The organism is Citrobacter sp. CtB7.12 (assembly GCF_001297795.1).
Taxonomy (GTDB): domain Bacteria; phylum Pseudomonadota; class Gammaproteobacteria; order Enterobacterales; family Enterobacteriaceae; genus Citrobacter_A; species Citrobacter_A amalonaticus.
Map to the genome: position 1 here is coordinate 1 of NZ_LIFT01000006.1, position 57,671 is coordinate 57,671.

At 54.4% G+C, this 57,671-nt stretch carries 46 protein-coding genes, 2 rRNA genes and 1 pseudogene (1 of these 49 running past the window's edge); 33 read left to right on the forward strand and 16 right to left on the reverse strand.

The features are described 5' to 3' along the window. The first annotated feature begins 20 nt into the window (after positions 1 to 20). From AOY24_RS09290 to AOY24_RS09300, 3 genes are all read left to right on the forward strand, one after another. A 23S ribosomal RNA gene (locus AOY24_RS09290) occupies positions 21 to 2,927 on the forward strand. 93 nt (positions 2,928 to 3,020) lie between these two features. Then, positions 3,021 to 3,136, forward strand: a 5S ribosomal RNA gene (gene rrf / locus AOY24_RS09295). 324 nt (positions 3,137 to 3,460) lie between these two features. Further along, positions 3,461 to 4,759 (forward strand): MFS transporter, encoded by a 1,299-nt coding sequence (locus AOY24_RS09300; protein ID WP_042999703.1) that lies wholly within the window; start codon positions 3,461 to 3,463, stop codon positions 4,757 to 4,759. On the opposite strand, the gene AOY24_RS09305 is transcribed toward AOY24_RS09300, so the two are convergent. From AOY24_RS09305 to trxC, 5 genes are all read right to left on the reverse strand, one after another. Further along, on the reverse strand, positions 4,756 to 5,082 hold the full coding sequence (locus AOY24_RS09305; RefSeq protein ID WP_054176525.1) for a YfiM family lipoprotein: 327 nt from the start codon (positions 5,080 to 5,082) through the stop codon (positions 4,756 to 4,758). The two genes, AOY24_RS09300 and AOY24_RS09305, sit on opposite strands and share 4 nt — an antisense overlap. 41 nt (positions 5,083 to 5,123) lie before the next feature. Then, on the reverse strand, positions 5,124 to 6,479 hold the full coding sequence (pssA, locus tag AOY24_RS09310) for a CDP-diacylglycerol--serine O-phosphatidyltransferase (protein ID WP_042999704.1): 1,356 nt from the start codon (positions 6,477 to 6,479) through the stop codon (positions 5,124 to 5,126). Between the two features lie 113 nt (positions 6,480 to 6,592). Then, complete coding sequence (gene pat / locus AOY24_RS09315; RefSeq protein ID WP_054176526.1) at positions 6,593 to 9,253, reverse strand: protein lysine acetyltransferase; 2,661 nt, start codon at positions 9,251 to 9,253, stop codon at positions 6,593 to 6,595. 35 nt (positions 9,254 to 9,288) lie between these two features. Further along, positions 9,289 to 9,987, reverse strand: coding sequence for a tRNA-uridine aminocarboxypropyltransferase (gene tapT, locus AOY24_RS09320; RefSeq protein WP_044326606.1), 699 nt, complete (start codon positions 9,985 to 9,987; stop codon positions 9,289 to 9,291). Positions 9,988 to 10,055: 68 nt separating this feature from the next. Next, complete coding sequence (gene trxC, locus AOY24_RS09325) at positions 10,056 to 10,475, reverse strand: thioredoxin TrxC (RefSeq protein ID WP_042999707.1); 420 nt, start codon at positions 10,473 to 10,475, stop codon at positions 10,056 to 10,058. A gap of 206 nt (positions 10,476 to 10,681) precedes the next feature. Between trxC and AOY24_RS09330 the strand changes: the two genes are divergently transcribed. After that, complete coding sequence (locus AOY24_RS09330; RefSeq protein ID WP_042999708.1) at positions 10,682 to 11,719, forward strand: tRNA/rRNA methyltransferase; 1,038 nt, start codon at positions 10,682 to 10,684, stop codon at positions 11,717 to 11,719. Positions 11,720 to 11,752: 33 nt separating this feature from the next. On the opposite strand, the gene ung is transcribed toward AOY24_RS09330, so the two are convergent. Continuing rightward, the gene (gene ung, locus AOY24_RS09335; RefSeq protein WP_042999709.1) at positions 11,753 to 12,442 is read right to left on the reverse strand and encodes a uracil-DNA glycosylase; all 690 of its coding nucleotides are present in this window, start codon (positions 12,440 to 12,442) and stop codon (positions 11,753 to 11,755) included. A gap of 317 nt (positions 12,443 to 12,759) precedes the next feature. On the opposite strand from ung, the gene grcA reads away from it, so the two are divergent. Then, positions 12,760 to 13,143, forward strand: coding sequence for an autonomous glycyl radical cofactor GrcA (gene grcA, locus AOY24_RS09340; RefSeq protein WP_044253162.1), 384 nt, complete (start codon positions 12,760 to 12,762; stop codon positions 13,141 to 13,143). Positions 13,144 to 13,187: 44 nt separating this feature from the next. On the opposite strand, the gene srmB is transcribed toward grcA, so the two are convergent. Continuing rightward, positions 13,188 to 14,522: an ATP-dependent RNA helicase SrmB gene (srmB, locus tag AOY24_RS09345; RefSeq protein WP_042999711.1), complete on the reverse strand. Its 1,335-nt coding sequence runs from the start codon at positions 14,520 to 14,522 to the stop codon at positions 13,188 to 13,190. 131 nt (positions 14,523 to 14,653) lie between these two features. Between srmB and trmN the strand changes: the two genes are divergently transcribed. Continuing rightward, positions 14,654 to 15,391, forward strand: coding sequence for a tRNA(1)(Val) (adenine(37)-N(6))-methyltransferase TrmN (gene trmN / locus AOY24_RS09350; RefSeq protein ID WP_044253159.1), 738 nt, complete (start codon positions 14,654 to 14,656; stop codon positions 15,389 to 15,391). On the opposite strand, the gene nadB is transcribed toward trmN, so the two are convergent. Beyond that, the gene (nadB, locus tag AOY24_RS09355) at positions 15,376 to 16,998 is read right to left on the reverse strand and encodes an L-aspartate oxidase (protein WP_044253156.1); all 1,623 of its coding nucleotides are present in this window, start codon (positions 16,996 to 16,998) and stop codon (positions 15,376 to 15,378) included. The genes trmN and nadB overlap by 16 nt on opposite strands. 261 nt (positions 16,999 to 17,259) lie before the next feature. On the opposite strand from nadB, the pseudogene rseD reads away from it, so the two are divergent. From rseD to acpS, 12 genes and pseudogenes are all read left to right on the forward strand, one after another. Next, positions 17,260 to 17,425, forward strand: a pseudogene (rseD, locus tag AOY24_RS24860) (rpoE leader peptide RseD). Next, the gene (gene rpoE / locus AOY24_RS09360; protein WP_054176527.1) at positions 17,422 to 17,997 is read left to right on the forward strand and encodes an RNA polymerase sigma factor RpoE; all 576 of its coding nucleotides are present in this window, start codon (positions 17,422 to 17,424) and stop codon (positions 17,995 to 17,997) included. Before rseD ends, rpoE begins: the two are co-directional and overlap by 4 nt. A 30-nt stretch (positions 17,998 to 18,027) precedes the next feature. After that, positions 18,028 to 18,678 carry an anti-sigma-E factor RseA gene (gene rseA / locus AOY24_RS09365; protein ID WP_042999714.1) on the forward strand — a complete coding sequence of 217 codons (651 nt, stop codon included), beginning with the start codon at positions 18,028 to 18,030 and terminating at the stop codon, positions 18,676 to 18,678. Continuing rightward, positions 18,678 to 19,634: a sigma-E factor regulatory protein RseB gene (rseB, locus tag AOY24_RS09370; protein WP_054176528.1), complete on the forward strand. Its 957-nt coding sequence runs from the start codon at positions 18,678 to 18,680 to the stop codon at positions 19,632 to 19,634. Before rseA ends, rseB begins: the two co-directional genes overlap by 1 nt. Beyond that, positions 19,631 to 20,110, forward strand: a complete 480-nt coding sequence (rseC, locus tag AOY24_RS09375) for a SoxR-reducing system protein RseC (protein WP_044253150.1) — start codon at positions 19,631 to 19,633, stop codon at positions 20,108 to 20,110. Before rseB ends, rseC begins: the two co-directional genes overlap by 4 nt. A 282-nt stretch (positions 20,111 to 20,392) precedes the next feature. Next, a complete protein-coding gene (lepA, locus tag AOY24_RS09380; RefSeq protein WP_042999780.1) occupies positions 20,393 to 22,192 on the forward strand; it encodes a translation elongation factor 4 in 1,800 nt (599 codons plus the stop codon). 16 nt (positions 22,193 to 22,208) lie between these two features. Next, positions 22,209 to 23,183 (forward strand): signal peptidase I, encoded by a 975-nt coding sequence (gene lepB / locus AOY24_RS09385; RefSeq protein ID WP_042999781.1) that lies wholly within the window; start codon positions 22,209 to 22,211, stop codon positions 23,181 to 23,183. 273 nt (positions 23,184 to 23,456) lie between these two features. Then, positions 23,457 to 24,137, forward strand: coding sequence for a ribonuclease III (gene rnc, locus AOY24_RS09390; protein ID WP_042291512.1), 681 nt, complete (start codon positions 23,457 to 23,459; stop codon positions 24,135 to 24,137). Then, positions 24,134 to 25,039 (forward strand): GTPase Era, encoded by a 906-nt coding sequence (era, locus tag AOY24_RS09395; protein ID WP_042999782.1) that lies wholly within the window; start codon positions 24,134 to 24,136, stop codon positions 25,037 to 25,039. The genes rnc and era overlap by 4 nt, the downstream gene beginning before the upstream one ends. A gap of 29 nt (positions 25,040 to 25,068) precedes the next feature. After that, entirely contained in the window at positions 25,069 to 25,779 is a 711-nt protein-coding gene (gene recO / locus AOY24_RS09400) for a DNA repair protein RecO (RefSeq protein WP_054176587.1), read from the forward strand. Between the two features lie 16 nt (positions 25,780 to 25,795). Further along, positions 25,796 to 26,527: a pyridoxine 5'-phosphate synthase gene (gene pdxJ / locus AOY24_RS09405; RefSeq protein WP_042999783.1), complete on the forward strand. Its 732-nt coding sequence runs from the start codon at positions 25,796 to 25,798 to the stop codon at positions 26,525 to 26,527. Further along, positions 26,527 to 26,907 carry a holo-ACP synthase gene (gene acpS / locus AOY24_RS09410; protein WP_042999784.1) on the forward strand — a complete coding sequence of 127 codons (381 nt, stop codon included), beginning with the start codon at positions 26,527 to 26,529 and terminating at the stop codon, positions 26,905 to 26,907. Before pdxJ ends, acpS begins: the two co-directional genes overlap by 1 nt. Here the strand turns inward: acpS and AOY24_RS09415 are convergent. Continuing rightward, complete coding sequence (locus tag AOY24_RS09415) at positions 26,904 to 27,164, reverse strand: YfhL family 4Fe-4S dicluster ferredoxin (protein WP_042999785.1); 261 nt, start codon at positions 27,162 to 27,164, stop codon at positions 26,904 to 26,906. The two genes, acpS and AOY24_RS09415, sit on opposite strands and share 4 nt — an antisense overlap. 55 nt (positions 27,165 to 27,219) lie before the next feature. Beyond that, positions 27,220 to 28,068 (reverse strand): MurR/RpiR family transcriptional regulator, encoded by an 849-nt coding sequence (locus tag AOY24_RS09420; RefSeq protein WP_042999786.1) that lies wholly within the window; start codon positions 28,066 to 28,068, stop codon positions 27,220 to 27,222. A 116-nt stretch (positions 28,069 to 28,184) separates the two neighbouring features. Between AOY24_RS09420 and murQ the strand changes: the two genes are divergently transcribed. The 4 genes from murQ to tadA are packed head-to-tail and all read left to right on the forward strand — an operon-like array spanning position 28,185 to position 31,655. Beyond that, entirely contained in the window at positions 28,185 to 29,087 is a 903-nt protein-coding gene (murQ, locus tag AOY24_RS09425; protein WP_054176529.1) for an N-acetylmuramic acid 6-phosphate etherase, read from the forward strand. A 2-nt stretch (positions 29,088 to 29,089) separates the two neighbouring features. Beyond that, positions 29,090 to 30,454 (forward strand): PTS transporter subunit EIIC, encoded by a 1,365-nt coding sequence (locus tag AOY24_RS09430; RefSeq protein ID WP_054176530.1) that lies wholly within the window; start codon positions 29,090 to 29,092, stop codon positions 30,452 to 30,454. A gap of 3 nt (positions 30,455 to 30,457) precedes the next feature. Further along, positions 30,458 to 31,093 carry a phosphatidylglycerophosphatase C gene (yfhb, locus tag AOY24_RS09435; RefSeq protein WP_042999789.1) on the forward strand — a complete coding sequence of 212 codons (636 nt, stop codon included), beginning with the start codon at positions 30,458 to 30,460 and terminating at the stop codon, positions 31,091 to 31,093. A 43-nt stretch (positions 31,094 to 31,136) separates the two neighbouring features. Next, positions 31,137 to 31,655 carry a tRNA adenosine(34) deaminase TadA gene (tadA, locus tag AOY24_RS09440; RefSeq protein WP_072185382.1) on the forward strand — a complete coding sequence of 173 codons (519 nt, stop codon included), beginning with the start codon at positions 31,137 to 31,139 and terminating at the stop codon, positions 31,653 to 31,655. A 15-nt stretch (positions 31,656 to 31,670) separates the two neighbouring features. Here the strand turns inward: tadA and mltF are convergent, their stop codons facing one another. Continuing rightward, a complete protein-coding gene (gene mltF / locus AOY24_RS09445) occupies positions 31,671 to 33,221 on the reverse strand; it encodes a membrane-bound lytic murein transglycosylase MltF (protein WP_044253141.1) in 1,551 nt (516 codons plus the stop codon). A 261-nt stretch (positions 33,222 to 33,482) separates the two neighbouring features. Between mltF and purL the strand changes: the two genes are divergently transcribed. Next, complete coding sequence (purL, locus tag AOY24_RS09450) at positions 33,483 to 37,370, forward strand: phosphoribosylformylglycinamidine synthase (RefSeq protein WP_054176532.1); 3,888 nt, start codon at positions 33,483 to 33,485, stop codon at positions 37,368 to 37,370. 59 nt (positions 37,371 to 37,429) lie between these two features. On the opposite strand, the gene AOY24_RS09455 is transcribed toward purL, so the two are convergent. Both AOY24_RS09455 and AOY24_RS09460 read right to left on the reverse strand, forming a co-directional pair. After that, entirely contained in the window at positions 37,430 to 38,965 is a 1,536-nt protein-coding gene (locus AOY24_RS09455) for an aryl-sulfate sulfotransferase N-terminal domain-containing protein (protein ID WP_054176533.1), read from the reverse strand. A gap of 23 nt (positions 38,966 to 38,988) precedes the next feature. After that, the gene (locus AOY24_RS09460) at positions 38,989 to 40,542 is read right to left on the reverse strand and encodes a bifunctional UDP-sugar hydrolase/5'-nucleotidase (protein WP_054176534.1); all 1,554 of its coding nucleotides are present in this window, start codon (positions 40,540 to 40,542) and stop codon (positions 38,989 to 38,991) included. Positions 40,543 to 40,675: 133 nt separating this feature from the next. On the opposite strand from AOY24_RS09460, the gene AOY24_RS09465 reads away from it, so the two are divergent. The 5 genes from AOY24_RS09465 (at position 40,676) to glnB (ending at position 46,319) form a co-directional block, all read left to right on the forward strand. Beyond that, positions 40,676 to 41,923, forward strand: a complete 1,248-nt coding sequence (locus AOY24_RS09465; protein WP_054176535.1) for an IS1 family transposase — start codon at positions 40,676 to 40,678, stop codon at positions 41,921 to 41,923. Between the two features lie 479 nt (positions 41,924 to 42,402). Further along, on the forward strand, positions 42,403 to 43,833 hold the full coding sequence (gene qseE, locus AOY24_RS09470) for a two component system sensor histidine kinase QseE/GlrK (RefSeq protein ID WP_054176536.1): 1,431 nt from the start codon (positions 42,403 to 42,405) through the stop codon (positions 43,831 to 43,833). 21 nt (positions 43,834 to 43,854) lie between these two features. Further along, positions 43,855 to 44,586 (forward strand): two-component system QseEF-associated lipoprotein QseG, encoded by a 732-nt coding sequence (gene qseG / locus AOY24_RS09475; protein ID WP_044253128.1) that lies wholly within the window; start codon positions 43,855 to 43,857, stop codon positions 44,584 to 44,586. Next, a complete protein-coding gene (gene glrR, locus AOY24_RS09480; protein WP_086512879.1) occupies positions 44,586 to 45,920 on the forward strand; it encodes a two-component system response regulator GlrR in 1,335 nt (444 codons plus the stop codon). The genes qseG and glrR overlap by 1 nt, the downstream gene beginning before the upstream one ends. Positions 45,921 to 45,980: 60 nt before the next feature. Then, positions 45,981 to 46,319 (forward strand): nitrogen regulatory protein P-II, encoded by a 339-nt coding sequence (gene glnB / locus AOY24_RS09485; RefSeq protein WP_012906673.1) that lies wholly within the window; start codon positions 45,981 to 45,983, stop codon positions 46,317 to 46,319. 96 nt (positions 46,320 to 46,415) lie between these two features. Here glnB and hmpA read toward each other — a convergent pair whose 3' ends face one another. Then, a complete protein-coding gene (gene hmpA / locus AOY24_RS09490) occupies positions 46,416 to 47,606 on the reverse strand; it encodes an NO-inducible flavohemoprotein (RefSeq protein WP_044253124.1) in 1,191 nt (396 codons plus the stop codon). Positions 47,607 to 47,933: 327 nt separating this feature from the next. Here hmpA and glyA point away from each other — a divergent pair, with 327 nt between their 5' ends. Then, positions 47,934 to 49,187: a serine hydroxymethyltransferase gene (gene glyA, locus AOY24_RS09495; protein WP_042999800.1), complete on the forward strand. Its 1,254-nt coding sequence runs from the start codon at positions 47,934 to 47,936 to the stop codon at positions 49,185 to 49,187. Between the two features lie 48 nt (positions 49,188 to 49,235). On the opposite strand, the gene AOY24_RS09500 is transcribed toward glyA, so the two are convergent. Beyond that, on the reverse strand, positions 49,236 to 49,658 hold the full coding sequence (locus AOY24_RS09500) for a DoxX family protein (RefSeq protein ID WP_042999801.1): 423 nt from the start codon (positions 49,656 to 49,658) through the stop codon (positions 49,236 to 49,238). A gap of 75 nt (positions 49,659 to 49,733) precedes the next feature. Beyond that, positions 49,734 to 50,927 (reverse strand): ROK family transcriptional regulator, encoded by a 1,194-nt coding sequence (locus AOY24_RS09505; RefSeq protein WP_044327568.1) that lies wholly within the window; start codon positions 50,925 to 50,927, stop codon positions 49,734 to 49,736. A gap of 113 nt (positions 50,928 to 51,040) precedes the next feature. On the opposite strand from AOY24_RS09505, the gene AOY24_RS09510 reads away from it, so the two are divergent. The 4 genes from AOY24_RS09510 to AOY24_RS09525 form a co-directional block, all read left to right on the forward strand. Continuing rightward, the gene (locus AOY24_RS09510; protein ID WP_054176537.1) at positions 51,041 to 54,307 is read left to right on the forward strand and encodes a DUF5107 domain-containing protein; all 3,267 of its coding nucleotides are present in this window, start codon (positions 51,041 to 51,043) and stop codon (positions 54,305 to 54,307) included. 70 nt (positions 54,308 to 54,377) lie between these two features. Next, positions 54,378 to 55,817 carry a sugar porter family MFS transporter gene (locus AOY24_RS09515; protein ID WP_054176538.1) on the forward strand — a complete coding sequence of 480 codons (1,440 nt, stop codon included), beginning with the start codon at positions 54,378 to 54,380 and terminating at the stop codon, positions 55,815 to 55,817. Further along, the gene (locus AOY24_RS09520; RefSeq protein WP_042999805.1) at positions 55,817 to 56,659 is read left to right on the forward strand and encodes an aldose 1-epimerase; all 843 of its coding nucleotides are present in this window, start codon (positions 55,817 to 55,819) and stop codon (positions 56,657 to 56,659) included. Before AOY24_RS09515 ends, AOY24_RS09520 begins: the two co-directional genes overlap by 1 nt. An 88-nt stretch (positions 56,660 to 56,747) precedes the next feature. Beyond that, positions 56,748 to 57,671, forward strand: partial view of a 3-phenylpropionate MFS transporter gene (locus AOY24_RS09525; protein ID WP_042999806.1) — the 5' portion only. The gene runs 216 nt beyond the window's last position; the window shows 924 of its 1,140 coding nt (coding positions 1-924); it begins with the start codon at positions 56,748 to 56,750; its stop codon lies beyond the right edge, outside the window.

Consider the following 57,671-nt stretch of genomic DNA (forward strand, 5'->3'; position numbering starts at 1 on the left):
GAAACATCTTCGGGTTGTGAGGTTAAGCGACTAAGCGTACACGGTGGATGCCCTGGCAGTCAGAGGCGATGAAGGACGTGCTAATCTGCGAAAAGCGTCGGTAAGGTGATATGAACCGTTATAACCGGCGATGTCCGAATGGGGAAACCCAGTGCAATTCGTTGCACTATCGTTAACTGAATCCATAGGTTAACGAGGCGAACCGGGGGAACTGAAACATCTAAGTACCCCGAGGAAAAGAAATCAACCGAGATTCCCCCAGTAGCGGCGAGCGAACGGGGAGCAGCCCAGAGCCTGAATCAGCATGTGTGGTAGTGGAACGGTCTGGAAAGGCCGGCGATACAGGGTGACAGCCCCGTACACAAAATTGCATGTGCTGTGAGCTCGATGAGTAGGGCGGGACACGTGGTATCCTGTCTGAATATGGGGGGACCATCCTCCAAGGCTAAATACTCCTGACTGACCGATAGTGAACCAGTACCGTGAGGGAAAGGCGAAAAGAACCCCGGCGAGGGGAGTGAAAAAGAACCTGAAACCGTGTACGTACAAGCAGTGGGAGCCTCTTTAATGGGGTGACTGCGTACCTTTTGTATAATGGGTCAGCGACTTATATTCTGTAGCAAGGTTAACCGAATAGGGGAGCCGAAGGGAAACCGAGTCTTAACTGGGCGTTAAGTTGCAGGGTATAGACCCGAAACCCGGTGATCTAGCCATGGGCAGGTTGAAGGTTGGGTAACACTAACTGGAGGACCGAACCGACTAATGTTGAAAAATTAGCGGATGACTTGTGGCTGGGGGTGAAAGGCCAATCAAACCGGGAGATAGCTGGTTCTCCCCGAAAGCTATTTAGGTAGCGCCTCGTGAATTCATCTCCGGGGGTAGAGCACTGTTTCGGCTAGGGGGCCATCCCGGCTTACCAACCCGATGCAAACTGCGAATACCGGAGAATGTTATCACGGGAGACACACGGCGGGTGCTAACGTCCGTCGTGAAGAGGGAAACAACCCAGACCGCCAGCTAAGGTCCCAAAGTCATGGTTAAGTGGGAAACGATGTGGGAAGGCTCAGACAGCCAGGATGTTGGCTTAGAAGCAGCCATCATTTAAAGAAAGCGTAATAGCTCACTGGTCGAGTCGGCCTGCGCGGAAGATGTAACGGGGCTAAACCATGCACCGAAGCTGCGGCAGCGACACTAAGTGTTGTTGGGTAGGGGAGCGTTCTGTAAGCCTGTGAAGGTGTGCTGTGAGGCATGCTGGAGGTATCAGAAGTGCGAATGCTGACATAAGTAACGATAAAGCGGGTGAAAAGCCCGCTCGCCGGAAGACCAAGGGTTCCTGTCCAACGTTAATCGGGGCAGGGTGAGTCGACCCCTAAGGCGAGGCCGAAAGGCGTAGTCGATGGGAAACAGGTTAATATTCCTGTACCAGGTGTTACTGCGAAGGGGGGACGGAGAAGGCTATGTTGGCCGGGCGACGGTTGTCCCGGTTTAAGCGTGTAGGTGTGTGTTCCAGGTAAATCCGGTTCACTTTAACACTGAGGCGTGATGACGAGGCACTACGGTGCTGAAGTGACAAATGCCCTGCTTCCAGGAAAAGCCTCTAAGCATCAGGTAACATCAGATCGTACCCCAAACCGACACAGGTGGTCAGGTAGAGAATACCAAGGCGCTTGAGAGAACTCGGGTGAAGGAACTAGGCAAAATGGTGCCGTAACTTCGGGAGAAGGCACGCTGATATGTAGGTGAAGCGATTTACTCGTGGAGCTGAAATCAGTCGAAGATACCAGCTGGCTGCAACTGTTTATTAAAAACACAGCACTGTGCAAACACGAAAGTGGACGTATACGGTGTGACGCCTGCCCGGTGCCGGAAGGTTAATTGATGGGGTTATCCGTAAGGAGAAGCTCTTGATCGAAGCCCCGGTAAACGGCGGCCGTAACTATAACGGTCCTAAGGTAGCGAAATTCCTTGTCGGGTAAGTTCCGACCTGCACGAATGGCGTAATGATGGCCAGGCTGTCTCCACCCGAGACTCAGTGAAATTGAACTCGCTGTGAAGATGCAGTGTACCCGCGGCAAGACGGAAAGACCCCGTGAACCTTTACTATAGCTTGACACTGAACACTGGTCCTTGATGTGTAGGATAGGTGGGAGGCTTTGAAGCGCGGACGCCAGTTCGTGTGGAGCCATCCTTGAAATACCACCCTTTAATGGCTGGTGTTCTAACGTGGGCCCGTAATCCGGGTTGCGGACAGTGTCTGGTGGGTAGTTTGACTGGGGCGGTCTCCTCCTAAAGAGTAACGGAGGAGCACGAAGGTTAGCTAATCCTGGTCGGACATCAGGAGGTTAGTGCAAAGGCATAAGCTAGCTTGACTGCGAGCGTGACGGCGCGAGCAGGTGCGAAAGCAGGTCTTAGTGATCCGGTGGTTCTGAATGGAAGGGCCATCGCTCAACGGATAAAAGGTACTCCGGGGATAACAGGCTGATACCGCCCAAGAGTTCATATCGACGGCGGTGTTTGGCACCTCGATGTCGGCTCATCACATCCTGGGGCTGAAGTAGGTCCCAAGGGTATGGCTGTTCGCCATTTAAAGTGGTACGCGAGCTGGGTTTAGAACGTCGTGAGACAGTTCGGTCCCTATCTGCCGTGGGCGCTGGAGAATTGAGGGGGGCTGCTCCTAGTACGAGAGGACCGGAGTGGACGCATCACTGGTGTTCGGGTTGTCATGCCAATGGCACTGCCCGGTAGCTAAATGCGGAAGAGATAAGTGCTGAAAGCATCTAAGCACGAAACTTGCCCCGAGATGAGTTCTCCCTGACCCTTTAAGGGTCCTGAAGGAACGTTGAAGACGACGACGTTGATAGGCCGGGTGTGTAAGCGCAGCGATGCGTTGAGCTAACCGGTACTAATGAACCGTGAGGCTTAACCTTACAACGCCGAAGCTGTTTTGGCGGATTGAGAGAATTTTCAGCTTAGATTCAGATTATGTCACTGCGTGAAAACGGGGTGATAAAACAGATTTGCCTGGCGGCTGTAGCGCGGTGGTCCCACCTGACCCCATGCCGAACTCAGAAGTGAAACGCCGTAGCGCCGATGGTAGTGTGGGGTCTCCCCATGCGAGAGTAGGGAACTGCCAGGCATCAATTAAGTGAAGAGCCCATCCTGACGGATGGGCTTTTTGCGTTTCTGCGCTGCAAATTTGGAGTGTGGCTTTGCCTTATCTGGCCTGCTGTCAGGGCGAGGCTCCGTGGTTAACGGACACGACCGTCCAGAATAGTCGAACCTCTGCGCGCGCCGTCACGATGAATCTCATCAACTGATCCCTGCGCTTACTCCTAAATTCTTTCCCTGCTAATTAAAACCGCGATCGCTGTCACACAACAACATATAACAATTATATAACATTTATTTTACTAAAAAAGACAGCAAACACAACCGGATCTTTGGCAGGAGTACAACTTTAATGACTGAAAGCAGTGTAACTGCGAACGGGTCACTGACTGATAGTGATACCCGTCGTCGCATATGGGCAATTGTAGGCGCGTCATCCGGAAATCTGGTCGAATGGTTTGATTTCTATGTCTACTCGTTTTGCTCGCTCTATTTTGCCCACATCTTCTTTCCTTCCGGAAACACGACAACGCAGCTACTACAAACCGCAGGCGTTTTTGCGGCCGGGTTTTTAATGCGTCCGATTGGTGGTTGGCTATTCGGTCGTATCGCCGATAAACATGGTCGTAAAAAATCCATGCTTTTGTCCGTTTGTATGATGTGTCTGGGATCGCTGGTGATCGCCTGCCTGCCAGGTTATGAAACCATTGGAACCTGGGCTCCGGCGCTGTTACTGCTGGCGCGTTTGTTCCAGGGATTATCTGTTGGTGGGGAGTATGGCACCAGCGCGACCTACATGAGTGAAGTTGCTGTCGAGGGCCGTAAGGGGTTTTACGCCTCTTTCCAGTACGTCACACTTATCGGTGGTCAACTGTTGGCGCTGCTGGTTGTGGTTGTCTTACAGCAGACTATGGAAGATTCAGCCCTCAGAGAGTGGGGCTGGCGTATTCCTTTCGCATTAGGCGCAGTACTGGCGATTGTGGCGCTCTGGTTACGTCGTCAACTGGATGAAACATCAAAGCAGGAAACGCGTGCGCTGAAAGAGGCGGGCTCGCTGAAAGGGTTATGGCGTAACCGTAGAGCGTTCATCATGGTGCTCGGGTTCACCGCGGCGGGATCGCTGTGCTTCTATACCTTCACTACCTATATGCAAAAGTATCTGGTAAACACCGCAGGTATGCATGCCAATGTGGCAAGCGGCATTATGACGGCGGCGCTATTTGTTTATATGCTTGTGCAGCCGCTGTTTGGTGCGTTGTCAGATAAAATTGGCCGACGTACCTCCATGCTGTGTTTCGGCGCGCTGGCAACCCTGTTTACTGTCCCCATTTTGACCGCACTTCAGAATGTGACTTCGCCGTATGCAGCATTTGGTCTGGTAATGTGCGCGCTGCTGATCGTCAGTTTCTACACCTCGATCAGCGGTATATTGAAAGCTGAAATGTTCCCGGCACAGGTTCGTGCATTAGGAGTGGGGCTTTCTTATGCCGTGGCGAATGCTCTGTTTGGTGGTTCGGCGGAATATGTGGCGCTGTCGCTGAAGTCTGTCGGTATGGAAACGTCGTTCTTCTGGTATGTCACCGTTATGTCGATCGTCGCATTTTTGGTTTCGCTGACGTTGCATCGTAAAGGGAAAGGTCTGCGCCTCTAGTGATGCGCCATTTGCCAGAGTGTATAGCCGGTCGTTGCACCGGCGACATCCCAGGCAAAGTCTTTCCAGCTCCAGCCGCTCCCTGCGGGGCGGCTATCCCAAAGCTCCTTTGACGCCCCCAGACTGACCGAGAACATAAACCCTATCATCGCACTGTGATCGCGGCTGATTCCCTGATGTTGCGCGTACTCATTACCTGCGGCTGAGAGCATCGCGGAAGCAATAAAGTGCTGTGCTTTGTCCTGCCCACTCCAGCTATCCTGCGCCATATGGCTACAGCCTGACAGAATAAAGGCGCTCAGAAAAAAAATAACGCGCACCATGCCCCCATAGGAAAAACCCCGTTCAGGACGGGGTTTCACTTTTACAGAATACGGCTTATCAGCCTGTCGATTCGAATACGACGTAATCGACGGATCAGTTTGCGAACTTTTACTGGGTAATCGGCAATGCTCTGCAAGTCACGATAGTGTTTAACGACCGTGGTATGCGTACGAATTAGCGCCAGCTCTTTCTCGCGCTGTGCAGCCAGCTCTTGCTTAGGATCGTGGATCAGGATTGCATTTTCCAGATCCAGACGCCAGGCGCGCGGGTTGAGGTTGTTCCCGGTCAGCAGCATCCACTTGTCATCGATCCACATCCCTTTGAGATGGTAGGTATTGTCGTCATCTTTCCACAAGCGAACGACCAGTTGATCGGTATTGACGTAATACTGCAAACGACTCAGGAAACGACGCAGGTTAATCTCATAGAGATAGGGCAATGCGCCAATTATCTTAAATGGTTCATTTTCCGGGATATAAAAATCGTTGGCGGTTTTATCCCCCACAATGATCTCAACCTTCTTCCCTTCGCGCAGCAGTTGAATGATGTTGCGAACAAGAATTGCTGGCAGGTTGAAATAGGGGGTGCAAATCGTGAGCTTATGCTCCGCACAGGGCATAAGGTGGAAAATGGTTTTGTTCAGCAGGCTGGATTTCCCCAGACCGACCAATGGCGTCACGGACAGCTGTTCATTACCGGCATCGCCCTGGAAGTGATAAGCCGCGTCACGAAGCTCCTGGCGGTATAAACGAATGTCGTTTTTAATCTCCGGGCTTTTCGGACGCTGGGTATTATCCAGACGATTTACGCCACGACCGTTCATCAGGTTCTGGGTCACCCACTCGAACATGATGTCAGCCATTCTGGCGTTGCGGATTAGCTGATAGCGGTCATAGCGATATTTATCGTGCTGATGCAGATAGACATCGTTAAGACTGGCGCCGCTGTACAGGACGCTATCATCAATGATAAAGCCTTTAAAGTGCAGCACGCCGAGGGCTTCGCGGGTATTGATCGGCACACCGTATACCGGCACATCGACACCCGGATTTTCATGCGCCATTCGGCAATACCAGTCGGCGTTGGTATTGGATGCTGCCGCGCCAATACGTCCACGCTGCGCACGATGCCAGTCGACGAGTACCCGAACATCCAACTCAGGACGCTGCCGTTTCGCCTCGTAAAGCGCGCTAAGAATGCCTTTGCCACCGTCATCCTGTTCCAGATACAGGGCAATAATGCAAATGCGCTGCTTCGCGCTGGCTATCTTTTCCAGCAGGGTCTCCCTGAACCTGGCGGGAGCATAAAAGAAATCGACATCATCAACTGATTGAGAAATCTTAGGTAGTTGGGCAAGGTGTTGTTGATGTTTATTACGCTTAAATTTTGACAACATCACAGTGCATTTCTTCTCTGTTCATTGAAGGGTCCTCTGTGCTATGCAGACGACATAAGCGGGCAATGATAACACCGTCCCCGTTAAAGTGGTCAACATTTCCAGTACCTTACTCACGATTCCTCGGGCGGAGCCAGATCCAGCGACAGCCCGACGATTCCCTCTTCGAGCTGGATATCCACGCTAAACCCAAGCTTACGAGCCAGCGCGACCATGCCACGATTATTTGGCATCGTAATACCATTCAGCCTTCTCAGTCCGTGATCTCGTGTATAGGTAATCAATTTTTCCAGCAATCGACGACCCAATCCTAACCCTTTGAGATCGGAACGAACCAGTACGGCAAATTCCGCATCAATATTATCCGGATCGGAGATCGCTCGCGTCACACCCAGGATCTCTTCCGTTCGTTCTACGCGCCTCACCGCAACAAACGCCATTTCCCGATCGTAGTCGATTTGCGTCATGTTGGCTAAATCTTCATGAGTAAATTCATTGATCTCGCTGAAATAGCGGTAATAAAGATCTTCTTTGGTGACCTGGGAAATAAACTGCTGAAGCTGGGGTTCATCTTCTGGCAGGATAGGTCGGAACAGACATTGCTCGCCATTTTTCATCTCCACCCACTCTTCCAGTTGATGCGGATAGGGGCGAATGGCAAGACGACTTTCGTTATCGCCCTCGAATGGGGCGATATCCAGCGTGACATCCAGGGCGGTAAACTCACCGGCGGAGGCCAGCAGCGGGTGAATATCCAGACGCTGGATCTCCGGGCAGTCGACAATCAGGTTTGAGACCTGAACCAGCAACTGACTTAACCCCGCGACATCCAACGGGCGCAGCGCACTGCGGCCACGGATCTTTTTATTCTTGATCGCCTGTATCACTAAATAACGCGCCAGGTTCATGTTTAGCGGCGGTAATGCCACCACGGCCTGCTCTTCAGGCCGCCACTCAACGCCGCCTTCACCCAACATGATTAATGGGCCAAATACGGGATCGTGCTCAACCACCACGCGCAGTTCCTGCGCTCCCGCACGGTTCGCCATACTTTGCACCAGCAGACCGTGGATCCGCGCCTGTGGCCAGGTCATTTTCACACGATCAATAATTGCATTGGCTGCCTGTTGAACTTCGTTTGCCGTACGCAGGTAGAGCATTACGCCCTGAACTTCAGATTTGTGCGGGATGTCCGGTGAACGCAGCTTCAGCGCGACCGGGTAGCCAATCTGTTCTGCAATATGGACGGCCTCGATGCTGTCGCCGGCAATCCAGGTCGGGAGCGTATGTAAGCCATAAGCCTGCAGGATCGGCTGAACCTCATGGGTATCGAGTGAGGTTGCTCCATCGGCAATCGCCTGCTGAAGCAGATCATGCGCCTGGGCCGTATTGGAGGTCAGATTGCTGGGCAGAGCTGGCGTTTCACGCAGCTGTTTCTGGTTGCGCCGGTATTCGACCATATGCATAAATGCAGTGATCGTCCCTTCCGGAGTACGATAGGTAGGGAGTCCGGCTTCACTGAACAGTCTACGGGCTTCCTGAGAGGAAAACTCGCCACACCAGTTGGTCAATAGCGAGACAAATTTTCCACGCGGGTGGTGCTTAACGGTTCCAATCAGCGTTTGTGCACACTCAGTGGCGGGGGCGGCGGCACTGGGGGAGTGAATCACCATCAGTGCGTCAAAGTCCTGGCTGGTGAGCAGAATGTCCAGCGTTCGGGTGTAATGTTCAATGCTGGCATCGTCACGCAGGTCCAGTGGGTTGGCGATCTCGACATGGGCAGGCAGAGCATCGCGTAGTTTCTGGCTGGTCTCTTCACTCAGCATGGCGAGCTTGCCGTTGCGGGACCAAAGTTGATCAAGCGCAAGCGCCGCAGGCGCGGCACCGTTACTGATGATCATCAGCCTGTCACCGCGCAGAGGACGCATATGGCTGAGCGTTTCCACTGCGGAAAAGAGCTCATGGGTATCTTTCACGCGCAGCAGACCGGCGCGTTGAATGGCGGCATCCCAGGCCGGATCCATTCCGGCGCTGGTATGCAATAACCGCTGCGCTGCCGGGCTGCGACCGCTCTTAATCACCAGAATGGGTTTGTTGCGCGCGGCGCTACGGGCGGCGGATACAAAGTGCCGGGCATCGCTGAGATGTTCGAGATAAAGCAAAATAGCGCTGGTTTTGCTGTCACGCGCCAGATAATCCAGCAGCTCATCGACATCAATATCCAGGCTGTCGCCGAGGGCAATGAAATAGGAAAAGCCCATTTCCCGCTGCTGTGCCCAGTCGAGAATGGTATTGGAAACCGCAGCGGACTGAGAAATAAAGGCCAGTTTGCCGCACTTAATCGGGACCGGCGAGAAGCTGGCATTCAACCCCTGCCAGGGGGCCAGCAGGCCAAGACTGTTAGGGCCGAGCAGACGCATGTTGTAGCGTTGCGCACAGGTCAGCAGTTCTGCATGTTGCGCGCCAGGGGCCGAGAGAATAATGCAGGTTTTACAGCCTTTTTCCCCAAGCGCTTCCAGCAAGGCCAGATTACGGCTGGCATTGGTACACAGCACGGCAAGGTCGGGGGTGAAGGGCAGACTGGCAATATCGGGCCAGGCCAGGACGCCCAGAACGGCTTTCCAGGCAGGGGTTACCGGCAAAACGGGACCGTTAAATCCTCCTGCCAGCAGGTTGCGCATCATCAGATATCCCGCCCGATTGGGCTTCATCGATGCCCCGATCACCGCGATCGATTTTGGTCGCAGAAGTGCTTCCAGTCCTCGCTGACTCATACCGGTTTCCCTTACACAGAAGTGACCGAATGATTCTAAACGCTTTCTGCTGATTCTGCTGTGATGCTTCCCTGATGTTGGGTTTTTCCTGCGAGGTAGCGCGTTTTAAAACGGGTAAAGTGCTCGCCGAGGCTGCTTGCTGCATCGGTATCACCGGCCAGATCCAACAGCGCAATGGCGACTTCAGCGGTACAGTACTGCCCTTCGGCATGGACTTCGCGCAGGTGATAGGCCGACAACCGCGACAGATCCACCGAGATCACGGGGAGAGAGTCGAGATACGGGCTTTTACGGAACATCTTACGCGCTTCCGGCCAGGTGCCGTCGAGCATAATAAACAAAGGAGGCTTACCTGTCGGTGGAGTGGAAATCACCACACGTTCAGCATCGGCATAAGAGGCGGGGAACACTACCATCGGCTGATACGCCGGGTTTTTCACCAGATCTAGCAAGGCCTGCGGTGGTTCTGTCCGCGACCACTGAAACGCGGCAGTATCCGGTAAAATATCGGCGATCAGACGCCCGGTATTGCTCGGTTTCATCGGTTCAGTATCAAACATCACCAGACAAAAACGGCTCGTTGCCTGAGAAGGCGACAGCGTCGCGCACAGGCAAAGTTTCAGCGGCAGCAAGCAGCGCTGGCAGCGACGAATACGATTGCCTCGGGCGAGAAAAGGGCGAGTGGCGCGCGCCAGACGTTCAGCGCGAAGCGTGAGAACAGCGTTTTCAGTCATAGAGAATGCGTTGAAAAACGCCATTGTCGCAGAGGTGAAAACGGGGCACAAGATGCGCCCCGCAGAGTTTACAGTGACTCGTTCAGCCAACTATCAAATGGCGCTTTGGGAACCGCGCCGTTCAGCATGTCGACAACCTGACCGTTTTTGAAGATCATAATGGTGGGAATACTACGGATACCAAAGCGTGCGCTAAGCTCACGTTCCGCTTCCGTGTTGATCTTCACGAAGCGAACTTTGCCGCTGCGTTCTTCGGCGACATCTTCAAAGATCGGGGCGAAGTTACGGCATGGGCCGCACCACGGTGCCCAGAAATCGATTACGACGGGCAGATCATCTTTGAGCAGTTTATCCAGTGTTTCACCGGTCGCATTGATCACCTCCCCGTCGAACAGGTCGTGACCACAGCGTCCGCATTTTGCCGCATCCTCAACCCGATCGTCGGGAATGCGGTTGATGGCCTGGCAGCTGGTACAAACGGTATTCATAACTAACCTCTGGATGCGTCGGGGTATTGAACGGCAGAGACGCCGGTATGTTTCTAATATGTTACATATTATCGATGAGACTGTTTTAAACGACAATCTGTTTTATTCAATGAGTACAATAGTCATAAGCTTTTAAATGAAATAATGGCTAACCTGGCGCACATCGGGTAATCTGCGCGCTTCGCGCAGCGCTGGTGGAGAAAAGCATGAACGATGAATTGAAAAACAAAAGCGGCAAGGTCAAAGTGATGTATGTCCGCAGTGATGATGATTCTGATAAACGTACCCATAACCCGCGTACCGGGAAAGGTGGTGGGCGTCCAGGAAAATCTCGTGCCGACGGTGGCCGTCGCCCCGCCCGCGATGAAAGAACCCCTCAGAACCGCGATCGCAAGCGTGAAGACTCACCGTGGCGGACCGTGTCCCGCGCGCCGGGTGATGAATCGCCTGAAAAAGCCGATCACGGTGGTATCAGCGGTAAAAGCTTTATCGATCCTGAAGTCTTACGTCGTCAACGTGCAGAAGAGACCCGCGTTTACGGTGAAAATGCCTGTCAGGCCCTGTTCCAGAGTCGCCCGGACGCGATTGTCCGCGCCTGGTTCATTCAGAGCGTCACGCCGCGCTTCAAAGAAGCATTACGCTGGATGGCGGCAAACCGCAAAGCGTACCATGTGGTTGATGAAGCGGAACTGGCGAAAGCTTCAGGTACCGAACATCACGGCGGTGTCTGCTTCCTGATTAAAAAACGTAACGGCACGACGGTGAAACAGTGGGTAAGCCAGGCGGGCGCGCAGGACTGTGTGTTAGCGCTGGAAGCTATTTCTAACCCGCACAACCTCGGTGGCATGATGCGTAGCTGCGCGCACTTCGGTGTGAAAGGCGTAGTGGTGCAGGATGCGGCGCTGCTGGAGTCCGGTGCGGCGATTCGTACCGCAGAAGGCGGTGCCGAACACGTTCAGCCGATTACCGGCGACAGCATCGTTGATGTGTTGGATGATTTCCGTCAGGCGGGTTACACCGTGGTGACAACGTCCAGTGAACGCGGTAAGCCGCTGTTTAAAACTGAACTGCCAGAGAAAATCGTCCTGGTGTTAGGTCAGGACGTTGACGGTTTGCCGGATGCGGCGCGCGATGCCAGCGATCTGTGCGTTAAAATCGACGGTACGGGTAATGTTGAAAGCCTGAACGTCTCGGTGGCAACCGGTGTGCTGCTTGCCGAATGGTGGCGTCAGAACAAAGCCTGATGGAAAAACGCCAGCGATTCGCTGGCATTTTTTTTATTCGCTCTCCGCCGGTAAAACGGGCATCCAGTCAATCGGCTTCTCGCCGCGTTGTTCCAACCACTGATTCGCCAACACAAAATGGTTACAGCCAAAAAATCCACGATGCGCCGAGAGCGGTGAAGGATGAGGCGCTTTCAGGACATGATGACGTTTTTGATCAATGATCGCGCCTTTCTTCTGCGCATGAGAGCCCCAGAGCAGAAAAACCACCCCTTCACGATGTTGATTAATCAGGCCGATCACTTTATCGGTGAACGTTTCCCATCCCAGACTGGCATGAGAGTGCGCCTGACCCGCCCGCACGGTTAATACCGTATTAAGCAGCAGAACGCCCTGATGCGCCCAGCTTTCCAGATAACCGTGGGCAGGACGAGTGAAACCGGGGATCGACCCCTCCAGTTCCTTATACATGTTCAGCAGCGAAGGGGGCGTAGCAATACCGGGGCGGACAGAAAACGCCAGACCATGCGCCTGCCCGGGACCGTGGTAGGGATCCTGTCCAAGGATCACGACCTTGACATCACCCAGCTCGGTGAAGCGAAACGCATTGAACACATCTTTTTGCGGCGGATAAACCGTGATCCCGGACTGACGCTCTCCGGCGACGGTATGCAGCGTATTGATAAAGTAGGGCTGCTGTTTCTCTTCAGCCAGCACATCGTGCCAGGTTAATTCAGTGGCCATCTCGCTCTCCTGCGAATTCTCGATCGTCATAGCTTAACTGCTTCTTTCGACGGCGCAAAATTCTCTCCGCGATGATGTGCGCTATGCACTTAATAAAGTTGAAAATTTATGTAAAAAGTTTATGTCTTCACATGGCGTAAGTTGATGTAAAACAATAAAATCATCTCATTCCCCTATTCGGCATGTGGATTTTATTGATTTAAATCAATGAATCGAGGGTGTTAGGGGGGTATATATACACTCAAGCAACAATGGTTTTACCAATTGGCCGCGAGCCGGCCAACCCTAATCAAATACTTTGCCGGGGAGGCATCACAATGATTACAGGTATCCAGATTACTAAAGCCGCTAATGACGATCTGCTGAATTCCTTCTGGCTGCTGGACAGCGAAAAAGGCGAAGCGCGTTGCATCGCAGCGAAAGCCGGTTTTGCCGAAGATGAAGTGGTAGCGGTCAGCAAACTGGGTGAAATTGAGTACCGCGAAATTCCGATGGAAGTGAAACCGGAAGTTCGTGTGGAAGGTGGCCAGCACCTGAACGTTAACGTTTTGCGTCGTGAAACGCTGGAAGATGCGGTTAAGCATCCGGAAAAATACCCGCAGCTGACTATCCGTGTTTCGGGTTATGCCGTGCGCTTTAACTCACTGACGCCGGAACAACAGCGCGACGTTATCGCTCGTACCTTTACTGAAAGCCTGTAAGGCTTAACGTTTAAATAAAAACGCCGGGAAATCCCGGCGTTTTTTTATTCTTCGTTTGACTCCTGCGGCGTCGTTGCCGTACTCGGCTTGCGACGTTTACCAATGTTCCTGGTATCGCGATGGCGTTTCTTCACGCGCGGTTTATCTTTGTCTTTCTCTTTTTTCTTCTCTTCACGTTTCGCGAGTGCTTTTTTCGACGGTTTGCCCGTCATCTTTTCGCTCGGAGCGCGTGAGGTTGGGCGCAATTCATCAATCACCCTGGATTTCAGCGGTTCTTCAATGTAGCGACCAATTTTCAGCAGCAGCAGGTGATCGTGCGCTTCGACCAGCGAGATTGCGGTGCCCTTGCGACCGGCGCGGCCGGTACGGCCAATGCGGTGCAGATAGGTGTCTCCGCTACGCGGCATGTCGAAGTTAATCACGTGGCTGACGTCAGGAATATCGATCCCGCGTGCGGCAACATCGGTGGCGACCAGCACGTTAACGCGACCGTCAGTAAGACGCTTAATGCCTTCGTTACGCTTGATCTGCGCCATCTCACCTTCGAGATAGCAGTTGTTGATCCCCGCCAGACGCAGCTTTTCAGCCAGTTCGTGCACGCGCTCGCGCTTGCGGACAAACACAATGGTACGGGTGGCGTCGTCTTGCTTCAGCAGGTGCTTCAGCAGTTCGAATTTATGTTCGACGTTATCCGCGCGGTAATACCACTGGTGGATCTTCTTACGTTCGCGGGTGGATGGCGTAGCGGAGACTTCGACTGGCTCTTCCAGCAGACGTTCGGCAAAATCTTTAATCGCATCGCCTTCCAGCGTGGCGGAGAACAGCATCGTCTGTTTGCGCCAGCGCGTTTCCCCGGCGATGTGCTCGATGTCCTGGGCAAAGCCCATATCCAGCATTCGGTCGGCTTCGTCGAGGATCAGCGTTTCGACGGCGCGGCAGTCAAAATTCTCTTCTTTAATATACTGCAGCAGACGTCCGGTGGTGGCGACCACGATATCCTGGTTTTCACTGAACACTTCGGCGTGGTTCATGTAGGCTACGCCGCCGGTAATTGTCGCGATATCCAGATGGGTGTTTTTGGCCAGTTCACGGGCATGATCGGCGACCTGCATCGCCAGTTCGCGAGTCGGAGTCAGGATCAAAATACGTGGCGGACCGGATTTTTTACGCGGGAAGTCGAGCAGGTGCTGCAACGCTGGCAGCAAATACGCCGCCGTTTTACCGGTGCCTGTCGGCGCAGAACCGAGTACGTCACGGCCTTCGAGTGCAGGCGGAATGGCGGCAGCCTGAATGGCGGTCGGGCGAGTGAAACCTTTTTCCTGGAGGGCATCCAGCAGGCTTTCATCGAGTTCAAGTTCGGAAAAAGTCGTTACAGTCATGTTCTACCTCTGTGTGGGGCGCTGATTATAGACGTTACGGCTGCAATCTTCATCTGTTTGTATGGATATCGCTTCTCAGGTATTGTTTTCACCAGGTGCTGTTGCCGTTTTTCCTGCAAGGTTTTTAATTCATGCCTCAGTCTACATCCGTCCTTCGTCGTAATGGATTTACTTTTAAACAGTTTTTTGTCGCGCACGATCGTTGTGCGATGAAAGTCGGAACAGATGGGATTCTGTTAGGGGCATGGGCACCGGTGGCGGGCGTAAAGCGGATCCTCGATATCGGTACCGGCAGCGGACTGTTGGCGCTGATGCTGGCGCAGCGTACTGATGAAAGCGTCACCGTTGATGCCGTTGAACTGGATAGCGATGCCGCCGCGCAGGCGCAAGAAAACGTTACCCAGTCGCCGTGGGCGGATCGGGTAACGGTGCAGGCGGAAGATGTCCAACATTGGGCGGCACGGCAGACCGTTAAATATGACCTTATCATCAGTAACCCGCCGTATTACGAGCAGGGCGTCGAGTGTGCTACACCGCAGCGGGAACAGGCGCGTTATACCACGATGCTGGATCATTCTGCGCTGTTAGCGACGGCGACGGGGCTGATCACGGAAGAGGGATTCTTGTGTGTTGTGTTGCCGGAAAATATCGGCAATACCTTCACGCAGCAGGCGTTAAATATGGGCTGGCATTTACGGCTACGCACCGACGTTGCTGAAACGGAGGCGCGGTTGCCGCATCGGGTGCTGCTGGCATTCTCCCCTAAGAAGGGGGAATGCTTTAGCGACAGGCTGGTGATTCGCGGGCCGGATCAGCGTTACTCCGAAGGTTATACGGCGCTGACCCAGGCATTTTATCTGTTCATGTGAGCCGTTAACGGCGAGAGCACAGACGGGCCAGATTCCTCCAGCAGTGCCGGATAATCGAGCGTGTAGTGCAGACCGCGGCTCTCTTTGCGCATCATCGCACAGCGCACAATCAGCTCGGCGACCTGAACCAGGTTGCGTAACTCCAGCAAATTATTCGAGACGCGGAAATGGGCGTAATACTCGTCGATCTCCTGTTGTAACATAGTGATACGACGCAGGGCCCGCTCCAGACGTTTGGTGGTGCGCACAATCCCCACGTAGTCCCACATAAACAGTCGCAGCTCATGCCAGTTATGCTGAATCACCACCAGTTCGTCAGGGTTGTCCACGCGACTTTCATCCCAGGCGGGCAGGGCGCTTACGCCACGGGCGTAAGGCATTCGTCTGTCGATATCTTCCGCTGCGGACCAGCCGTACACCAGACACTCCAGCAGCGAGTTTGAGGCCATCCGGTTCGCGCCGTGCAGGCCGGTGTAGCTCACTTCCCCGATCGCATACAGGCCGTCCACATCGGTACGACCAAAGTCGTCAACCATCACGCCGCCGCAGGTGTAGTGTGCTGCTGGCACGATGGGCACTGGTTCTTTGGTCAGGTCGATACCCAGCCCCAGCAGCTTTTCGTAAATCATCGGGAAATGCTGACGCACAAAGGCTTCTGGCTTATGGCTGATATCAAGGAACATACAGTCCGCACCGAGACGCTTCATTTCATGGTCGATAGCGCGGGCGACGATATCGCGCGGCGCCAGTTCCCCTCGCGCGTCAAAGTCTGGCATAAACCGCGTGCCGTCCGGGCGTTTGAGATGAGCACCTTCTCCGCGCAGCGCTTCGGTAAGCAGGAAATTACGTGCCTGGGGATGATACAGCGCGGTAGGGTGGAACTGATTAAATTCGAGATTCGCAACCCGGCATCCGGCACGCCAGGCCATCGCAATACCGTCGCCGGAGGAAATGTCCGGATTCGTTGTATATTGATACACCTTTGATGCGCCGCCGGTCGCCAGCACGACAGACTTCGCGTGACAGGTTTCCACCGCCTCTTTATTCCGGTTCCAGACCCATGCCCCCACGACGCGTCGTGTGCCGGGCAGGCCAATTTTGTCGGAGATGATTAAATCGACGGCATTACTGCGTTCCAGTACCCGGATGTTTGGATGGCTTTGCGCCTTGCTGACCAGCGTGGTTTCCACCTCTTTACCGGTGGCATCAGCGGCATGCAAAATGCGACGATGGCTATGGCCACCTTCACGCGTCAGATGGTAACTCTCTTCACCGTTAGGCTGCACCTGGGTATCAAATAGCACCCCCTGATCAATCAACCACTGTACGCAGGGACGGGCGTTGCTGGCGACAAACTCCACCGCATGGCGATCGCAAATACCAGCGCCGGCAATGAGCGTATCTTCGACATGTGAATCAATGCTGTCGGTTTCATCGAAAACGGCGGCAATCCCGCCCTGCGCATAGAAAGTGGAGCCTTCGCTGACGGGACCTTTACTCAGAACGATAACCTGATGCTTTTCAGCCAGGCGCAGCGCCAGCGAGAGTCCGGCAGCGCCGCTACCAATAATTAACACGTCACAAGAAAGTTCAGGCGTAGTTTTCATGATATTTTGTTTAATGTACTAAACAGTGTTTGGCCAGCATAGCACCAGAATCTGCGATTCAGCACGTTTTATTTTCAGTATTGTTGTAATGACTAAACAAAACGGTGCGATGTAAAAGGATGTCAGGTGGGGAAACCATTTTGCGCGGCGGGCCGTAAGCATCAGATTAGAGGATGAAATAAAGTGGCCGTTGGGTTACTCTGCAACCGGTTTATGGGCATTTTTAAAGATAGTGCGTTGTTCAGACTCGGTAGACTTATAATGAGAGATAATGACCGTCTACAACATGACAAACAAAAAACAGATGCGTAACGGAACTTTACAAAAACGAGACACTCTAACCTGTTGCTTGCTCATAGTGCAGCTAATGGAGTGGCGTTTCGCGAACGCGTGGAAATTTGGTTTGGGGAGACTTTACCTCGGATGAGCGAGCAGTTAACGGACCAGGTCCTGGTTGAACGGGTCCAGAAGGGAGATCAGAAGGCCTTCAATTTACTGGTAGTACGCTACCAGCATAAAGTGGCGAGTCTGGTTTCCCGTTATGTCCCGTCGGGCGATGTTCCCGATGTGGTGCAAGAATCATTTATTAAAGCCTACCGTGCGCTGGACTCGTTCCGGGGAGATAGTGCTTTTTATACCTGGCTGTATCGCATTGCGGTGAATACAGCGAAGAATTACCTGGTGGCTCAGGGGCGTCGTCCGCCATCAAGCGATGTTGATGCGATTGAAGCAGAAAACTTCGAAAGTGGCGGTGCGCTGAAAGAAATTTCGAACCCTGAGAACTTAATGTTGTCAGAAGAACTGAGACAGATAGTTTTCCGAACTATTGACTCCCTCCCGGAAGATTTACGTATGGCAATAACCTTGCGGGAGCTGGATGGCCTGAGCTATGAAGAGATAGCCGCTATCATGGATTGTCCGGTGGGTACGGTGCGTTCACGTATCTTCCGAGCTCGGGAAGCTATTGATAATAAAGTTCAACCGCTTATCAGGCGTTGACGATAGCGGATACTGGAAAAGGTATTAGGCATGCAGAAAGAAAAACTTTCCGCTTTAATGGATGGCGAGACGCTGGATAGTGAGTTACTTAACGAACTGGCTCACGATTCGGATATGCAAAAAACCTGGGAAAGCTATCACCTGATCCGTGATTCAATGCGGGGTGATACACCTGAGGTGCTTCATTTCGATATTTCCGCTCGCGTAATGGCCGCTATTGAAGATGAGCCGGTACGCAATACGGTGCCATTCATTCCAGAGGCCCAGCCTGCGCCGCAGCAATGGCAGAAAATGCCATTCTGGAAAAAAATGCGTCCGTGGGCCGCGCAACTTACCCAAATGGGCGTTGCCGCGTGCGTATCGCTTGCAGTTATCGTTGGTGTCCAGCACTATAATGGACAATCTGAAACGTCCCAGCAGCCTGAAACGCCGGTCTTTAATACTTTGCCGATGATGGGTAAAGCCAGCCCGGTAAGCCTGGGAGTACCTTCTGATGCGACCGCGAATGGTGGGCAACAGCAGCAGGTACAGGAGCAGCGTCGTCGGATCAACGCCATGTTGCAGGATTACGAACTGCAACGCCGACTGCACTCCGAACAGCTTCAGTTTGAGCAGGCACAGACACAGCAAGCCGCTGTTCAGGTGCCAGGAATTCAAACTTTAGGAACGCAATCGCAGTAATGAAGCAACTTTGGTTTGCCATGTCACTTGTGACGGGTAGCCTGTTCTTCTCTGTCAACGCCTCGGGCAATACTGCGTCCGGGGCGTTGTTGCAGCAGATGAATGTGGCGAGCCAGTCACTCAATTACGAGCTGTCATTCGTCAGCATCACGAAACAAGGCGTTGAGTCTCTGCGTTATCGCCATGCTCGCCTGGAAAATCGTCCGCTTGCGCAGCTGCTGCAAATGGATGGTCCGCGTCGTGAAGTGGTCCAGCGCGGAAATGAAATTAGCTACTTCGAGCCTGGACTCGAACCGTTCACTCTGAACGGTGACTATATCGTCGACTCCCTGCCGTCGCTTATCTATACCGATTTCAAACGTCTTGCTCCCTACTATGATTTTATTGCTGTGGGTCGTACCCGAATTGCCGATCGCCTGTGCGAAGTGATTCGCGTGGTCGCGCGTGATGGCACGCGTTACAGCTATATTGTCTGGATGGATACGGAAACGAAGCTGCCGATGCGGGTCGATCTCCTCGATCGCGATGGCGAAACGTTAGAGCAATTCCGGGTGATTGCCTTCACCGTGAATCAGGATGCCGGTAGCGGCATGCAGACGCTGGCGAAAGCCAGTTTGCCGCCGCTGCTCTCTGTTCCGGCGGGTGAAAAAGCCAAATTCAGCTGGAATCCGACCTGGCTTCCGAAAGGGTTTAGCGAAGTGTCCAGCGGGCGCAGACCGTTGCCAACGATGGACAACATGCCGATTGAATCGCGTCTCTACTCCGACGGTCTGTTTAGCTTCTCTATTAACGTCAATCGGGCGACTCAGGCCAGCACCGACCAGATGCTGCGCACCGGGCGCAGAACGGTCAGCACCAGCGTACGCGACAACGCGGAAATTACCATCGTGGGTGAATTGCCGCCGCAGACAGCGAAGCGCATTGCCGACACCATTAAGTTCGGAGCCGCGCAATGATCAAAGAGTGGGCTACCGTGGTGTCATGGCAAAACGGTGAGGCATTGGTGAGCTGTGATGTGAAAGCGTCCTGCAGCAGCTGCGCTTCACGTTCAGGATGTGGCACCCGCGTGCTGAATAAACTCGGGCCGCAGACCACGCATACCATTGTGGTGGCGAGCGATGTGCCGTTAGAACCTGGGCAGAAAGTGGAGCTGGGGATTGCCGAAGGCAGTCTGTTAGGTTCCGCCATGCTGGTTTATCTGTCGCCGCTGGTGGGGTTATTCCTCATCGCCTCCCTGTTTCAGGTGCTGTTTGGCTCAGATCTCGCGGCGTTAAGCGGCGCGATACTGGGCGGCGTCGGCGGATTCCTGATTGCCCGTGGCTATTCCCGCAAGCTGGCTGAACGCGAAGCCTGGCAACCCGTTATTCTTAATGTTGCTCTCCCATCCAGTACGATTCGCGTTGAAACGCCCTCCACCGAAACGGCACCATGATATTCTTGCCGGATGGCGGTTTCGCCTTATCCGACTTACAAACGGTCAGCAAGTCCAGTAGACCCGATAAGCTTGCGCCATCGGGCATCATGCTTCTCTTACGATGTTTTACATCAGAAAAGCGATGCCGTTTCCAGTTCCCGCTATCCTGACTTTATGAACATTTCCTCGCCTCAGCGTTGTAGTGTAGAATGCGGCGTTTCAGTTAAACAGACGTTAAGCTCAGAACAGCGACTTCTCAAAGCCTGTCCAACCAGGCGTAAGGCACAATAATTACACTATATGAAGAACATACGTAACTTTTCGATCATTGCTCACATCGACCACGGTAAATCGACGCTGTCTGACCGTATTATTCAGATCTGCGGTGGCCTGTCTGACCGTGAAATGGAAGCGCAGGTTCTCGACTCGATGGATCTTGAGCGTGAGCGCGGTATTACTATCAAAGCGCAGAGCGTAACGCTCGATTTCAAATCCGCTGATGGTGAAACATACCAGCTTAACTTCATCGACACCCCAGGCCACGTTGACTTCTCGTATGAAGTTTCTCGTTCGCTTGCCGCTTGTGAAGGCGCACTGCTGGTGGTGGATGCCGGGCAGGGCGTCGAAGCGCAAACCCTGGCAAACTGCTACACCGCGATGGAAATGGATCTCGAAGTGGTGCCGGTCCTCAATAAAATTGACCTGCCAGCCGCCGATCCCGAGCGTGTCGCCGAAGAGATTGAAGACATCGTTGGTATTGATGCGACTGATGCCGTGCGCTGCTCGGCGAAAACTGGCGTGGGCGTGACCGACGTTCTGGAACGTCTGGTGCGTGATATTCCGCCGCCGCAGGGCGATCCGGATGGACCGTTACAGGCGCTGATCATCGACTCCTGGTTCGATAACTATCTCGGCGTTGTCTCGCTGGTGCGTATTAAAAACGGTACCCTGCGTAAAGGCGACAAAATCAAAGTGATGAGTACCGGTCAGACCTATAACGCTGACCGTCTGGGGATCTTCACGCCTAAACAGGTTGATCGTACCGAGCTGAAGTGCGGCGAGGTAGGTTGGCTGGTGTGTGCGATTAAAGACATCCTCGGCGCACCGGTTGGCGATACCCTGACTCAGGCACGTAACCCGGCAGAAAAAGCGCTGCCAGGCTTCAAAAAGGTAAAACCGCAGGTTTATGCGGGCCTGTTCCCGGTCAGCTCTGATGATTACGAGAACTTCCGCGACGCGCTGGGCAAGCTTAGCCTCAACGACGCCTCTCTGTTCTATGAGCCGGAAAGTTCTACTGCGCTGGGCTTCGGCTTCCGCTGTGGCTTCCTTGGTCTGTTACACATGGAGATCATTCAGGAGCGTCTGGAACGTGAATACGATCTCGACCTGATCACCACCGCGCCGACGGTTGTGTATGAAGTCGAAACCACCGCGAAAGAGACGATTTACGTCGACAGCCCGTCCAAGCTGCCACCGCTGAATAACATCTATGAGTTGCGCGAGCCGATCGCGGAATGTCACATGCTGTTGCCTCAGGCATACCTCGGTAACGTGATTACCCTGTGTATTGAGAAGCGTGGCGTGCAGACCAACATGGTTTACCACGGTAACCAGGTGGCGCTGACTTATGAAATCCCGATGGCTGAAGTGGTACTCGACTTCTTTGACCGCCTGAAGTCCACCTCGCGCGGTTATGCGTCGCTGGATTACAACTTTAAACGCTTCCAGGCCTCCGACATGGTGCGTGTTGATGTCTTGATCAACAACGAACGTGTCGATGCGCTGGCGCTGATCACTCACCGTGATAACTCGCAGAGCCGTGGTCGTGAGCTGGTGGAGAAGATGAAAGATCTGATCCCACGTCAACAGTTCGATATTGCGATCCAGGCGGCGATCGGGACGCATATCATTGCGCGTTCTACTGTGAAACAGTTGCGTAAAAACGTTCTGGCAAAATGCTATGGCGGCGATATCAGCCGTAAGAAAAAGCTGTTGCAGAAGCAGAAAGAAGGTAAGAAGCGGATGAAGCAGATCGGTAACGTTGAGCTGCCTCAGGAAGCGTTCCTCGCCATTCTGCATGTCGGCAAAGACAGCAAATAATCCTTAAGGAGTTGGCATGGCGAATATGTTTGCCCTGATTCTGGTGATTGCCACATTGGTCACGGGCATTTTATGGTGCGTGGATAAATTTATCTTCGCACCAAAACGTCGGGAGCGTCAGGCGGCGGTACAGGCTGCAGCCGGAGATTCACTGGATAAGGCAACGCTGAAAAAAGTCTCGCCGAAGCCTGGCTGGCTGGAAACTGGCGCTTCGGTTTTCCCGGTGCTGGCTATCGTGCTGGTTGTGCGTTCGTTCATCTATGAACCTTTCCAGATCCCATCGGGTTCGATGATGCCGACGTTGTTGATCGGTGACTTTATTCTGGTGGAGAAATTTGCCTACGGTATTAAAGATCCGATTTACCAGAAAACCCTGATCGAAACGGGTCATCCCAAACGCGGTGATATCGTGGTCTTTAAATACCCGGAAGATCCACGTCTGGATTACATCAAGCGAGCGGTCGGTTTGCCTGGTGATAAAGTGACCTATGATCCGGTCGCGAAAGAAGTGACTATTCAGCCGGGTTGCCGTTCGGGTCAGGCGTGTGAGAACGCCCTGCCGGTCACCTATAGCGATGTTCAGCCGAGCGATTTTGTGCAGACGTTTGCACGTCGTAACGGTGGTGAAGCCACCAGTGGTTTCTTTGAGATCCCGCTGAGTGAAACGAAAGAGAACGGTATTCGTCTGTCCGAGCGTAAAGAGACGCTGGGCGACGTGACGCACCGTATTCTGACCGTGCCGATTGCTCAGGATCAGGTGGGGATGTATTACCAGCAGTCCGGGCAGCCGCTGGCGACCTGGATTGTGCCGCCGGGCCAGTATTTCATGATGGGCGACAACCGCGATAACAGCGCGGACAGCCGTTACTGGGGCTTTGTCCCGGAAGCGAATCTGGTCGGTAAAGCCACTGCCATCTGGATGAGTTTCGACAAACAAGAAGGCGAATGGCCGACTGGCGTTCGTTTAAGCCGCATTGGTGGTATCCACTAATTGCCGCGAATCGTTCACGTTGTCGTCGTTATGACGGCAACGTGAATTATTTCTTCGATAAATCTGCCCAGGCTAACGACATCCCTCGTCGTTGTGTATAGAATATTCCCCCGAAGTTTCAGGTTGGCGCCTCCAGGTCGCCACGGCACACGAAACAGCGTTGGTCCCCCTATATGAGCGTACATAAGCTGCTTAACGCGGCCGGAAGGATGCTACATATATCAGGTCTGTTTCGTGTGCTGAATTGTTGACGCATTTATTTATTGGTATCGCATGAACCCCATCGTAATTAATCGGCTTCAACGGAAGCTGGGCTACACTTTTACTCATCAGGAGTTGTTGCAGCAGGCATTAACCCATCGCAGTGCCAGCAGCAAACATAACGAGCGTTTAGAATTTCTTGGCGACTCAATTTTAAGTTTTGTGATTGCGAATGCGCTGTATCACCGTTTCCCGCGAGTGGACGAGGGTGATATGAGTCGTATGCGCGCGACGCTGGTGCGCGGGAATACGCTGGCTGAATTAGCCCGCGAGTTTGATCTGGGCGAATGTCTGCGCTTAGGGCCTGGCGAACTGAAAAGCGGTGGCTTCCGTCGCGAATCGATTCTGGCCGATACCGTCGAAGCGTTGATTGGCGGGGTTTTCCTTGACAGTGACATTCAGACCGTCGAAAAGCTGATCCTCAACTGGTATCAGACTCGTCTGGACGAAATCAGTCCTGGCGATAAGCAAAAAGATCCGAAAACGCGTTTGCAGGAGTATTTGCAGGGTCGCCATCTGCCGCTGCCGTCTTATCTGGTGGTACAGGTGCGTGGTGAAGCGCACGATCAGGAATTTACTATCCACTGCCAGGTCAGCGGCCTGAGTGAACCGGTGGTTGGCACAGGTTCGAGCCGTCGCAAGGCGGAACAGGCTGCCGCCGAACAGGCGTTGAAAAAACTGGAGCTGGAATGAGCGACGAAAAAACCTATTGCGGATTTATTGCCATCGTCGGTCGTCCGAACGTTGGCAAATCCACGCTGTTGAACAACCTGCTCGGGCAGAAGATTTCGATCACCTCCCGTAAAGCGCAGACCACGCGTCACCGTATTGTCGGGATCCATACCGAAGGGCCCTGGCAGGCGATTTACGTCGATACTCCGGGTCTGCACATGGAAGAAAAACGCGCGATTAACCGTCTGATGAACAAAGCGGCCAGCAGCTCCATTGGTGATGTTGAACTGGTGATCTTTGTGGTGGAAGGCACCCGCTGGACGCCGGATGACGAGATGGTGCTCAATAAACTGCGTGACGGTAAAGCGCCGGTGATTCTGGCCGTCAACAAAGTAGATAACGTGCAGGAAAAAGCCGATCTGCTGCCGCATTTGCAGTTCCTGGCAAGCCAGATGGACTTCCTCGACATCGTACCGATCTCTGCGGAAACCGGGATGAATGTCGACACCGTCGCAGGCATCGTGCGCAAGCATCTGCCTGAAGCGGAGCATCACTTCCCGGAAGATTACATCACCGATCGCTCACAGCGTTTTATGGCTTCTGAAATCATCCGTGAAAAGCTGATGCGTTTCCTTGGCGCTGAACTGCCGTACTCCGTGACTGTGGAAATCGAACGCTTCGTGTCAAACGAGCGCGGCGGTTATGACATCAACGGGCTGATCCTCGTTGAGCGCGAAGGGCAAAAGAAGATGGTTATTGGCAACAAAGGGGCCAAAATCAAGACCATCGGTATTGAAGCGCGTAAAGACATGCAGGAAATGTTCGAAGCCCCGGTTCATCTTGAACTGTGGGTGAAAGTGAAATCCGGCTGGGCCGATGACGAACGCGCGCTGCGCAGTCTCGGTTACGTCGACGATCTCTAAACCTGCGCTCCGAACAGGCGACGAGTATGATGGAGGGCTGGCAGCGCGCATTTGTCCTGCATAGTCGCCCCTGGAGCGAAACCAGCCTGATGCTGGACGTCTTCACGGAAGAGTCGGGTCGCGTGCGTCTTGTTGCTAAAGGCGCACGTTCTAAACGCTCTAATCTGAAAGGTGCCCTTCAACCTTTTACCCCCCTGTTAGTCCGCTTTGGCGGACGTGGCGACGTCAAAACGCTGCGTAGCGCGGAAGCGGTTTCTCTGGCGCTCCCTCTGAGCGGTATCACGCTGTACAGCGGCCTGTACGTCAACGAACTGCTCGCCCGCGTGCTGGAGCACGAAACCCGCTTTTCTGAACTCTTTTTCGATTATCTGCATTGCATTCAGGCACTGGCGGGGGCTACGGGAACGCCGGAACCCGTGCTGCGTCGTTTTGAACTGGCGCTGCTCGGCCACCTCGGGTATGGAGTCGATTTCCTGCACTGTGCGGGCAGCGGTGAGCCGGTGGATGACACCATGACCTACAGCTACCGCGAAGAAAAAGGCTTTATCGCCAGCGTTGTGATTGACAACAGCACCTTTACCGGACGCCATCTGCGGGCGCTGGCAGAACGTGAATTTCCGGATGTTGATACGCTACGCGCGGCGAAACGCTTTACCCGCATAGCGCTGAAGCCGTATCTTGGTGGTAAACCCTTAAAGAGCCGCGAATTATTCCGGCAGTTCATGCCGAAGCGAACATAAAATCACGAGGATTGTCATGGCTGAATTACTGTTAGGCGTCAACATTGACCACATTGCCACGTTACGTAATGCACGCGGTACTGCATATCCGGATCCGGTTCAGGCGGCATTCATTGCCGAGCAGGCGGGGGCTGATGGCATTACCGTCCATTTACGTGAAGATCGCCGTCACATTACCGATCGCGATGTCCGCATTCTGCGCCAGACGCTGGACACGCGTATGAACCTGGAAATGGCGGTGACGGAAGAGATGCTGGCGATTGCCGTGGAAACCAAACCGCATTTTTGCTGCCTGGTGCCGGAAAAGCGCCAGGAAGTGACCACCGAAGGCGGCCTGGATGTGGCCGGGCAGCGCGACAAAATGCGTGATGCCTGTAAACGTCTGGCTGACGCCGGGATCCTTGTGTCGCTGTTTATTGACGCCGATGACGCGCAAATCAAAGCGGCTGCTGACGTCGGCGCACCGTACATTGAAATTCATACCGGCTGCTATGCGGATGCGAAAACCGATGCGGAACAGGCGCAGGAACTGGCGCGCATCGCGAAAGCCGCCACCTTCGCCGCCAGCCTGGGGCTGAAAGTCAATGCGGGACACGGCCTGACCTATCACAACGTCAAAGCCATTGCCGCACTGCCGGAAATGCACGAGCTGAATATCGGTCATGCGATTATCGGTCGTGCGGTGATGAGCGGGCTGAAAGACGCCGTCGCGGAAATGAAACGTTTGATGCTGGAAGCGCGCGGCTAATGGCCATTCTTGGATTAGGCACCGATATCGTGGAGATTGCGCGCATTGAAGCGGTGATCTCCCGTTCCGGTGACCGGCTTGCCCGACGAGTGCTCAGCGCTAACGAGTGGGCTATCTGGGAAACGCACCAGCAGCCGGTGCGTTTTCTGGCAAAACGCTTTGCCGTCAAAGAGGCGGCGGCGAAAGCTTTTGGTACCGGTATTCGCAATGGGCTGGCATTTAATCAGTTTGAAGTGTTTAACGACGAACTTGGTAAACCGCGCTTGCGGTTGTGGGGAGAGGCGTTAGCGCTGGCGGAAAAACTAGGCGTTGCGCATATGCACGTAACGCTGGCCGACGAACGTCACTATGCCTGCGCCACGGTCATTATCGAAAGTTAGATTTTATCGGCGTGGTGCATCTGGACAAATTTGTCCCACAGTTGTTCTTCCGTTTCGACATGTGCCGGGTCTTTGAGGATCGTATTGGGGATCGGGCACACCTTCTGGCAGGTGGGCGTGTCGTAATGCCCGACGCACTCGGTGCATTTGTCGCTGTTAATCTCATAGATGCTGTCACCCATCGAAATGGCCTCATTTGGACATTCGGGTTCGCACATATCGCAATTGATGCATTTTTTCGTGATTAACAGGGCCATCAGGAAACTCTCAAAACAACACAAACCGGGCGGGCATTATACGCGCATTCCTTGCTCAGACCAGTTTTTTTACCAGCGCCTCGCTGTGGCGAATACGTTCAGGTGCGTGCTCCAGATCCTGCTGTACCAGCGCCATAAAAAGCAGATCGGTGAGCATCATTTGCGCGTGGGTTGAAGAGATCGCCGCACTGCGGGTGGCCTGTTCTTCCGCGATGGTATACAGGCAGTGGCTGGCGCGCTGCTGAAGCCCATTAGGGGTGAAACCCGTGATCGCCAGGATCTGCCCGCCGACGCGTAAAGTCTCTTCTGCCGCCAGGTTCAGTTCCCGACGTTCGCCGCTGTAGGAAATCGCTAACAGCAGATCGTCCGGCGTCAGCGCCTGAACCGTGGCCAACAGCGCATGCATATCGCGCTCAACAATAGCGTTCAGGCCGATTTTCATCAGCTTCCAGGCAAAATTCTGCGCTACCAGGCCGGAGGCACCAATCCCGGTTAACACGATCCGACGGGCGTTACGCAGCATCGTCACGCTTTCGCTCAGCTTCTCTTCCGTGTTGACATCCAGCGTGGCATGCATCGCCGCCACATTCTCTTTGATCAGTTTCTCGCCGACCAGACGCAGGGGATCGTCGCCACGGATCTGGTTATGCACTGGCACCGAATGCGGGTTCGGATTGCTGACCAGCGCTTCGCTGATCGCCAGTTTCAACGCCGGGAATCCCTTATAGCCGAGCTTTTGTGCGAACTTCACCACGCTCGACTGACTGACGCCCGCTTCGGCGGCCAGTTGCTGAGAGCTAAGGTGGCGGGCAGTGTCGGGTTGTATCAGAAGATAGTCCGCGAGTTTTTTATCGCTCTGCGCAAATCCCGGGTAGCGCTGGCGGATGCGAATTAAACAGTTCATGGTCTCTCCTGACGAAAACGTGATGGCGGCGACAAAATGAAATTTCACTCGCCTGCACGAATATTATATTCCATTATTGGTCGTTAATATGAATTAAAAATTCCTGAGGAGCAAACATGAATCTCGGCGCTTTAGTATCAGAAACCCGTAATCCGCAAACAATGGACCTCGACGCGTTATCAACGCTGGATCTGGTTCACCGTTTTAATCAACAGGATACGCTGGTAGCGAAAGCAGTAAAAGCAACATTGCCCGATGTTGCGAGCGCCGTCGATGCCGCGGCTGAAGCGTTAAAATCCGGTGGTCGGATTATCTATATGGGCGCAGGGACCAGTGGGCGACTCGGCGTGCTGGATGCGTCTGAATGCCCACCGACGTTTGGCGTTCCTCATGGTCTGGTGGTGGGGCTAATCGCCGGTGGTCCGGGAGCATTGCTGAAAGCCGTTGAAGGGGCAGAAGACAACGCGCAGCTCGGTGAAGACGATCTTATTGCCCTGAACCTCGTGCCGCAGGATCTGGTGGTTGGGCTGGCGGCATCAGGGCGTACGCCGTATGTCATCGGTGGACTGAAATATGCCCGCAAAACGGGTTGTACCACGGTTGCTATCTCCTGTAATCCGGACTCGCCGATTGCGCAGGAAGCGGATATTGCGATTTCACCCGTAGTAGGGCCTGAGGCGCTGACAGGCTCAACGCGTCTGAAATCCGGTACCGCGCAAAAGCTGGTGCTCAATATGATCTCCACCGGGGCGATGGTGAAGTTTGGCAAGGTGTACCAGAACCTGATGGTGGATATGAAAGCCACCAATATCAAACTGATGGACCGCGCGTGTCGAATGGTGGTTGAAGCCACAGGCATTGCCCGCGCTGAGGCGGAAACGCTGCTCAGACAGACCGATTTTGACGTGAAACCGGCCATTCTTATGGCGCTGAGCGGTCTCAATGCTGATGCGGCGCGCGAAAAACTGGCCGCCCATCAGGGATTCTTACGCGCTGCGTTAGCTGATTCATCGAGGTAACTATGGATAAGATGGCGACCCTTGCCAGCGATATTCTGCTGGGAATAGGCGGAGAACAAAATATTCTGCGTCTGGAAAATTGTATGACGCGCGTCCGGGTGGAAGTGAAAGACGATACGCTGTTGGATATCCCGCATCTGAAACAGCTACCGGGCGTCAGTGGCTATGTGAAGCAGGGGGCGCAGCATCAGATCATCGTCGGGCCCGGAAAGGCGGCAAAGGTCGTTGATGCCATGCGAGCGCTGTTGGCGCAGGGGAGCGCGCGCCCGGCAGTCGATGACATTGAGCGCACGAAATCGCAGGCCAAAGCAAAGTACAAAGCGCCGATGAGCGATGCGCTACGCAAGCTGGCGAATGTTTTTATTCCCCTGATCCCGGCGTTTATCGCCTCCGGTTTAATCACCGGCATCATTAACATTCTCAAACGCCCGGATATCGTCGGCGATTTCGCCACCCATTACCCCAACATGCTGGGGCTGATGGGGATATTCGGCAGTGCAGTTTTCGCCATCATGAACATTCTGGTGGGGGTGAATACCGCCAAAGTCTTCGGTGGTTCGCTGGCGATGGGCGGCGTGATGGCGGGCATTCTGTCGAGTCCGCAACTGGCGCAAATTACGCTGTTTGGTGAAGCGCTCCAGCCAGGCCGTGGTGGGGTGATTGCCGTGCTGCTGGTGGTGGCGCTGATGTGCTGGATCGAGCGTAAATTCCGCGACGTGTTACCCGGCTCGCTGGAGCTTATCCTCAATCCGCTACTGACGACCATCATCACCGGCTCGATTGCGATTGTGGCGCTGCAACCGCTGGGCGGCTGGATTTCGGAGTCTATTGCTCACGGCGCGTCCTGGGCTATCGATCGCGGCGGCTTTCTGGTCGGCGCGGTTCTGGCGGGAACCTTCCTGCCACTGGTGCTGACGGGGCTGCATCAGGGGCTGGTGCCGATTCACGTTGAGCTGGTGCAGGCGCATGGCTATAACGCGCTCTTTCCCATTCTGGCGATGGCGGGCGTCGGGCAAGTGGGCGCGGCAATTGCCGTGCTAATGAAAACCCGTAACCCGCGGTTGAAAAAAGTGATTAAGGGGGCGTTACCGGTGGGATTACTCGGTATTGGCGAACCGCTGATTTTTGGCGTCACGCTTCCTCTGGGCAAACCGTTTATTGGTGCCTGTCTTGGTGGCGCAGTAGGCGGAGCGCTGATCAGCTACTGGAAGGTCGCCACCGTCATCACCTTCGGTATTTCCGGACTACCGCTGGCGTTAACGATTGTTGCCGGAAAAGTGATGTTCTATCTGTTAGGCTATTTAGTAGCAGTGATAGCCGGGTTCCTGTTTACCTGGCTGTTAGGATCCAACGATCCCGAGGAGTAAGGTTTGACCAATCACGCGCGTCGTGTCGTTTTTTTTGATTTGGATGGTACGCTACATCAGCAGGATATGTTTGGCAGTTTCCTGCGCTATCTGTTGCGTCGCCAGCCGCTGAATGCGCTGCTTGTGCTGCCGTTGTTGCCCGTGATTGTCGGTGCGTTATTGATTAAAGGACGCGCTGCGCGCTGGCCGATGAGTCTGCTGTTGTGGGGATGTACCTTCGGCCACAGCGAGGCCAGTCTACAGGCCAGGCAGGCCGATTTTGTTCGATGGTTTCGACAGAACGTTACGGCGTTTCCTCAGGTACAAGAGCGTCTGACCACCTATCTGCTCAGCTCCGATGCCGATATCTGGCTCATCACCGGTTCGCCGCAGTCGCTGGTGGAACAGGTTTATGTTGATACGCCGTGGCTGCCGCGCGTGAATCTGATCGCCAGCCAGATGAAGCGGGGGTACGGCGGTTGGGTGCTGACCCTGCGCTGTCTGGGGCATGAAAAAGTTGCACAGCTGGAGCGTAAAATCGGCACGCCACTGCGCCTTTACAGCGGCTACAGCGACAGCAATCAGGACAACCCGCTGCTCTATTTTTGCCAGCACCGCTGGCGCGTCACGCCTCGTGGAGAACTCCAGCAACTGGAATAGTTGAAAGACGAAGGGTATCGCGACCCTGTATAATGCGCCCGCAATGATTACCGGAGTAACCCCTTTGTCAGATGTTGAATTTAGTCACGAATACTGGATGCGTCATGCGTTAACGCTGGCGAAGCGCGCCTGGGATGAACGTGAAGTCCCGGTCGGTGCCGTATTAGTGCACAACAATCGCGTGATCGGTGAAGGCTGGAACCGCCCGATTGGCCATCACGATCCCACCGCGCACGCAGAGATCATGGCGCTACGTCAGGGCGGCATCGTCCTGCAAAATTATCGTCTGATTGACGCGACGCTGTATGTGACCCTTGAGCCGTGCGTCATGTGCGCTGGCGCGATGGTGCACAGCCGTATCCGCCATGTGGTGTTCGGCGCGCGCGATGCTAAAACCGGCGCTGCCGGTTCGCTGATGGATGTTCTGCATCATCCGGGAATGAATCATCGCGTTGAGGTCACTGAAGGAATATTGCGTGAGGAGTGTGCGACGCTGCTCAGCGATTTCTTCCGCATGCGCCGTCAGGAGATCAAAGCGTTGAAGAAAGCCGCAAGCCAGTAGGCATTGCGGTTCTGTTTACTCTTTGTCCTCTTTCTTCTGCGGTAAACGCAGCAGCGACGGCGAGTGCGTCAGATAACTGGATGACGATTGCGACAGGAAGGCGGCGAGTGGTCGCCGCTGTTTGCCAAATTCCGTTGGTGAGACGACCGGATACTCTTGTGCCAGTTTCATCTCTTCAGCCAGTTGCTTTTCTTTCTCCTGCAAATAGCCCTGCAGGCTTATCTGATATTTACGGATGTTTTCAACGTAGGCGTAGGCCTCATGTCCGCGCGCATAGCCGTAGGTCAGCTTGCTGTAATACTGTTTTTGACTGAGCAACGGCAGACGCTGTTTGACGTCAGCCCAACTGTCCGGGTTTCCCTTCGTTTTGGCTGTCAGCGCACGCGCATCAAGCATATGCGCATAACCCATGTTATAGGCCGCCAGCGCAAACCAGATACGCTCGTTCTCGGGTACGGTGTCCGGCACTTTACTCATCATGTCCTGTAAGTAGCGTGCTCCACCGCTGATGCTCTGCTCAGGATCGGTTCTGTCGGTCAGACCGAGACTTTGTGCGGTGTTTTTGGTGAGCATCATCATGCCGCGCACGCCGGTTGGTGATGTGGCCTGCGGATCCCAATGCGATTCCTGCCAGGAGATCGCCGCAAGCAGCTGCCAGCCAATCTCCTGGGCGTGTTTTTCAAACAGAGGTTTCAGGTCGGGGAGCATGGCATCAACCGCGCGCAGAAAGGTGCGGGTATCGACATAGTCAAAATCATCGCCGTGCCCCAGATATTTTTCTTCGAGACGCGCCAGGGAGCCGTCCTCATTCATGCCGTTGAAGAAATCGAGCAGGGCGGCAGACAGCGTGTTGTCATCATCCAGCTGACTAAACCAGGTCACCGGCTGTTCGTCGGTGATATCCAGCGCAACAGCAAGTTCGGGATGAACGCGTTGGTAGAGGCTGATGGCGACAGAGTCGGCAATGGTGTAATCCAGCTGTCCGGCAATCACCGCATCCAGCAGTTCCGTTGAGCCTTTTTTCTCATCGATCCGCCAGCTCAGCTCAGGGTATTTTGTCTGTTTCAGCGTTTGCAGATCGTTTGCCACCACGTGTCCCGGCGTGATAGTGAGTTGACTTTCCGTCACGCTGCCCAACGTTCGGGGACGATACTGACCCACTTTGTAGACCAGTTGCTGGGATACCGAATAGTAAGTCGGCCCCGGCTGATAGTTTTTCACTCGTTCACTGTTGTAGACCAGCCCGGCCGCCAGCAGGTCGGCGTCACCATTATCCAGATCGTCAAACAGCTGGCTGATGTTCTGGCGGACGGTAATCTTCAGTTTTACCCCCAGATAGCTGGCGAACTGCTGCGCCAGCTCGTAATCGAGCCCGTACGGCTTACCGTCGAGTTTCGCCCAGGTGAGCGGCGACTCAATTGTGCTCACGCGCAACTCTCCCCGCGACTGGATCGCGGCGATACGATTATCGGCTTTACCGAACCAGGGGATAGAGGGCCAGAGGGCCGCCGCCAGCAGCAGCGTCAGTATGCCGATGAACAGATAATTAATCTTTAATTTTTTCAATTAGTTAATTCTCTGAACCGTGCGTTGCCTCAGGATGGGAAAAAGAATAGAAAGGCCAGGAGTATTCATCAATGAGCGGCATTTTGCTTAAACTTGCGCCAGTTGGCAACTAATTACAGCCATTGGCAGCATCGTATGACAATAACGGCGGTGGATTTTATTTCGACGCAAACGGTTTCGTCGGCGGCTCAGATTCTTTATAATGACGCCCGTTTCCCCACTTGGGCACACCGAAAGCTTAGCTTAGAAGACGAGAGACTTATGATGGAAATTCTGCGTGGTTCGCCTGCACTGTCCGCATTCCGTATTAACAAACTGCTGGCACGTTTTCAGGCTGCCAACCTCCAGGTAAGCAATATTTACGCCGAGTACGTCCATTTCGCTGACCTGAACGCTCCGTTGAACGAGGATGAGCACGCGCAGCTTGCCCGTCTGCTGAAATACGGTCCCAGCCTGAGCAGCCACACCCCGGAAGGGAAACTGCTGCTGGTGACGCCGCGCCCTGGCACCATCTCCCCCTGGTCTTCCAAAGCGACAGATATCGCCCATAACTGCGGTCTGCAACAAATTGACCGTCTGGAACGCGGCGTCGCTTATTACGTTGAGGCCTCCACGCTAAGCGCTGAGCAGTGGCAGTGGGTTGCCGCTGAACTGCACGATCGAATGATGGAGACGGTGTTCTCTTCGTTAACCGATGCGGAAAAACTGTTTGCTCACCATCAGCCGGCGCCTGTTGCAAGTGTTGACCTGCTGGGTGAAGGCCGTCAGGCGCTGATTGATGCTAACCTGCGTCTCGGTCTGGCGCTGGCGGATGACGAAATTGATTACCTGCAGGACGCGTTTACCCGACTGGGGCGCAACCCGAACGACATCGAACTCTACATGTTTGCGCAGGCGAACTCTGAGCACTGCCGCCACAAGATTTTCAACGCCGACTGGATCATCGATGGCAAGCAACAGCCGAAGTCGCTGTTCAAGATGATCAAAAACACCTTTGAAACCACACCGGACCACGTGCTTTCCGCGTATAAAGATAACGCGGCGGTGATGGAAGGGTCTGAAGTGGGGCGTTACTTTGCCGACCACGCGACCGGTCGCTATGACTTCCACCAGGAGCCGGCGCACATCCTGATGAAGGTGGAAACCCATAACCACCCGACGGCGATCTCTCCGTGGCCGGGGGCGGCGACTGGTTCCGGCGGTGAAATCCGTGATGAAGGGGCAACCGGACGCGGCGCGAAGCCAAAAGCCGGTCTGGTGGGCTTCTCCGTTTCTAACCTGCGCATTCCGGGCTTTGAGCAGCCGTGGGAAGAAGACTTCGGCAAGCCAGAGCGTATTGTGACCGCGCTGGATATCATGACTGAAGGCCCGCTGGGCGGCGCGGCGTTTAACAATGAATTTGGTCGTCCTGCGCTGAACGGCTATTTCCGTACTTACGAAGAAAAAGTGAACAGCCACAATGGCGAAGAGCTGCGCGGCTATCACAAGCCGATCATGCTGGCGGGCGGGATTGGTAACATCCGTGCCGATCACGTACAGAAAGGCGAGATCGTCGTCGGGGCGAAGCTGATCGTTCTCGGCGGTCCGGCGATGAATATCGGCCTGGGCGGCGGCGCGGCTTCCTCGATGGCCTCCGGCCAGTCTGACGCGGATCTTGATTTTGCCTCGGTACAGCGTGATAACCCGGAGATGGAACGCCGCTGCCAGGAAGTGATCGACCGCTGCTGGCAGTTGGGTGACGCCAACCCGATCCTGTTTATCCACGACGTTGGCGCCGGCGGTCTGTCGAACGCGATGCCTGAACTGGTTAGCGACGGCGGACGCGGCGGTAAATTCGAACTGCGTGACATCCTCAGCGATGAGCCGGGTATGAGTCCGCTGGAGATCTGGTGTAACGAGTCCCAGGAACGTTACGTGCTGGCGGTGGCGGCGGACCAACTGCCACTGTTCGACGAGCTGTGTAAGCGCGAGCGCGCGCCGTATGCGGTAATTGGTGAGGCGACCGAAGAACAGCATCTGTCGCTAAACGATCGTCACTTCAACAACCAGCCTATCGATCTGCCGCTTGACGTACTGCTCGGCAAAACGCCGAAGATGACCCGCGACGTTCAGACGCTGAAGGCGAAAGGTGAGGCACTGGATCGTGCTGACATCACCATTGCGGATGCAGTTAAACGCGTTCTGCATCTGCCGACGGTGGCGGAAAAAACCTTCCTGGTCACCATTGGCGACCGTACTGTGACCGGGATGGTGTCTCGCGATCAGATGGTCGGTCCGTGGCAGGTGCCGGTGGCGAACTGCGCGGTGACCACCGCCAGCCTCGACAGCTACTACGGTGAAGCGATGTCGATCGGCGAACGTGCGCCAGTGGCGCTGCTCGACTTCTCCGCTTCTGCCCGTCTGGCGGTCGGGGAAGCATTGACCAATATCGCGGCAACGCAGATTGGCGATATCAAACGCATTAAGCTTTCCGCTAACTGGATGGCCGCAGCCGGTCACCCGGGCGAAGATGCCGGTTTATACGAAGCGGTGAAAGCGGTCGGTGAAGAACTCTGTCCGGCGCTGGGTCTGACGATTCCGGTGGGTAAAGACTCGATGTCGATGAAAACCCGCTGGCAGGAAGGCAACGAACAGCGCGAAATGACCTCGCCGCTGTCGCTGGTGATTTCCGCTTTTGCGCGCGTGGAAGATGTGCGTCATACCATCACCCCGCAGCTTTTTACTGAAGACAACGCGCTGCTGCTGATCGACCTGGGCCGTGGCCACAACGCGCTGGGTGCGACGGCGCTGGCGCAGGTATACCGCCAGCTTGGCGATACGCCGGCAGATGTGCGTGACGTCGCGCAACTGAAGGGCTTCTACGACGCGATGCAGGCGCTGGTGGCGCAACGTAAACTGCTCGCTTATCACGACCGTTCCGATGGCGGCCTGCTGGTGACGCTGGCGGAAATGGCCTTTACCGGCCACTGTGGGGTTCAGGCGGATATCGCCGCACTGGGCGACGATCGTCTGGCGGCGTTGTTCAACGAAGAACTTGGCGCGGTGATTCAGGTTCGCGCAGCGGATCGCGAGGCGGTGGAAGCACTGCTGGCGCAACACGGTCTGGGCGATTGCGTACATTACCTGGGTCAGGCCGTCACGGGCGATCGTTTTGTTATCGAAGCCAACGGTCAGACCGTCTTCAGCGAAAGTCGCACGACGCTTCGCATCTGGTGGGCCGAAACCACCTGGCAAATGCAGCGTCTGCGTGATAACCCGGAGTGCGCCGATCAGGAGCACGATGCGAAAACCAACGATGCCGATCCGGGCCTTAGCGCGAAGCTGACCTTTGATATTAATGACGATATCGCCGCACCGTATATTGCAACCGGTGCGCGTCCGAAAGTGGCGGTACTGCGTGAGCAAGGGGTGAACTCCCACGTCGAAATGGCTGCGGCGTTCCAGCGTGCAGGCTTTGACGCGATTGACGTGCACATGAGCGATCTGCTCGGTGGCCGCACGGGTCTGGGTAACTTCCAGGCGCTGGTGGCCTGCGGCGGCTTCTCTTACGGCGACGTACTGGGCGCGGGTGAGGGCTGGGCGAAATCAATTCTGTTCAACAACCGCGTGCGCGATGAGTTCGAAACCTTCTTCCATCGTCCACAAACGCTGGCGCTGGGTGTGTGTAACGGCTGTCAGATGATGTCGAATCTGCGTGAACTGATCCCGGGCAGTGACCTGTGGCCGCGCTTTGTGCGTAACCATTCGGATCGCTTTGAAGCCCGCTTCAGCCTGGTTGAGGTGACCCAGAGCCCGTCTCTGTTGCTGCAGGGCATGGTCGGGTCAATGATGCCTATCGCCGTCTCGCACGGAGAAGGGCGCGTTGAAGTTCGCGACGCAGCCCATCTGGCGGCGCTGGAAAGCAAAGGTCTGGTCGCACTGCGCTTTGTTGATAACTTTGGCAATGTAACGGAAACCTACCCGGCTAACCCGAACGGCTCGCCGAATGGGATTACCGCTGTCACCACGGAAAGTGGTCGTGTGACGGTGATGATGCCGCATCCGGAACGTGTGTACCGTACCGTCAGTAACTCATGGCACCCGGAAAACTGGGGTGAGGACGGTCCGTGGATGCGTATCTTCCGTAACGCCCGCAAGCAGTTGGGATAAACCTTCTGAAACAGAAAAACCCGGTGAAATAAACACCGGGTTTTTTTTACTGAACGGTATCAGTTGTTCGCGGTATCAAACCCAACGTTGATCAGAGCGGTGAGTTCATTGCTGGCAAATAGCCTTGCCCGGTAGCATTCTCCAGGAAACTCCGGATAGCCATCCAGTGAACAGATAAGATCGTAAATCGTTGCAATGAAATTCCCGCTGGCGTCGCTGATAAAGAAAGAACGCGCGTGGTTGGTATAGATAGTGTAGTTGTCATTGTGATCAAAAACCGCCCCCATGAAGTCCGTTACTTGTGGGACACGGGCTGATGCCAATGAAATAGGTTCTGCTGCTTTCGTGATGGTTCTGGCCGTTAAATCAACGGCGTAAAACAGAACACGAGCTTCCAGGGTTTGATACTGCTTTGCAGCGTCTGCTTCCGCGTCGATAGGGCGGATAACAGGCTGACCATCAGACGTTATGCAAGAGCGGTTATCAAAGACAGAAAGGACAAACTTCCCTGCGTTGTAATCTGTGAGACTGGAAAATGCGCTATTACTGGTGACTAAAACGGTATGGCCGCCGTTTTCATTATCGCCAATTCCGGTTGTACTGATATTTATAACCGATTGATCTTCAGGGAATTGTGGGTTGAAACCGCCAGTATCGATTGTCCAGAGAATCCGGCCATCTTCTGGCGATACGCCAAAAGTTATCCCGGCTGAACGGGTGTGGACAATAATAGCCTCACTGTTTTCAGAGCCTGCTGGGATCCAGGAGAGTGAGTTAAGATGCGCATCATTGGTTGGGCTATTATTCAGAATCGAGGCGTTATCGAAGGCGCGAGTGTAATTTTTGGCCCAGATCATTTTCCCCGACTGTTCATTGAATTTTAAGATCCAGGCATCCTGTCTCATTGTAGATGTCGAACGATCCGGTATATCGTTACCGATCATATAAAGGTTATTTGCCGAATCCCAGGCTAGATCGTGCGTATTTGCGTAAAGATTGCCATCACTATCGCGTAAATCATATTCAAGGATTTCATTGCCAAGAATATCAATTTTAAAGAAGCGACGGCCATACCAATGTTCGTCCTCGTCGCTACCTATGTAAAAATACCCATCGTGCGTTCTTAACATTTGGTTGCGATAAGGTTGCGCGAAATAACAGCGGAGGTCACCGTTTTGGTCATAACCATCGCAATTGGTTGTCATTAACCAACTGTTTCCCCACACACTGGCAAATTTTGCGGGATCGTTTTGCTCAATGTTAAGATGAAAAATGGTCGCTTCACGATAAATTTGATCGCGTGTGCTAACCTGGATCGTACTGTTGAAAATTTCATTCCCCGCCTGATTTTTGAAAATGACCTGAACCTGGTTGTTATAATTAGCGTAAAGGCCAATCACCGGGATTTTAATTTCTGTCGTGGTATCGTCAATCAACTCGCTTGACGTGAAAGAAAAGTCTACGCTTGTCTGACTTGTCGTCCTTTTTAACACGGTATATGAAAATGTGGCAGGTATGTCCAGTTGAAACTTGAGCCAGGCAGCAAGCTGATTGTTTGCCGGAGCGAGCACTGTTCCAGTATAAATAATTGCCATAGTATCCACCTGATTAAATAAGATTAGTGTTTGACTTCACTTACGCGCATTTCATTGACTTGCTGAGGGTCGATGACGTTGCCTTTTTTCAGGTAATCAATCACCGCATCGGAGAGGTTATATCCACCGCGGACCTGCTTATTTTTACCGTCGGTAAAAGCCATAAAACCATCACCGCCCGGCGCGAGGAAACTGTTGGTTGCCACGCGATAGGTTTGCGTATCGACAATGTTTTTGCCGTTAAGTGTAAATGCCGTCACGCGCTGGCCGACCGGTTTACGCGGGTCGTAGCGCATTTCAGCGCCTTTCGACATCTGTAATACGCCGTTGCTCAGCGACGCCCCATGCTCCATCAGATTGCGTAATGATTTACCCGTTAAATCCATCACGGTCAGTTCATTAGGGAACGGGAAGGCGCTAATAATATCGCCAAGCGTGAGGGGGCCAGGATTGAGATCGGCGCGTAAACCGCCCGAATTGGTCAGCGCAAGTTGCGCATCAGGCGCGGCGAACAGCATGGCATCGGTAAACAGGTTACCCAGCGATGAGGACTCGCCATAGGCCCGGGTCAACGCAATCGGCGTTTCACCCACTTTTTGGCTCACGGTTTCCGCGAGCTTTTTGTTCCAGCCATCAATCACCTTCTGCGTGACCGGATCGGGTTTCCATTCATCCGCATAAATTGTTTTCAGTTCAAAGCTTTTAACCGTGTGACGATGGTTTTTTGTGTTGACATCCAGCACCAGTTTACCGATATCAATGCCACCGCTGTCGGTCGAGAGGATGAGGGTATTGCCCACTTTAATTGGTTCTGGCGTGCCAACATGCGCATGGCCAGTAATGAGAAGATCGAGGCCTTTGACCTGTTTTGCGGTCTGAATATCCTTATCCAGCGCACGTCTGACGTCCGCATTGCCGATGCTGGACTGGCGCGCCGGTGTGCCTTCGTGCATTAACGCGACGGTGATATCCACTTTTCCACGCAGCTCATCCAGATAGCGCTGTAGATACTTGACTTCATCACGCGCTTCAATTCCCTGGCGCATGGCTGACGACACCGTATCGTCGAAGGCAAACACACCGTGCAAACCGATGACACCGATTTTGACGCCGTCTTTTTCCACAATAGTGTACGGTTTATTCCAGAAGGGCAGAGTGCTGTTCTTAAAAAAAACGTTACCCAATAAAATAGGGAACGTCGCCTGGCTGAACTGCAAAAGGGTATTATCCCAGCCATGGTCAAATTCATGATTCCCGACAGAGGCCGCATCCACCGACATTGTATTCATTATATCGATAATTGCTTTTCCTTTAGTCAGGCTGCTTATATATGGACCGGTAAAATAATCACCGGCATCAAAATAAAACGTCGCCTTATTTTTAGCTTTTTCCTGTTTAACCAGTGTGGAAATATTAGCAAAACCGCCAATCTCCCGTTTACCTTCAGCAATATACGGCAGTTTATACGGTTCAACGTGGGCGTGGAGATCATTGGTATAGATGACGGTAACATCCTGCGCACAGGCATATCCCGCATATCCAGCGATGAGTAACGAGGCAATCAAGCGTTTTTTCATTGTTTATCCTTAACGTATAAATGAGAGTGCTATTTTCGTTTCCGCTTGCCTGGATTTTGTGAGGCTCCTCACGACAGTAAATCTGAATAACCGCCAGAGTTATTCGACTGACAAAATCAGTTGGTCGAGTGAAATGGAAATCCAGGACAAAATACATCTCAATGTTTGTAAAAGTTGGTCGTGCCCCAATCTCGGCGTGGCGGAAGCGGCTGACTATCTTTATCCCGTTTATCGTCTGGGGTATGCGGCGCTGGAATGCCAGAAATGTGGCAGTCTGCCCCCCTTATTTAATGAGCGTGAATTTAACCACTGGTTTGCACGGTTAATAAAAAATAAACCGGACGCAACCGGAACAGAATGCCCGCACTGCTCTGCCAGCGACGTGATTCGCTATGGGCGAACGCAGGCAGGTCATAGTCGATTCCAGTGTCGTCTTTGTCGGACGGTTTTCACTCCCCGACAGACGAAGCGCTGTTTCGAACGCACCATCGAGCCGTTTCTCTTGCGACTTCAGCAGGGTGATTACGCGGCAGAAACCACGCAATATCGACTGCTGGCGAAAGCGGTTAACTGGTGTGAGCAGCAAGCGCATCATGCTAACCGTGATGTGAAACGCGTTGCGACAAAGGTTCTGGCGTTGCCTTTCCAGGGACAGGCGGCAGAACAGCGGCTGTATGTGGTGATCAGCGCTGATGCCTGTTCTGGTCATATTCTCCAGGTCACAACTAACTACTGTGATGAGGCGGTAGGTGACTCTTTGCTTTATACCGGTTCGGCGAGTCCTGTGCCGCAAATGGCGCATGAGTGCTCGGTGGAGTCCCTTCGCTGGCAGGAAATGCAGTTCATGCAAAGATGTCAGTTTGATGAAATTCACTATGGCAGTGCGCGACTGAAAGGCAACGATCGCGGGTGTATCCTTCGCCCTGCGATCGCGATTCACGGTCATTTCCAGCGGTTGAAACGGCGGTTTCCTGCTATCACCGATCACTACCTGGCGCACGAGTGTGTGCTGCGTGGCGCAGCGATTACGGCCTGGTCAGCGGAAGTACAGCGTGGTACGACGAATCTGTGGTTTGTGCTGGAAGATGCCAACCCGCCATCCGGGACAGAGGCGGAGTACAGGCTGACAGGCAGGTGGAACATTGGGTGGTGGAACAATGTCTGGCAGCGGTGGAGTTGCGGCGGAGCGGATAAGATCGTCTGCTCATTAACCGGGCAAAAGCAGGCCGGGAACATTGCTCCGGTTTCTCTGCGCGCCAGCGATGTCTTTGTTCGCTGGCTGTATACGCACCCGTGGTCCTCGGGTCAGTCAGGATTAGGGCCGAAGGTGTTGAGCCGGCATGTCGTGTGCCTTGCGTATCTTTATAATCACTATCGTTAATTTGGTCTGTCGGGAATTCACGACAAATGCGCGCAAGGGGTGTCTCCAAAAAGAGACATATAACTTGTTGATTTTTATGGGGCTAAATCCATTTCGTTTAAGGTGTTGCTAATTGGCGACAGTTTGTATGAAAGTCGTTCACTGCATTAATCGATTAATTATCAATAAAAAACAATTAAATTCATGGTGTTAATAATTTGTTTTGAATGTTGGCATAGTTACTGCATAATAGTAACCAGTGGCTCATTCACCTTCTTATGTCAGCCCCTTCGGGACGTGCTACATAAACTTCGAATGACGCACAACAAGGTGCCTGCCGTCCAACTTCTGATAATAGCGCTGCTTTATCAACCATCGGGCGAAACGTCGAGTTAGGCACCGCCTTATTCCATAACAAAGCCGGGTTCAGCCCGGCTTTGTTGTATCTGGCGTTTCCCTCAGTTAGCATCGTTCTATTCATCTCCTGTGAGAGTAATGCCTTGAAGCGCTGGTCTGTTTTTCCCCGGTCACTACGCCAACTGGTGACGCTGGCATTCCTGCTGATCCTGTTACCGCTGCTGGTCCTCGCCTGGCAGGCGTGGCAAAGCCTGAACGCGCTTAGCGCCCAGGCGGCGCAGACTAACCGTACTACCCTTATCGATGCGCGTCGCAGTGAGGCGATGACCAATGCCGCCCTGGAGATGGAGCGTAGCTATCGTCAGTATTGCGTGCTTGACGATCCGACGCTGGCAAAGGTGTATCAGAGCCAGCGCAAACGCTACAGTGAAATGCTGGACGCCCATGCGGGTGTTCTGCCTGACGATAAGCTGTATCAGGCGTTACGTCAGGATCTGAACGACCTGGCGCAACTGCAATGCCGGAACAGTGGGCCTGAAACCGCCGCGGCCGCGCGACTGGAAGCATTTGCCAACGCCAATACCGAAATGGTGCAAGCGACGCGTACCGTGGTTTTTTCACGCGGGCAGCAGCTACAACAAGAGATTGCCGAGCGTGGACAGTTCTTCGGCTGGCAGGCGCTGGTATTGTTTCTGGTGAGTCTGGCGATGGTGCTGTTGTTCACGCGGATGATTATCGGGCCGGTAAAGGGCATTGAGCGGATGATCAATCGTCTGGGGGAAGGGCGATCTCTGGGCAGTACCGTCACCTTTACCGGACCGCGCGAACTGCGTTCCGTTGGGCAGCGGATCATCTGGTTGAGCGAGCGCCTCTCCTGGCTGGAGTCTCAACGCCATCAATTTTTGCGCCATCTCTCCCATGAGTTGAAAACCCCGCTGGCCAGCATGCGTGAAGGCACCGAACTGCTGGCGGACCAGGTAGTGGGGCCACTGACGCCGGAACAAAAAGAGGTGGTTGGCATTCTCGATGACAGTAGCCGTAACCTACAAAAATTGATTGAACAACTACTTGATTACAACCGCAAACTGGCGGATAGCGCCATTGAAATGGAAAGCGTGGAGATTGAACCGCTGGTAGATATGGTGGTTTCCGCTCATAGTCTACCGGCTCGCGCTAAAATGATGCATACCGACATTGCGCTGGCGGCCGATCGCTGCCTGGCCGAGCCGATGTTACTGATGAGCGTACTGGATAATCTTTATTCCAATGCGGTGCACTATGGGGCTGAATCCGGTAACATCCGTATTCGCAGCCGCTTACAGGGATCAACCGTGTATATCGATGTTATCAACACCGGAACTCCTATTCCTGAAGCGGAAAGAACTATGATTTTCGAACCTTTTTTCCAGGGAAGTCATCAACGGAAAGGGGCAGTGAAAGGGAGCGGACTGGGGCTAAGTATCGCCAGAGATTGTATCCGCCGTATGCAGGGTGAGCTCTATCTTGTCGATGAACAGGCGCAAGAGGTTTGCTTCCGCATAGAACTGCCGTTATCTGCAACGAAAAACGACTAAATAATGCTAAGCCTGGTGAATATGCCACACGTTTTTTCTCACATTTTCCAACGTCTATTCTCCCGCCAGTTCATCCTGGCGGGAATGCCGTGCCTTGCGCTGATGGGGTGTACGCCGCATTCAGTGAAGCACATCACCGGGGATGCGCCGCAGGATGCCCTCCCGACGTATCAACTGGCGGATTATCTGTCTGTTGAGTGTACTGATATCTGGGCATTGCAGGGGCAATCGACGGATACCAACCCTCTTTACTGGCTGCGCGCCATTGACTGCGCAGATCGCCTGCTACCGGTGCAGTCGCGCAGCGAGGCCCGCTCGCTGAGTGACGACAGCTGGCAAAACGCTTTTAAGCGCGGCATCTTGCTGGCGAATGCCAAAATTACGCCGCTGGAGCGTCGCGAAAACGTCTCGCGACTGGATGCGTTCAGCCCGCAGATCCCGGCGCAGGTGCGCCCGCTTTATCAGGTCTGGCGCGACGGACAGTCGTTACAGCTCCAGCTCGCCGAAGAACGCCAGCGTTACAGCAAACTGCAGCAAACGACCGATGGCGATCTGGATACGCTGCGTCAGCAGCATCAGCACCTTCAGGCACAGCTCGATCTCACCACGCGTAAACTGGAGAACCTGACCGATATTGAGCGCCAGCTTTCCACCCGTAAACCGGCGGGAAATTACAATCCGGATGCGACGCATGGCGGCGACAAGTCTGAGGGACAAGCCCCGGAATCATCACAAGATGAGGTGACCCCATAATGAGTCGTAAACCGGCGCATTTACTGCTCGTGGATGATGATCCAGGCCTGTTAAAACTGCTGGGCATGCGTCTGACCAGTGAAGGCTATAGCGTGGTGACCGCAGAGAGCGGGGCAGAAGGGCTGCGTGTTTTGAACCGTGAAAAAGTGGATCTGGTGATAAGCGATCTGCGGATGGATGAGATGGACGGCATGCAGCTGTTCAGCGAGATCCAGAAGGTGCAGCCGGGAATGCCGGTCATCATTCTTACCGCCCACGGTTCGATTCCGGATGCGGTCGCGGCAACGCAAAAGGGCGTGTTCAGCTTCCTGACTAAACCCGTGGATAAAGATGCGCTGTATCAGGCGATTGACGAGGCGCTTGAGCAGTCGGCACCCGCCACGGATGATAGCTGGCGTGAATCGATTGTTACCCGTAGCCCGCTGATGCTGCGTCTGCTGGAGCAGGCGCGGATGGTGGCACAGTCCGACGTCAGCGTATTGATCAATGGTCAGAGCGGTACCGGGAAAGAGATCTTCGCCCAGGCTATTCACAATGCCAGCCCGCGAAGCAGTAAACCGTTTATTGCCATCAACTGTGGGGCGCTACCGGAACAATTGCTGGAGTCGGAGTTATTCGGCCACTCGCGCGGCGCGTTTACCGGCGCGGTGAGTAACCGCGAGGGGCTGTTTCAGGCGGCGGAAGGCGGGACGCTGTTCCTGGACGAGATTGGCGACATGCCCGCGCCGCTACAGGTCAAACTGCTGCGCGTCTTGCAGGAACGCAAAGTCAGACCGCTTGGCAGCAACCGCGACATCGATATTGATGTGCGTATTATCTCGGCAACCCACCGTGACTTGCCGAAAGCCATGGCGCGCGGCGAGTTTCGTGAAGATTTATACTACCGCCTCAACGTGGTAAGTCTGAAGATCCCGGCGCTGGCGGAGCGGACCGAAGATATTCCGCTGCTGGCAAATCATCTGCTGCGCCAGTCGGCGGAGCGGCATAAGCCGTTTGTGCGGGCGTTTTCGACGGATGCAATGAAGCGGCTAATGACCGCCAGTTGGCCGGGCAACGTGCGTCAACTGGTGAACGTGATTGAACAGTGTGTGGCGCTGACCTCTTCGCCGGTTATCAGCGATGCGCTGGTGGAACAGGCGCTGGAAGGGGAAAATACCGCGCTGCCGACTTTTGTTGAAGCGCGTAACCAGTTTGAACTGAACTATCTGCGCAAGTTGCTGCAAATCACCAAAGGCAATGTGACGCATGCGGCAAGAATGGCGGGCCGTAACCGGACGGAGTTCTACAAACTCCTGTCACGCCATGAGCTGGATGCAAACGATTTCAAAGAATAACGTTGCGTAATATGTTACGTTTACCCGATTAAAAGACAGGCGACCTTTTCAAGGACTAGCATGAAAAAGATTGATGCGATTATTAAACCCTTCAAGCTCGATGATGTTCGTGAAGCGCTGGCTGAAGTCGGTATTACCGGGATGACCGTCACCGAAGTGAAAGGCTTTGGGCGTCAGAAAGGGCATACCGAGCTGTACCGCGGCGCGGAATACATGGTGGATTTTCTGCCGAAGGTGAAAATTGAAATCGTCGTACCAGACGATATCGTTGAAACCTGCGTGGATACCATTATTCGCACAGCGCAGACGGGCAAAATCGGCGATGGTAAGATCTTCGTCTTTGATGTGGCGCGCGTGGTGCGTATCCGTACCGGTGAAGAAGACGACGCGGCAATTTAAGCCGCGCCGTGCGCATGCCGGATGGTGGCGTAAACGCCTTATCCGGCCCTGCATCCTATAGGCCGGATAAGCACAGCGCCATCAGGCATGACATCATTACAAGACCTTATGCGGGCCGAAGCATTCGTAATGAATGTTTTCGTTTTTCACACCCAGCTCAACAAGCTGCTTCGCGGCAAACTGCATAAAGCCCACCGGACCGCACAGATAAAACTGCATCGCCGGATCGCTGATTGCGCCTTCCAGTTTGTTCAAATCCATCAGCCCAACGCTATCAAACGCGCCTTTCGCGCGATCGGCTTCGGTTGGCTCACGATACCAGGTGTGGGCGCTAAAGCGTGGCAGCATTTTACCCAGTTCACTCACTTCATCGGCAAACGCATGGACGTCGCCGTTTTCTGCGGCGTGGAACCAGTTGACCTGCGCGGTGTGGTTTGCTTTTGCCAGCGTATCCAGCATTGCCAGCATGGGCGTTTGACCGACGCCAGCAGAGATCAGGGAAACCGGCGTATTCGGGGTGACTGCCATAAAGAAATCGCCAGCAGGTGCGGCCAAATGCACGACATCGCCGATGTTCGCATGGTTATGCAGCCAGTTTGATACCTGACCGCCTTCTTCACGTTTCACGGCAATACGGTAGCTTTTACCATCCGCTTTACGGGTCAGAGAATACTGACGAATCTCCTGATGCGGGAAGCCTTCCGGTTTCAGCCAGACACCAAGATACTGGCCAGGCTGGTATTCGGCCACGGTGCCGCCGTCTACCGGTTCAAGTTCAAAGCTGGTAATCAGTGCGCTGCGCGGGGTTTTCGCCACGATCCGGAACGGACGCGTGCCTTCCCAGCCACCGTTTTTACGGGCGTTTTCACTGTAGATTTGCGCTTCGCGGTTGATAAAGACATTCGCCAACACGCCGTAGGCTTTGCCCCACGCATCCAGCACGTCCTGGCCTGGACTGAACATTTCGTCGAGGGTTGCCAGCAGGTGCGTACCGACAATGTTGTACTGCTCAGGTTTTATCTGAAAGCTGGTGTGCTTTTGGGCGATTTTCTCAACTGCAGGCAGCAGGGCAGGCAGATTCTCAATATTGCTGGCATAAGCGGCAATGGCATTAAACAGGGCTTCACGCTGATCGCCATTACGCTGGTTGCTCATGTTAAAAATTTCTTTGAGTTCAGGGTTATGAGCGAACATGCGATCGTAAAAATGGGCGGTCAGTTTGGGGCCGGTTTCTACCAGCAGGGGAATGGTGGCTTTTACAGTGGCGATGGTTTGGGCGTCAAGCATACGGTCTTCCTTTATGTGAATCTTTAATGATGTATGTCAAATACATCTTATAAAAAATATCCCTGCTTTGTAAATGGTTCTTTGACGCTTGACGTGTTAAACGTTACAACGTGAAAAATCTGCATCACAAACCTGAAAAGAAATCCGTTGAAATTCGTAAGGTCTTCATTCCGCAAAGCCTTGTGTCCTGTGAAGGTAATCGTTTGCGTAAATTCCTTTGTCAAGACCTGTTATCACAGAATGATTCAGTTATACTGTTGCCCGTTGTCCAACAGGACCGCCTTTTAAGGCCAAAAATTCTATCGTTAGCTGAGTCAGGAGATGCGGATGTTAAAGCGTGAAATGAACATTGCCGATTATGATGCCGAACTGTGGCAGGCTATGGAGCAGGAAAAAGTACGTCAGGAAGAGCACATCGAACTGATCGCCTCCGAAAACTACACCAGTCCGCGTGTCATGCAGGCGCAGGGCTCTCAGCTGACTAACAAATACGCTGAAGGATATCCGGGCAAGCGCTACTACGGCGGCTGCGAATACGTCGATATCGTTGAGCAACTGGCGATTGATCGCGCCAAAGAACTGTTTGGCGCAGACTACGCTAACGTACAGCCGCACTCCGGCTCTCAGGCTAACTTCGCGGTCTACACCGCGCTGCTGCAACCCGGTGATACCGTTCTGGGTATGAACCTGGCGCAAGGCGGCCACCTGACTCACGGCTCTCCGGTGAACTTCTCTGGCAAACTGTACAACATCGTACCTTACGGTATCGATGAGTCCGGTAAAATTGACTACGAAGAGATGGCGCAACTGGCGCAGACGCACAAACCGAAAATGATCATCGGTGGCTTCTCAGCTTATTCCGGCGTGGTTGACTGGGCAAAAATGCGTGAAATCGCTGACAGCATCGGTGCGTACCTGTTCGTTGATATGGCCCACGTTGCGGGTCTGATTGCCGCAGGCGTTTACCCGAACCCGGTTCCGCATGCACACGTTGTGACCACCACCACCCACAAAACCCTGGCGGGTCCGCGCGGCGGCCTGATCCTGGCGAAAGGCGGTGATGAAGAGCTGTACAAAAAACTGAACTCTGCCGTTTTCCCAAGCGCGCAGGGCGGCCCGTTGATGCACGTGATTGCCGGTAAAGCGGTTGCACTGAAAGAAGCGATGGAGCCAGAGTTCAAAGTCTACCAGCAGCAGGTTGCGAAAAACGCCAAAGCGATGGTGGAAGTGTTCCTGAACCGTGGCTACAAAGTGGTGTCCGGCGGTACTGAAAACCACCTGTTCTTGCTGGATCTGGTGGACAAAAACCTGACCGGTAAAGAAGCTGACGCCGCACTGGGTCGTGCCAATATCACCGTGAACAAAAACAGCGTGCCGAACGATCCGAAGAGCCCGTTCGTCACTTCCGGTATCCGTATCGGTTCTCCGGCCATTACGCGTCGCGGCTTTAAAGAAGCGGAAGCGAAAGAGCTGGCGGGCTGGATGTGTGATGTGCTGGACAACATCAATGATGAAGCGGTAATCGAGCGCATCAAAGGGAAAGTTCTGGATATCTGCGCACGCTTCCCGGTTTACGCATAATTCCGTTTTGCTGCAAGCAAAAGGCCGCCGATGCGGCCTTTTTCCTTTTTAGCGCCGGTCAATGGAAATCGCGCCCGGCCCTGTCAGCGCCAGTAGCAGGAAACCGCCTGCGATACTGACATTCTTATAGAAGTTAATCATATTCGGTCCCACCGCATCACCGGTCATATTCCAGAAGTGATGACCGATCACGGCGGTACCCAGCGTATAGAAAACGAAAATAACCGCCAGTGGACGCGTGAAAAAGCCCAGCACAATCAGTATCGCTGCCGGAACCTCCATAACAACGGCAATGATCGCAGCAAGCATCGGCGCAGGGGTACCGAGAGACGTCATATATTGTACGGTACCGTCGAACCCTGTCAGTTTAGGAAAGCCAAAAATAATAAACAGAATTGCCAGCGCAATACGGGCAATCAATAAAAACAGATGGCGTGATTCTCCAAAATCAAAATAACGTAACGTGTTCATAGCAGGCTCATTAGCATGAGTAATGTACTTTAAAACTACTACACAACCCCGAGCCTCGCCATTCGCGCCATAAGCTTATATTTCGTTCAGTTGCGACTCCACGTACAGATAGCCAATGCCCATCAGTTGCTGGGCGCGGGTCAGCGTGCCAACGCTAATTTGCGTCGCTTTCGCCCGCGGGTTATCGCCGTGATCGAAAGGGTTAAACCCCGTCTGTTGCCGTAGCGTATTGAGCCAGGATTCACCAAAGGCGCAACTGCGTCCGTACAGCCAGATCTGGTTGATATTCAGGATATTAAGAAAGTTATACAGGCTTAAACCAATCGCGCTGGCGGCATGTTCCACCCATGCCTGAATGCGTACATCACCCTTGCGCCAGGCGTCGATCAGTAAATCCGTGGTCAGCGTTTCCGGATCCCTTCCCGGCACTGGCTGCGCCTTCATCCAGACTCTGGCCTGCTTTTTCAGCGCGCTCAGGGAGGCGACGGTTTCCAGACAGCCGTAACGACCGCAGTCGCAGGCGATCCCGTCGGGGTTAACAATGGTATGCCCAATCTGACCGCTGCCGTACAGGCTACCGCGCCAGATATTGTCGTGAATGACGAACGATGAGCCAATGCCGTAATCGACGTTAATCACGCAGAAGTCCTCGTTGGCCGCCGGGTTTTGCCACTTTTCCGCCAGTGCCAGCATCACGCAGTCGTTGTCGAGGCGGACCTGTATACCGAGTCGTTCCTCCAGCAGATACTTGATTTCCACCGGCGTTTTCCACGGCGCCTGTGGCATCGTTTTCGATGCACCGGTGATCGGATCCACCTGACCGTGGACGCCCAGCGCGAGGTTGATCGTGGTGTCGGGATAGCGCTGACGCCAGCGCCGCCAGTGGTTGGCTATTGCGGCAAGCAGCGCGTCAGGCGTCGCGGCGTTAATCACCTCATGCTGCCAGTCGCCAACCGCCACCAGACGCGCATCGGCCAGCTGGCTGGTCAGACTGGTCGGGGTGACGTTCATGCACAGCGTCCACGCGCCCTGTACCGGCAGATGAAAACTCCCGCTGCTGAGCCCGCGCTGGCTCAGCGTTTCACGGGAGTGGCACAGCCGCCCTTCGTCCAGCAATTCTTCAAGAATGTTACTCACCGCCGGAATCGACAGGCCGGTGAGCTGCGCCAGCTGCGATTTACTGAGCTGCTTTTCGCGCCACAAATGCGACAGGAAGATCTGTTTATTCGCCTGTCTGACACGGGCGTTATTGAATCCCGAACGCTGCATACACTTAACTCCCTTAACTATATTGCGTGAGCATTGCGCATTTTACCGCCAGTTAACTGCCACACAATAGCCACAAGATGACATTTTACTTTTGTTTATTGAGTGGAGGCAGCATGTACGGTTCAGTTAAGGTCTGGCAGGAAACCCTCTCACTACCGACCTGGACAGTGGGTGAGGAAGATCCGAACCCGATGTTTCTGGAAAAACGGGTTTATCAGGGCTCCTCAGGTGCGGTTTACCCCTACGGTGTGATCGACACCCTGACCGGCAAGCGCGAGATGCGCGATTACCAGGCCGTGTGGATGGAAAACGATTTTATCCGCGTCATGCTGCTGCCCGAACTGGGGGGGCGTATTCACCGTGCGTATGACAAAGTGCAGCAGCGCGATTTTGTCTATTACAACGAAGTGGTGAAGCCTGCGCTGGTTGGCCTGCTGGGGCCGTGGATCTCCGGCGGTATCGAATTTAACTGGCCGCAGCACCATCGCCCCACCACTTTTATGCCGGTAGATTTTACACAGCGGGCAGGGGAACACGGCGAACAAACCGTCTGGATGGGTGAAGTGGAGCCGATGCGCGGTCTGCAGGTGATGACTGGATTCACCCTCTACCCGGATCGCGCGTTGATAGAAATCACCGGTAAAGTCTTCAACGGCAACGCCACGCCACGTCATTTTTTATGGTGGGCGAACCCGGCGGTGAAGGGCGGCGACGATCATCAAAGCGTGTTCCCGCCTGATGTCACGGCGGTGTTCGATCACGGCAAGCGCGATGTCTCCGCTTTTCCGATCGCCACGGGCACCTATTACAAAGTTGACTACTCGGCAGGGGTGGATATCTCCCGCTATAAGAATGTGCCGGTGCCGACTTCGTACATGGCGGAAAAATCGGACTATGATTTTGTCGGTGCCTGGCATCACGGTGAGCGCGGCGGGTTGCTCCATGTTGCCGATCATCACATCTCGCCGGGGAAAAAGCAGTGGAGCTGGGGCTACGGGGATTTTGGCGTGGCCTGGGATCGTAACCTGACCGATGAGAATGGCCCGTACATCGAATTAATGACCGGGGTGTTTACCGACAACCAGCCGGATTTCACCTGGCTTGCACCTTATGAAGAGAAGGTATTCGTCCAGAACTTCCTGCCATACAGTGAATTAGGAATGGTGCAAAACGCCAGTATCGACCTGGCGTTGCGACTGGTGCGTGATGAAAGCCAGCTGTCCGTTGGTGTCTATGCGGTTGCGCCATTGCAGGATGTGCAAGTGACGCTCAGTGCAGACGGCGCGCCTTTCTTCGAAACCACGCTGACGCTGGCACCGGGGAAAAGCTGGCTAACGACGCTTGTCGATTCGGGCTATGCGCGGATCACCATGACGGTCACCCGTCACGACGGTCAGACATTGCTGCAATACGAAGAGCATATTGCTGACGATTTGCCGCTGCCCTCGGCGGCAACGGCCCCGGCACAGCCGGAGGCATTATCTAACACTGATGAACTTTACTTTATCGGTCAGCATCTGGAGCAGTACAACCACGCCAGTCGTTACGCCGGGGATTACTATCGCCGGGCGCTGGAAATAGATCCGCTGGATTACCGCAACAACGTTGCACTGGGGACGCTGGCATTGAACCAGGCTGACTGGGCGCAAGCTGAACGCTGCGCGAAAGCGGCATTAGCGCGGGCGCATCACCTGAACAAAAACCCGCGCGATGGCGAAGCCAGTATGCTGTTAGCCGCTGCGCGGGAGCGCCAGGGCGATTGCCAGCAGGCCTGGGATCATTACTACAAGGCGAGCTGGAGCGGAAACTGTCGCGACGCGGCCTTCTGGGCACTGGCCCGGCTTGCGATGGCGCGTGGCGATCATGCAGATGCACTGGCAAAAGTAACGCAGAGTTTGCGCTTTAACGGCAGCAACAATCTGGCGATGGGACTGAAAGCGCTGGTACTGGCAGAACTGGGGCGCACGTCTGAGGCGCTGAAGTACATCGAGCAGCAGCGTAATGACTATCCGCTTAGCTACGTGCTGCACTATGCCCGCTGGGCGATATGCCGGGATGAACCGTCGAAAACGGCGCTTATCACCATTACCGGTCGCCGAGGTACTAACGCCTGCGAACTGGCAGGATGGCTACTCTCTTTCGGTCAAAAAGCTGCAGCCCGCGAACTGCTGGAACTGCTGGACAGTCAGGAAACGCTGCCGTTGCTGTGGCGGGCGTCGCTGAGCGACCATCCGCAGCCGTTCATCGCCCAGGCGCGTGCTTGCCTGCCTAACCGGGTACGTTTCCCGAATACCCTCGACGAAGTACAGATGCTGCAAACGCTGGAGCATAGTGCTTACGCCCGCTATCTGTTGGGCTGCTTCTGGTACAGCAAACGCCGCTACGAAGAGGCGCTTACCTGCTGGCAATTTACCCTGCAACAGGAGCCTGAATTTGCGCCTGTGCACCGTCTGCTGGGGATTTATGCGTGGAACAAACAGCACGATGCCGCCAGGGCACACCAGTATTTGTCACAGGCCGTGGCGCTGGAACCTGATAACGCCCGCTTCCTGTTTGAACTGGATTACCTCAATAAACTCCTGGCGACGCCTGCTGAACAGCGTCTGCAACAGCTGGAATCGCGTAAGGCGGTGGTGTTCCTGCGTGACGATTTAATCGTGGAGTTGCTCAGCCTGTGGAACGGACTGGGCCACTACGATGATGCCGCGAAGGTGCTTAGCGAGCGCGTATTCCACCCCTGGGAAGGGGGCGAAGGGAAAGCGACCGGGCAGTACCTGCTGAACCAGATGCACCGGGCGCTGGCGGCGATTGGCAAAGAGGAATTCTCCGACGCAGTCAGTCTGCTACAACAGGCGCTGATCTATCCGCATAACCTGGGGGAAGGGCGCTTACCCGGACAAACCGATAACGATATCTGGTATCTGTTGGGCTATTGCGCTCAGCGTCAGGGATATCATGACGAAGCGCATCGTTACTTTGCCCGCGCCACCCGTGGTGGAAGCACGCTGGATGCCGGACGCTACTACAACGATCAGCCCGTGGACTATCTCTTCTGGCAGGGCATGGCGCTGAAACAGTTGGGTGAACGTGACGATGCAGAGCAGCTTTTCCACAGCTTCCTGCAATGGGTGACATCACAACGCGACCACGTGCCGGAGGTGGATTTCTTCGCCGTCTCATTACCGGATCTGGTGGTGCTCGATACGCCGGCGGAGGCAAAGCACCAGCAGCACTGCCTGTTTATTACCGCGTTGGGGCATCTGGGGCTTGGGGATTTATCCGCCTGCCAGCAGGCGCTTGACGTACTTCTGCAACAGAACCCGGCGCATGACAAAGCTCTGCTTGTGCGCCATGTCATCAGACTGGAGTTATTGCACTAACCCTGAACCGGTGGCGGTAACGCCACCGGAAACCTACTGTTCCCTGCGTTTCCCTGAAAGAGGAATCATAATGAATAACGCGCAGACACATTTGAAAATCGGCTACGTCTGGACTATCTGTCTGGTCGCAGCCTGTGGTGGTTTGCTGTTTGGCTACGACTGGGTGGTGATTGGTGGGGCAAAGCCTTTTTATGAAGCGTACTTCTCGATAACCGATCCGGCGCAGTCGGGCTGGGCGATGAGCTCCGCGCTGGTGGGCTGTATTTTTGGCGCGTTGATTTCGGGCTGGTGCGCCGATAAATTTGGCCGAAAAATGCCGCTCATCCTCTCTGCTATTCTGTTCAGCGCCTCGGCATGGGGAACCGCCGTTGCCAGCAACTTCGACATGTTCGTGATTTACCGCATCGTTGGCGGCGTCGGGATTGGCCTGGCGTCAGCGCTCAGTCCGCTGTACATCGCTGAAGTCAGTCCGGCGGAAAAACGCGGACGTTTTGTGGCGGTGAACCAGTTGACCATTGTCATTGGCGTTCTGGCGGCGCAACTGATCAACCTGATGATCGCTGAACCCGTTGCCACAGGGGCGACACAGCAGGCGATTGTTGAGAGCTGGAACGGGCAGATGGGCTGGCGCTGGATGTTTGGCGCAGAACTGGTTCCCGCGTTGGCGTTTTTGGTGCTGATGTTTTTCGTCCCGGAATCCCCACGCTGGCTGGTGAAGGCGGGTAAACCGGAGCGTGCGCGTGCCATGCTGCTACGCATTGGCTCTGCGGAGTACGCCGGACAGACGCTAAAAGAGATCGAACACACGCTGCTCAAAGATAATCACAGAGTCGCATGGTCAACGCTGCTGCAACCGCAGATCAAACCGATCGTGATCATCGGCATGGTGCTGGCGGTCTTCCAGCAGTGGTGTGGGATCAACGTGATCTTTAACTACGCGCAGGAGATTTTCGCCTCTGCCGGTTTCGACATCAACGGTACGCTGAAATCGATCGTTGCTACCGGCATTATCAACCTGGTCTTTACCCTCGCCGCACTGCCGCTGGTGGACAAAATTGGCCGGCGCAAGCTGATGCTGTTCGGCGCATCCGGCCTGACGGTGATTTATGTGTTGATTGCCGGTGCCTACGGGATGGGGATTATGGGCTGGCCGGTGCTGGTTCTGGTGCTGGCGGCCATTGCCATTTATGCCCTGACGCTGGCACCGGTCACCTGGGTGCTGCTGTCTGAAATCTTTCCTAACCGCGTGCGCGGGCTGGCGATGTCGCTGGGTACGCTGGCGCTGTGGATTGCCTGTTTCCTGTTGACCTATACCTTCCCGCTGCTCAATGCCGGGCTGGGTGCCGCCGGGAGTTTCCTGCTCTACGGCGTGATTTGCGCAATGGGATATGTGTATGTGCTGCGTAATGTACCGGAAACCAAAGGCGTAACGCTGGAAGCGCTGGAAGAACAACTGGCGGCGAGACATTTGAAAGCCAGTCCGTCGGCACAGCCAAAAAGCGTGCGCTGATGACCACGCCGCTGACGCTGCATAACGCGCATCTGCGGATGCGCGTGGATCCTCAGGGCGGCGCGCTGTTGTCGCTGTTTTCGTTACAACATCAACAACCGGTTCTACGCGAAAGCGAGGGAAAAACCGCCGGTGATGGCGGGCTGTTTCCGATGCTGCCGGTTGCCAATCGCGTGGCCGGTAACCGCTTCAGCCAGCGCGGAACCGAGGTGCAATTGCCGTTATATGAGGTCGACGACGCGTTTTTCCTGCACGGTGACGGCTGGCTTAAACGCTGGGAAGTGACGGCGGCGACCGATGATAGCTGTTCGCTGCGTCTGCGCAGTCAACTGGCATGTGGCTATGATTATCAGGCGGAACTGCAGTATGTGCTTGACGCGTCAGTATTCAGGGCGTCGCTGACGATCGCTCATCTGGGCAAGCGCCCCATGCTGTACGGCTGCGGTTTCCACCCGTTTTTTGTCTTTGATGCGCGAAGCACCGTGCAGTTTTCTGCCAGCGGTTACTGGCCGGAAGGCGAGCACCATTTGCCGCTGGCCTGGCAGAGTGAACTGCCGACGGAGGCTGATTTTACCAGGGCGCAGTATGGCGCGGATCGCTGGTTAAATGTGGGGTATTCCGGCTGGAGTGGGCAGGCGATCGTTCAACGTAATGTGATGCGCGTCACGATTTCTGCGCAAACTCCCTGGCTTATGCTATTCAGAATGCCGGGTGAGTCATTTCTTTGTCTGGAACCGCAGACGCATCCGGTGAATGCCCACCACATGCCGGGGCAGCCGGGATTACGGATGTTAGGCTCTGGAGAACAGTGCCGTTTCGCGATGGAGATTCGCGTTGATTAGCGGCAAAACGTTGTTATGTTGCTGTTAATGTTCACTTGCGCCAGCCTGCGTTTATCGCCAGACTATCGCCTCCACACGGGAGGGGATCATGTCTTTGCACTCCACGCGCTGGCTGGCGCTCGGTTACTTCACCTATTTTTTTAGCTACGGGATTTTTCTTCCCTTCTGGAGCGTCTGGCTTAAAGGGCTTGGCCTCACGCCGGAGACGATCGGCCTCTTATTGGGCGCTGGTCTGGTCGCCCGTTTTCTTGGCAGTTTGATCATTGCCCCGCGGGTCAGCGATCCATCACGGCTGATCTCCGCGTTACGCATTCTGGCGCTACTGACGCTGATCTTTGCGCTGGCCTTCTGGGCCGGAACCCATGTCGCCTGGCTGATGGTGGTGATGGTCGGCTTTAACCTCTTCTTCTCGCCGCTGGTGCCGCTCACGGACGCGCTGGCGAATACCTGGCAAAAGCAGATCACCATGGATTATGGACGGGTGCGTCTGTGGGGATCGGTCGCGTTTGTGATTGGTTCGGCGCTAACCGGCAAACTGGTCAGCCTGTTTGATTACCGGGCGATTCTGGCGCTGCTTACGCTGGGTGTCGCCTCAATGTTGCTGGGAATGCTGATTCGCCCCAGCGTGTTGCCCAAAGGGGAAAACCGTCACCAGGAGAGCGCTGGCTGGCCCGCCTGGCGTTCGCTGGTCACACAAAGCTGGCGCTTTCTGGCCTGCGTCTGTCTGTTGCAGGGGGCGCATGCCGCCTACTACGGTTTTAGCGCTATTTACTGGCAGGGGGCGGGGTATTCCGCGTCGGCGGTCGGCTATCTCTGGTCGCTCGGCGTGGTGGCAGAAGTGATTATCTTCGCCCTGAGCAATAAGCTGTTCCGCCGCTTTAGCGCCCGCGATCTGTTACTGCTCTCCGCTATCTGCGGTGTGATTCGCTGGGGACTGATGGGCTGGACGACGGCGCTGCCGTGGCTGATTGTGGTGCAGATCCTCCATTGTGGCACCTTTACCGTCTGCCAC

Excerpts from the sequence above, each read along its gene's own strand:
- pdxJ (WP_042999783.1), top strand. The coding sequence starts at position 25,796 with ATGGCTGAATTACTGTTAGGCGTCAACATTGACCACATTGCCACGTTA.
- trxC (WP_042999707.1), bottom strand. The coding sequence starts at position 10,475 with ATGAATACCGTTTGTACCAGCTGCCAGGCCATCAACCGCATTCCCGAC.
- rseC (WP_044253150.1), top strand. The coding sequence starts at position 19,631 with ATGATCAAAGAGTGGGCTACCGTGGTGTCATGGCAAAACGGTGAGGCA.
- recO (WP_054176587.1), top strand. The coding sequence starts at position 25,069 with ATGGAGGGCTGGCAGCGCGCATTTGTCCTGCATAGTCGCCCCTGGAGC.
- rseB (WP_054176528.1), top strand. The coding sequence starts at position 18,678 with ATGAAGCAACTTTGGTTTGCCATGTCACTTGTGACGGGTAGCCTGTTC.
- hmpA (WP_044253124.1), bottom strand. The coding sequence starts at position 47,606 with ATGCTTGACGCCCAAACCATCGCCACTGTAAAAGCCACCATTCCCCTG.
- AOY24_RS09510 (WP_054176537.1), top strand. The coding sequence starts at position 51,041 with ATGTACGGTTCAGTTAAGGTCTGGCAGGAAACCCTCTCACTACCGACC.
- qseG (WP_044253128.1), top strand. The coding sequence starts at position 43,855 with ATGCCACACGTTTTTTCTCACATTTTCCAACGTCTATTCTCCCGCCAG.
- purL (WP_054176532.1), top strand. The coding sequence starts at position 33,483 with ATGATGGAAATTCTGCGTGGTTCGCCTGCACTGTCCGCATTCCGTATT.
- glrR (WP_086512879.1), top strand. The coding sequence starts at position 44,586 with ATGAGTCGTAAACCGGCGCATTTACTGCTCGTGGATGATGATCCAGGC.
- lepB (WP_042999781.1), top strand. The coding sequence starts at position 22,209 with ATGGCGAATATGTTTGCCCTGATTCTGGTGATTGCCACATTGGTCACG.
- rseA (WP_042999714.1), top strand. The coding sequence starts at position 18,028 with ATGCAGAAAGAAAAACTTTCCGCTTTAATGGATGGCGAGACGCTGGAT.
- era (WP_042999782.1), top strand. The coding sequence starts at position 24,134 with ATGAGCGACGAAAAAACCTATTGCGGATTTATTGCCATCGTCGGTCGT.
- nadB (WP_044253156.1), bottom strand. The coding sequence starts at position 16,998 with ATGAAAACTACGCCTGAACTTTCTTGTGACGTGTTAATTATTGGTAGC.
- grcA (WP_044253162.1), top strand. The coding sequence starts at position 12,760 with ATGATTACAGGTATCCAGATTACTAAAGCCGCTAATGACGATCTGCTG.
- murQ (WP_054176529.1), top strand. The coding sequence starts at position 28,185 with ATGAATCTCGGCGCTTTAGTATCAGAAACCCGTAATCCGCAAACAATG.
- acpS (WP_042999784.1), top strand. The coding sequence starts at position 26,527 with ATGGCCATTCTTGGATTAGGCACCGATATCGTGGAGATTGCGCGCATT.
- AOY24_RS09505 (WP_044327568.1), bottom strand. The coding sequence starts at position 50,927 with ATGCAGCGTTCGGGATTCAATAACGCCCGTGTCAGACAGGCGAATAAA.
- glyA (WP_042999800.1), top strand. The coding sequence starts at position 47,934 with ATGTTAAAGCGTGAAATGAACATTGCCGATTATGATGCCGAACTGTGG.
- AOY24_RS09455 (WP_054176533.1), bottom strand. The coding sequence starts at position 38,965 with ATGGCAATTATTTATACTGGAACAGTGCTCGCTCCGGCAAACAATCAG.
- pssA (WP_042999704.1), bottom strand. The coding sequence starts at position 6,479 with ATGTTGTCAAAATTTAAGCGTAATAAACATCAACAACACCTTGCCCAA.
- AOY24_RS09465 (WP_054176535.1), top strand. The coding sequence starts at position 40,676 with ATGGAAATCCAGGACAAAATACATCTCAATGTTTGTAAAAGTTGGTCG.
- tapT (WP_044326606.1), bottom strand. The coding sequence starts at position 9,987 with ATGACTGAAAACGCTGTTCTCACGCTTCGCGCTGAACGTCTGGCGCGC.
- tadA (WP_072185382.1), top strand. The coding sequence starts at position 31,137 with ATGATTACCGGAGTAACCCCTTTGTCAGATGTTGAATTTAGTCACGAA.
- trmN (WP_044253159.1), top strand. The coding sequence starts at position 14,654 with ATGCCTCAGTCTACATCCGTCCTTCGTCGTAATGGATTTACTTTTAAA.
- AOY24_RS09305 (WP_054176525.1), bottom strand. The coding sequence starts at position 5,082 with ATGGTGCGCGTTATTTTTTTTCTGAGCGCCTTTATTCTGTCAGGCTGT.
- AOY24_RS09460 (WP_054176534.1), bottom strand. The coding sequence starts at position 40,542 with ATGAAAAAACGCTTGATTGCCTCGTTACTCATCGCTGGATATGCGGGA.
- rpoE (WP_054176527.1), top strand. The coding sequence starts at position 17,422 with ATGAGCGAGCAGTTAACGGACCAGGTCCTGGTTGAACGGGTCCAGAAG.
- lepA (WP_042999780.1), top strand. The coding sequence starts at position 20,393 with ATGAAGAACATACGTAACTTTTCGATCATTGCTCACATCGACCACGGT.
- AOY24_RS09415 (WP_042999785.1), bottom strand. The coding sequence starts at position 27,164 with ATGGCCCTGTTAATCACGAAAAAATGCATCAATTGCGATATGTGCGAA.
- AOY24_RS09300 (WP_042999703.1), top strand. The coding sequence starts at position 3,461 with ATGACTGAAAGCAGTGTAACTGCGAACGGGTCACTGACTGATAGTGAT.
- AOY24_RS09430 (WP_054176530.1), top strand. The coding sequence starts at position 29,090 with ATGGATAAGATGGCGACCCTTGCCAGCGATATTCTGCTGGGAATAGGC.
- rnc (WP_042291512.1), top strand. The coding sequence starts at position 23,457 with ATGAACCCCATCGTAATTAATCGGCTTCAACGGAAGCTGGGCTACACT.
- AOY24_RS09520 (WP_042999805.1), top strand. The coding sequence starts at position 55,817 with ATGACCACGCCGCTGACGCTGCATAACGCGCATCTGCGGATGCGCGTG.
- AOY24_RS09420 (WP_042999786.1), bottom strand. The coding sequence starts at position 28,068 with ATGAACTGTTTAATTCGCATCCGCCAGCGCTACCCGGGATTTGCGCAG.
- AOY24_RS09515 (WP_054176538.1), top strand. The coding sequence starts at position 54,378 with ATGAATAACGCGCAGACACATTTGAAAATCGGCTACGTCTGGACTATC.
- pat (WP_054176526.1), bottom strand. The coding sequence starts at position 9,253 with ATGAGTCAGCGAGGACTGGAAGCACTTCTGCGACCAAAATCGATCGCG.
- glnB (WP_012906673.1), top strand. The coding sequence starts at position 45,981 with ATGAAAAAGATTGATGCGATTATTAAACCCTTCAAGCTCGATGATGTT.
- AOY24_RS09500 (WP_042999801.1), bottom strand. The coding sequence starts at position 49,658 with ATGAACACGTTACGTTATTTTGATTTTGGAGAATCACGCCATCTGTTT.
- ung (WP_042999709.1), bottom strand. The coding sequence starts at position 12,442 with ATGGCCACTGAATTAACCTGGCACGATGTGCTGGCTGAAGAGAAACAG.
- AOY24_RS09330 (WP_042999708.1), top strand. The coding sequence starts at position 10,682 with ATGAACGATGAATTGAAAAACAAAAGCGGCAAGGTCAAAGTGATGTAT.
- srmB (WP_042999711.1), bottom strand. The coding sequence starts at position 14,522 with ATGACTGTAACGACTTTTTCCGAACTTGAACTCGATGAAAGCCTGCTG.